44 protein-coding genes, 1 tRNA gene and 1 riboswitch (1 of these 46 running past the window's edge) are annotated in these 48796 nt (G+C 72.5%); of the genes, 22 read left to right on the top strand and 23 right to left on the bottom strand.

What is annotated here, in order from left to right:
- A partial coding sequence (locus K7G61_RS20235) for a helix-turn-helix transcriptional regulator (RefSeq protein ID WP_225848306.1) occupies nt 1-815 on the top strand: 815 nt, incomplete at its 5' end.
- Nucleotides 816-1709: 894 nt separating this feature from the next.
- Here K7G61_RS20235 and K7G61_RS20230 read toward each other — a convergent pair.
- The 7 genes from K7G61_RS20230 to K7G61_RS20200 all read right to left on the bottom strand — a co-directional run bounded on the left by K7G61_RS20230 (nt 1710) and on the right by K7G61_RS20200 (nt 6100).
- Nucleotides 1710-2966, bottom strand: a complete 1257-nt coding sequence (locus K7G61_RS20230; protein ID WP_225848305.1) for an ABC transporter permease — start codon at nt 2964-2966, stop codon at nt 1710-1712.
- The gene (locus K7G61_RS20225) at nt 2963-3673 is read right to left on the bottom strand and encodes an ABC transporter ATP-binding protein (protein WP_225848304.1); all 711 of its coding nucleotides are present in this window, start codon (nt 3671-3673) and stop codon (nt 2963-2965) included. Before K7G61_RS20225 ends, K7G61_RS20230 begins: the two co-directional genes overlap by 4 nt.
- Nucleotides 3670-4515 (bottom strand): hypothetical protein, encoded by an 846-nt coding sequence (locus K7G61_RS20220; protein WP_225848303.1) that lies wholly within the window; start codon nt 4513-4515, stop codon nt 3670-3672. Before K7G61_RS20220 ends, K7G61_RS20225 begins: the two co-directional genes overlap by 4 nt.
- 39 nt (nt 4516-4554) lie before the next feature.
- Nucleotides 4555-4893, bottom strand: a complete 339-nt coding sequence (locus K7G61_RS20215; protein ID WP_225848302.1) for a hypothetical protein — start codon at nt 4891-4893, stop codon at nt 4555-4557.
- A 286-nt stretch (nt 4894-5179) separates the two neighbouring features.
- Nucleotides 5180-5341: a hypothetical protein gene (locus K7G61_RS20210; RefSeq protein ID WP_225848301.1), complete on the bottom strand. Its 162-nt coding sequence runs from the start codon at nt 5339-5341 to the stop codon at nt 5180-5182.
- Nucleotides 5338-5673, bottom strand: coding sequence for a hypothetical protein (locus tag K7G61_RS20205; RefSeq protein WP_225848300.1), 336 nt, complete (start codon nt 5671-5673; stop codon nt 5338-5340). Before K7G61_RS20205 ends, K7G61_RS20210 begins: the two co-directional genes overlap by 4 nt.
- Nucleotides 5660-6100: a hypothetical protein gene (locus K7G61_RS20200; protein WP_225848299.1), complete on the bottom strand. Its 441-nt coding sequence runs from the start codon at nt 6098-6100 to the stop codon at nt 5660-5662. The genes K7G61_RS20205 and K7G61_RS20200 overlap by 14 nt, the downstream gene beginning before the upstream one ends.
- A gap of 127 nt (nt 6101-6227) precedes the next feature.
- Here K7G61_RS20200 and K7G61_RS20195 point away from each other — a divergent pair, with 127 nt between their 5' ends.
- Nucleotides 6228-6554: a hypothetical protein gene (locus K7G61_RS20195; protein WP_225848298.1), complete on the top strand. Its 327-nt coding sequence runs from the start codon at nt 6228-6230 to the stop codon at nt 6552-6554.
- Nucleotides 6554-7240 (top strand): site-specific integrase, encoded by a 687-nt coding sequence (locus K7G61_RS20190; protein WP_225848297.1) that lies wholly within the window; start codon nt 6554-6556, stop codon nt 7238-7240. Before K7G61_RS20195 ends, K7G61_RS20190 begins: the two co-directional genes overlap by 1 nt.
- Nucleotides 7241-7390: 150 nt before the next feature.
- On the opposite strand, the gene K7G61_RS20185 is transcribed toward K7G61_RS20190, so the two are convergent.
- The 5 genes from K7G61_RS20185 to K7G61_RS20165 form a co-directional block, all read right to left on the bottom strand.
- Nucleotides 7391-7467, bottom strand: a tRNA-Thr gene (locus K7G61_RS20185).
- Between the two features lie 293 nt (nt 7468-7760).
- Nucleotides 7761-9392, bottom strand: coding sequence for an alpha/beta hydrolase (locus tag K7G61_RS20180; protein WP_225848296.1), 1632 nt, complete (start codon nt 9390-9392; stop codon nt 7761-7763).
- Between the two features lie 106 nt (nt 9393-9498).
- Complete coding sequence (locus K7G61_RS20175) at nt 9499-10725, bottom strand: hypothetical protein (protein ID WP_225848295.1); 1227 nt, start codon at nt 10723-10725, stop codon at nt 9499-9501.
- Between the two features lie 429 nt (nt 10726-11154).
- Entirely contained in the window at nt 11155-12468 is a 1314-nt protein-coding gene (locus K7G61_RS20170) for a DNA polymerase III subunit delta' (RefSeq protein WP_225848294.1), read from the bottom strand.
- A 341-nt stretch (nt 12469-12809) separates the two neighbouring features.
- Nucleotides 12810-15059, bottom strand: a complete 2250-nt coding sequence (locus K7G61_RS20165) for an asparagine synthase-related protein (RefSeq protein WP_225848293.1) — start codon at nt 15057-15059, stop codon at nt 12810-12812.
- An 837-nt stretch (nt 15060-15896) separates the two neighbouring features.
- Between K7G61_RS20165 and K7G61_RS20160 the strand changes: the two genes are divergently transcribed.
- From K7G61_RS20160 to K7G61_RS20140, 5 genes are all read left to right on the top strand, one after another.
- Nucleotides 15897-17312 carry an MFS transporter gene (locus tag K7G61_RS20160; protein WP_225848292.1) on the top strand — a complete coding sequence of 472 codons (1416 nt, stop codon included), beginning with the start codon at nt 15897-15899 and terminating at the stop codon, nt 17310-17312.
- A 67-nt stretch (nt 17313-17379) separates the two neighbouring features.
- Nucleotides 17380-18600: an L-2-hydroxyglutarate oxidase gene (lhgO, locus tag K7G61_RS20155; RefSeq protein WP_225848291.1), complete on the top strand. Its 1221-nt coding sequence runs from the start codon at nt 17380-17382 to the stop codon at nt 18598-18600.
- 80 nt (nt 18601-18680) lie between these two features.
- Nucleotides 18681-19436, top strand: coding sequence for a tRNA (guanosine(46)-N7)-methyltransferase TrmB (trmB, locus tag K7G61_RS20150; protein WP_225848290.1), 756 nt, complete (start codon nt 18681-18683; stop codon nt 19434-19436).
- Nucleotides 19437-19602: 166 nt separating this feature from the next.
- On the top strand, nt 19603-21030 hold the full coding sequence (locus tag K7G61_RS20145; protein WP_225848289.1) for a PrsW family intramembrane metalloprotease: 1428 nt from the start codon (nt 19603-19605) through the stop codon (nt 21028-21030).
- Nucleotides 21031-21253: 223 nt separating this feature from the next.
- On the top strand, nt 21254-22750 hold the full coding sequence (locus K7G61_RS20140; RefSeq protein ID WP_225848288.1) for an RICIN domain-containing protein: 1497 nt from the start codon (nt 21254-21256) through the stop codon (nt 22748-22750).
- A gap of 65 nt (nt 22751-22815) precedes the next feature.
- On the opposite strand, the gene K7G61_RS20135 is transcribed toward K7G61_RS20140, so the two are convergent.
- Together K7G61_RS20135 and K7G61_RS20130 are read right to left on the bottom strand one after the other, a co-directional pair.
- The gene (locus K7G61_RS20135) at nt 22816-23805 is read right to left on the bottom strand and encodes an aldo/keto reductase (protein WP_225848287.1); all 990 of its coding nucleotides are present in this window, start codon (nt 23803-23805) and stop codon (nt 22816-22818) included.
- A complete protein-coding gene (locus K7G61_RS20130) occupies nt 23802-24854 on the bottom strand; it encodes a DMT family transporter (protein WP_225848286.1) in 1053 nt (350 codons plus the stop codon). Before K7G61_RS20130 ends, K7G61_RS20135 begins: the two co-directional genes overlap by 4 nt.
- A gap of 62 nt (nt 24855-24916) precedes the next feature.
- On the opposite strand from K7G61_RS20130, the gene K7G61_RS20125 reads away from it, so the two are divergent.
- The 6 genes from K7G61_RS20125 (at nt 24917) to K7G61_RS20100 (ending at nt 29513) form a co-directional block, all read left to right on the top strand.
- Nucleotides 24917-25423: an Lrp/AsnC family transcriptional regulator gene (locus K7G61_RS20125; RefSeq protein ID WP_225848285.1), complete on the top strand. Its 507-nt coding sequence runs from the start codon at nt 24917-24919 to the stop codon at nt 25421-25423.
- Nucleotides 25424-25526: 103 nt separating this feature from the next.
- Nucleotides 25527-26279, top strand: a complete 753-nt coding sequence (locus tag K7G61_RS20120; protein WP_225848284.1) for a DUF4241 domain-containing protein — start codon at nt 25527-25529, stop codon at nt 26277-26279.
- A gap of 316 nt (nt 26280-26595) precedes the next feature.
- Nucleotides 26596-27030, top strand: a complete 435-nt coding sequence (locus K7G61_RS20115) for a very short patch repair endonuclease (protein WP_225848283.1) — start codon at nt 26596-26598, stop codon at nt 27028-27030.
- 334 nt (nt 27031-27364) lie between these two features.
- Entirely contained in the window at nt 27365-27661 is a 297-nt protein-coding gene (locus K7G61_RS20110; protein WP_225848282.1) for a WXG100 family type VII secretion target, read from the top strand.
- The gene (locus K7G61_RS20105) at nt 27658-29166 is read left to right on the top strand and encodes a hypothetical protein (protein ID WP_225848314.1); all 1509 of its coding nucleotides are present in this window, start codon (nt 27658-27660) and stop codon (nt 29164-29166) included. Before K7G61_RS20110 ends, K7G61_RS20105 begins: the two co-directional genes overlap by 4 nt.
- 2 nt (nt 29167-29168) lie before the next feature.
- On the top strand, nt 29169-29513 hold the full coding sequence (locus K7G61_RS20100; RefSeq protein ID WP_225848281.1) for a hypothetical protein: 345 nt from the start codon (nt 29169-29171) through the stop codon (nt 29511-29513).
- 54 nt (nt 29514-29567) lie between these two features.
- Here K7G61_RS20100 and K7G61_RS20095 read toward each other — a convergent pair whose 3' ends face one another.
- Complete coding sequence (locus tag K7G61_RS20095; protein ID WP_225848280.1) at nt 29568-29987, bottom strand: hypothetical protein; 420 nt, start codon at nt 29985-29987, stop codon at nt 29568-29570.
- A gap of 548 nt (nt 29988-30535) precedes the next feature.
- Between K7G61_RS20095 and K7G61_RS20090 the strand changes: the two genes are divergently transcribed.
- From K7G61_RS20090 to K7G61_RS20075, 4 genes are all read left to right on the top strand, one after another.
- Entirely contained in the window at nt 30536-31276 is a 741-nt protein-coding gene (locus K7G61_RS20090) for a LuxR C-terminal-related transcriptional regulator (RefSeq protein ID WP_225848279.1), read from the top strand.
- A gap of 190 nt (nt 31277-31466) precedes the next feature.
- Nucleotides 31467-32414, top strand: coding sequence for a helix-turn-helix transcriptional regulator (locus tag K7G61_RS20085; protein WP_225848278.1), 948 nt, complete (start codon nt 31467-31469; stop codon nt 32412-32414).
- A complete protein-coding gene (locus K7G61_RS20080; protein WP_225848277.1) occupies nt 32411-33505 on the top strand; it encodes an MBL fold metallo-hydrolase in 1095 nt (364 codons plus the stop codon). The genes K7G61_RS20085 and K7G61_RS20080 overlap by 4 nt, the downstream gene beginning before the upstream one ends.
- 436 nt (nt 33506-33941) lie before the next feature.
- Nucleotides 33942-34247: a hypothetical protein gene (locus K7G61_RS20075; RefSeq protein WP_225848276.1), complete on the top strand. Its 306-nt coding sequence runs from the start codon at nt 33942-33944 to the stop codon at nt 34245-34247.
- A gap of 444 nt (nt 34248-34691) precedes the next feature.
- Here K7G61_RS20075 and K7G61_RS20070 read toward each other — a convergent pair whose 3' ends face one another.
- A complete protein-coding gene (locus K7G61_RS20070) occupies nt 34692-35879 on the bottom strand; it encodes a M23 family metallopeptidase (protein WP_225848275.1) in 1188 nt (395 codons plus the stop codon).
- Nucleotides 35880-36197: 318 nt separating this feature from the next.
- A riboswitch (cyclic di-AMP (ydaO/yuaA leader) is annotated at nt 36198-36336 on the bottom strand.
- 626 nt (nt 36337-36962) lie between these two features.
- Between K7G61_RS20070 and K7G61_RS20065 the strand changes: the two genes are divergently transcribed.
- Nucleotides 36963-37559 carry an N-acetylmuramoyl-L-alanine amidase gene (locus K7G61_RS20065; RefSeq protein WP_374204178.1) on the top strand — a complete coding sequence of 199 codons (597 nt, stop codon included), beginning with the start codon at nt 36963-36965 and terminating at the stop codon, nt 37557-37559.
- 84 nt (nt 37560-37643) lie between these two features.
- Here the strand turns inward: K7G61_RS20065 and K7G61_RS20060 are convergent, their stop codons facing one another.
- Complete coding sequence (locus K7G61_RS20060) at nt 37644-38234, bottom strand: DUF4240 domain-containing protein (RefSeq protein ID WP_225848274.1); 591 nt, start codon at nt 38232-38234, stop codon at nt 37644-37646.
- Between the two features lie 528 nt (nt 38235-38762).
- Here K7G61_RS20060 and K7G61_RS20055 point away from each other — a divergent pair.
- Nucleotides 38763-39407: a hypothetical protein gene (locus K7G61_RS20055; protein ID WP_225848273.1), complete on the top strand. Its 645-nt coding sequence runs from the start codon at nt 38763-38765 to the stop codon at nt 39405-39407.
- Between the two features lie 19 nt (nt 39408-39426).
- On the opposite strand, the gene K7G61_RS20050 is transcribed toward K7G61_RS20055, so the two are convergent.
- From K7G61_RS20050 to K7G61_RS20030, 5 genes are all read right to left on the bottom strand, one after another.
- The gene (locus K7G61_RS20050) at nt 39427-40701 is read right to left on the bottom strand and encodes a hypothetical protein (protein WP_225848272.1); all 1275 of its coding nucleotides are present in this window, start codon (nt 40699-40701) and stop codon (nt 39427-39429) included.
- Complete coding sequence (locus K7G61_RS20045) at nt 40698-41330, bottom strand: RNA polymerase sigma factor (RefSeq protein ID WP_225848312.1); 633 nt, start codon at nt 41328-41330, stop codon at nt 40698-40700. The genes K7G61_RS20050 and K7G61_RS20045 overlap by 4 nt, the downstream gene beginning before the upstream one ends.
- 797 nt (nt 41331-42127) lie before the next feature.
- Nucleotides 42128-42622, bottom strand: coding sequence for an inorganic diphosphatase (locus tag K7G61_RS20040; RefSeq protein WP_225848271.1), 495 nt, complete (start codon nt 42620-42622; stop codon nt 42128-42130).
- 146 nt (nt 42623-42768) lie between these two features.
- Nucleotides 42769-43515 (bottom strand): hypothetical protein, encoded by a 747-nt coding sequence (locus K7G61_RS20035; protein ID WP_225848270.1) that lies wholly within the window; start codon nt 43513-43515, stop codon nt 42769-42771.
- A 321-nt stretch (nt 43516-43836) separates the two neighbouring features.
- Nucleotides 43837-46284, bottom strand: coding sequence for an SdrD B-like domain-containing protein (locus tag K7G61_RS20030; protein ID WP_225848311.1), 2448 nt, complete (start codon nt 46282-46284; stop codon nt 43837-43839).
- A gap of 100 nt (nt 46285-46384) precedes the next feature.
- Here K7G61_RS20030 and K7G61_RS20025 point away from each other — a divergent pair, with 100 nt between their 5' ends.
- A complete protein-coding gene (locus K7G61_RS20025; protein WP_374204176.1) occupies nt 46385-47242 on the top strand; it encodes a hypothetical protein in 858 nt (285 codons plus the stop codon).
- Nucleotides 47243-47261: 19 nt separating this feature from the next.
- On the opposite strand, the gene K7G61_RS20020 is transcribed toward K7G61_RS20025, so the two are convergent.
- Nucleotides 47262-48632: a NosD domain-containing protein gene (locus K7G61_RS20020; RefSeq protein WP_225848269.1), complete on the bottom strand. Its 1371-nt coding sequence runs from the start codon at nt 48630-48632 to the stop codon at nt 47262-47264.
- Nucleotides 48633-48719: 87 nt separating this feature from the next.
- Between K7G61_RS20020 and K7G61_RS20015 the strand changes: the two genes are divergently transcribed.
- Nucleotides 48720-48796, top strand: partial view of a Dyp-type peroxidase gene (locus K7G61_RS20015; protein WP_225848268.1) — the 5' portion only. Its footprint extends 1150 nt past the window's final position; only the first 77 of its 1227 coding nucleotides appear in the window; the start codon lies at nt 48720-48722; its stop codon lies beyond the right edge, outside the window.

Below are 48796 nucleotides of genomic sequence, written 5' to 3'. Positions count from 1 at the left end.
CCACCGGCCGACGCCGCCGGGTTCCGGGACTGCGGCGCGAGGAGGTCGCTGCCCTCGCCGGCGTGAGCACCGAGTGGTACACACGGCTGGAGAAGGGCCACATCGGCGGTGTCTCCGTGGGCGTGCTGGAAGCGGTGGCGCGGGCATTGCTCCTCGACGAGGACGAGCGCACCTACCTTCTCGATCTGGCCGAAGCGGCTCGCCCCGCTCGCCGCAGGCAGCGCCGCAAGGACGTCAAGATCCCGTCCGCCGTCCAGTGGATGGTGGACTCCATGACCATGGCGCCCGCCTTCGTACGCGACGGCCGCCTGGACATCGTCGCCGGCAACGCACTGTGCAGGGCCGTGTATTCGCCGATGTTCGGCAGCGACACCACCGGCGACCGCGGCTGCGCCAATTTCCCCCGATACTTCTTCCTCGACCCCGGCTCCCGCGACTTCTTCGTCGACTGGGAGGAAGGCGCGAGGGCGACGGTCGCGGTGCTCCGCGCCGAAGCCGGACGTGAACCCCACGACCGGGCCCTGCGCGAGCTTGTCGGCGAACTGTCCACGCTCAGCCCCGACTTCCGCACCATGTGGGCCAGTCACGACGTCCGAATCCGTCACGAAGGCATCAAGCGGCTGAACCATCCCGACGTCGGCCCGCTGGAAATGACCTTCCGCTCCCTGGACCTGCCCCTGCCGCAACGGGCCGTACACGACCTGATCATCTACACGGCCGAACCCGGCACCCCTTCGGAGGACCGCCTCAAACTCCTCGCCAGCTGGACAGCGCCGCAACCCTCAGTCACGGAACCGGTCCGCCCGCCGGACTGATGTCACGCGTCAATGAGGTGGCTGTCCGGTCTTCGAGATGGTGCCGATCAGGTGGCGGCCGGCGAGGCCGCAACGAGCGAGGTCCCCGGGCGGTTGGTCAAGAGGCCTGACGTCTCGAACCGTACGCGGGTGCCAGTTGTGCCTGCCGAGGTCCTGGACCACTCACACGGGCCGATGCGCTGCGGCGAAGCTCCCCCAGCAGCGGGAGTTCGCCGCCAAGGACGATCCAGCCGAAGCCATGGTGAGGCGAGCACTGGCCTCCCCGCTGCGCATCCACGTATTGCGGGGAAACCTCGACACCATCGTGGCCGCAGTGGCCGCACTGGCCGCCCAGGCCCCGACGACGCCCTGCTCCGCACGCTCACCGAGCCGTCCGCGGCGGCCCCCCGAACCAAGTCACCTGACCACCCGTCAGGCACCGATGTGCCCCCTCCTCACGCACCCATCGTGCTCCCCTCCCCCGCCCGCAGTCCGACGCCCACCACCCTCTATCCACGAAACCGCAGGTCACCACCCGCAGCACTGCCGAATCACGGTACGCCGACATTCGCCGACCAACGCACTCCACGCGCAGGCCGCACACACTCAATTCACCCGATTCCCAAGGCCGAGCGCAAGAAAAACCCCAGGTCAGAGGCCTGACCCAGGGTCCACCGTGGAGCCGCCTTCGGGATTCGAACCCGAGACCTACGCATTACGAGGTCGTGAGCGAGTGTGCCTCCCAGTTCCAGCTCGTGCCGCGCAACGCCGCGCCGTTATGCCTGATCAGGGCACCAGGGGCTTGGTACCTGGTGATCCCTCGAAGCGCCCTGCCCAAAGGCGTCCGCGCTCCCCTTGCGCTCCCCGAATCGCGCGGCTGGCTCGCGTGAACCGTGAGAACGGGACGACGGCCGGTCATCGGCGCAGGGCGTCCAGCGGTTCGATGCGGGCGGCGCGGAGGGCGGGATAGAGGCCGGCCAGCAGGCCGACGAGGGCTCCGATCGCGGGGGCGGGGATGACACTCACTGGCTGCAGGACAGCAGTCCAGCTCTCCATGAGTGCGGCGATGATGACGACGAGCACGCCGATGCTCGTGCCGACGAGACCCCCGAGGAGTCCCAGGGCGGTGGACTCGGTAAGGAACTGGGCCGCGATGTGTCGCGGGCGTGCGCCCAGGGCACGCCGAAGGCCGATCTCGGCGGTGCGCTCCATGACGGCGACGAGGGTCGTGTTCGCGATCCCGATGGCGCCGACGGCCAGGCACAGGACGGCGAGGATGAGGAAGAGACTGGACATGTCAGTGCCGACCTGATCGCGCAGGGTGTGCGGGTCGGGGGGAGGGACCGCAGTGAGGAGCTGCGGCTGGTCCGGCCGGAGGGCGAGCGGGGCCTGTTCGGCTATCAGCTGAGCCGCTCCGACGCGGGTCTGGATGAGTCCTTGGGCGGGAGGGTCGGCAGGGGGACCGTATTCTCGTAGCGCTGTGCTCGACGGGATGAGAACTCCCGTCAGGGTCTGGGCAAGTTGCTGACTGTCCGAGATGATGCCGACCACCGTGTAGGCCGTGTCGTTGATGAAGACGGCCGGCTGGTTGTCGACCCGTGCGATGCCCAGGAGGCGCGCGGCAGCGGCGCCGAGGACACAGACGTGTTCAGCGTGGTCCTGGTGGAAGTCGTTGTAGAGCGTGCCGGTGAGCATCGTCGTCTGCATGGCTTGCAGCGTTCCGGGTGATGCCGCGTAGATGTTCACGGCGCCGTCGTGAGGCAATGCCTTGGTGTAGTCGGGGGTGCGGGAGAGTGTGGGGTTGCGGAGGGGAACGCTCCACCAGACCCCGCCGGCTACCACGCCGTTGAGATGCAGCAGGCGTTCGTCTGTGTCGGAGGGGAAGACCATGCGCCCGCTGGTCGTCGGGGAATCGGCCGGGGGGGTGGCGGTGATCGTGACGGTGGTATCCCGCAGGAGGTCGAAGGACTTGCTGATCTGGCCGCTGGCCGTCGTTGTCAGTCCGAGAACCGTGACGAAGGCCCCGACGCCCAGGACGGTGCCGAGCATCGTCAGGATCGAGCGTGTCGGTCGCTGGATCAGTCCGGCCAGAGCTTCGGCGAAAAGGTCCTTGAGGCGGAGCCGGGTGGGAGGTGTTTCCGGAGTCCGGCGGCGGCGGAAGGTGGCGGTCATGTCAGAGCCCGTGCCGTGCGGTGTGTCGCTGCCGGGTCGGCCGGGGCGACAGCGCCGTCGAGGATCTGCAGCTGTCTACGGGCACGGGCCGCCACGCCCGGGTCGTGGGTGATCACGATGAGGGTGACGCCGTCGCGGTTGAGGTCTTCCAGAAGGCCCAGGACCGCTTGTGCGGTGGCAGAGTCGAGGTTTCCGGTCGGCTCGTCGCACAGGACGAGAGCAGGCGCCCCGACCACGGCCCGTGCGATGGCGACCCGTTGTCTCTCCCCGCCGGAGAGAGTGCCGGGCAGGGCATGCAGGCGATGGCCGAGTCCTACTCTGTCGAGTGCCTCCACTGCTGCCGCCGTGCGCTGCCGCTGTGTGGGGGTGCTGTAGAGCAGGGCGATGCCGACGTTCTCCGCCGCCGTACGGTGCGGGAGGAGGTGAAACTGCTGGAAGACGAATCCGATGCGCCGCCCGCGCAGTGCGGTGCGTTCGCGTTCGTTCAGTGCGGACACGTCGTGACCGGCGAAGACGTACTGGCCCTGGGTCGGCCGGTCCAGCAGGCCGAGCAGGTTGAGCAGGGTGGACTTGCCGGAACCCGACGGGCCGACGATCGCCAGGTGTTCTCCGGCTTCGATGGTGAGGTCGACCGGCTTGAGGGCTTCGACGGAGGGCGTTCCGGGATAGGTCTTCGCCACCCCGCGCAGTTCGACGATCGCGGTCACTGGCCGACCACCACGCGGGTCCCGGCGGTCAGGGTGCCGTTCACCGGTGTGACCTGGACCATGCCGTCCGCGGAGACCCCTGTGGTGACGGGCATGACCTGCTGCTTTCCGCCTGGTTCGAGGAGGGAGATGGTGGTCTGCGCGTCGGCTGCCGAGGAGATCGCGGCTTCCGGCACAGCGAACACCGGTCCCGCACTCGCCGCGGCGGTGATGGTGATGCGCACGTCCTGGCCTTCGAACGCGGCCGACCAGGGGTGGTCGGGCCGGATTTTCAGCGGTATGTAGGCACCGCCGGCCGTGCCGGTGTCGGTCGCCCCCGGCTTCGCGGTGGTGAGCGGCCCGACGCCCGCGACGACACCTGTCGCCTGATCGCCGGTGGTCTCCGAGAACACGGTGGCGACCATGCCGGACTTGACCAGTCCTTTGTCGGCTGGGTCCATTGTCCCGCTCAGCTCCATGCCGCCGACCGCGAGAGTGACCACCGGGCCCCTGACCGGATCGCCGACCGTGACGGGGACCGACACGACCCGGGCGGGCAGCGTGCGTACGAAGAGGACTTCGGAGGAGGGGAGCATGGCACCGGCCCGCGCCTGCGCCGCGGTGAGGTCCTCTTCTGCCTGGCTCAGCTGGCTTCGCAGTGACGCGGCAGGGTTCCGGTCCGATGAACTGGAAAGCTGCGCCCGGAGCTGGTCCACCTTGTGCTGCGCGGCCCGAACGGCTGCCTGGGTTTCCTCGCTCGTCTGCGGCACGGCGTATCCCATGGCGGAGTACAGGTGCGTCACCGCCCGCTCGGTGCCGACGCCGAAGGTGCCGGTCGGGTCCGGCTGTCCGGTGCGTGCCACGGCCGTGGCCCCACCAGGGCCCGTTCGGCGGGAAGCATGTCAGCGCCCGGCCAACCCCATGTTCACGCCGTCCCGCAGGTCCGCGTCACCCTGTGCGATCTGTGCCGCCGGGTCGAGACACCGGTGCCGCACCGAGCTGCCCCTCGGGTCGTGGGCACATCCCAAGGCGTCGTATCGGTCGACTGCTTGCCGCAGCCGCTTGGCAACGGAGCGGAGAGTGGCGAACCCGGGTTTGCCGGACACGGTCCTGAGAGCCTGGTCCGCGTCCCGTCCGACCACCTCGGCGGTGGCCGCACAGGCCGAGGTGAACATCGAGGCCCGGGACGTGGAGCACTCGCTGTTCGAGCCCGACCCGAAGATCTCCTCGTGCGCGTTCAACGCCGGGAGCAAAGCGGACTGCACGGCTTCGGCGACGCGCCCTGCCGGCGACAGGCTCGGGTCGTTCGCAGTGCCCGTATGCCGGGCTGGAGCAGAGGCCGCAGGATGACCTTTCCCACCGGACGAGCACCCGGTCAGCAGCAAGCCGCCCACCGCGACCACCGCGACCCCGTACGGCGTGATCCGCCGTAAGTACCCGAACCCTGTCCCCACGCGCCTCATCGGTGTCATGACGTCAAAATAGCCTTCCGCTGCCGAGCCGTGTCAGCAGACCGATCACGGGGGTTCAGGTTCCCTGGAGGACCTGTGCTGCCTTCTCCAGGGTCGCCTGCTCCGATGTACTGAGGTCGGAGAGCGGCTCTTCGTTCCGCGCGATCAGCTGTTTTTGGATCGCGGACTCGACGGCGAACCAGACGCCGATGACGTTGGCCTGCTTCTTGCAGGTCACGTCCGCCGTGGCCATCTGGATCTCGGCAGCCGTCGGAGACGGTTGCAACCTGGAGCCTGTGCGGGTGAGGACAGCGAGTAACCGTCCTTTTTCATGCACGCCGACCACTGGGCGAAGGCGGACAGCAGCTTCGGGTTGGCCAGGGACTGGTTGTAGCTGGCGTCGTCGATGTCCTCCGCCAGGCGCTGGTTCATGCCGGGACCGAGCTTCCTGCGCACCTCGCCCGAACAGCCGCCGGCAGGGATGTGCTGCCCCTTATAGACCTGGCTTTTGTGCTCGGCGCCGGAACCGGGGCTGTCGCCCAAGAACACCAGGCGTTCACTCGTGGTCATGCGCGCGGCGGGCGGGCGAGGCCCTCGTCGCCTTCGGTTTGTGGTAGCCGTACGTGCCGGCCACGGTCATGTCCACCACGCCGTATCGGCGTCCCATGTTGGCCGCGTTGCCCGACGGGTCCGCGGTGGAGAAGGCCGGCGGCGTGTACGAGAAGCCGTAGCGGGCCATGCACTGCCGCATCAACACCCCGGACGCGCGCAGCATCTGGGTGTGGGTGGCCTCCGACAGCAGATAAGGCTCGATGGGCAAGGACAGGCCTGACACCGTCGTAAGGGTCGGTATGTGCGAGGGCGCGGGCTGGGCAACGCGCAGCACGGGAGTGGGGGGCTTGCCCGCGGAGGGCGAGCCGGCGCCGCACGCGGCGGCGCCCGTCGCGCACACGACGATCAGAGCACTCCGCCGGATCGTGCGGAAGGTGGTGCTCATGGGGTCACCAAGTCTCTTTCACAAGGCTCTCGACTGCTCAACCGCCGCCGACGATTGAACTCTTCGGCAAACAGGTCACGGGAGCGGCGGGGCGGGCGCCGCCCAGTAGACGGTCCAGTCGTTCTCGTTGTACACGGAGGCCGGGTGCAGCGCCCCCACGGACACCCGGGACGAGAAGGCGGAGCGGGCGCGACTGCACGGGGTGTCGACGACGGCCCGAGACCAGTACCTGGCCGAGCGCAAGAACATCCAGCGGGTCACCGGTCCCGCCACGATGCTCAGCATCAAGGCCACCCCGTCCTCGGCGCTCAGCAACGCGGTGAAGGAAGAACTGATCGCCAAGAACTACGCGGCCTTCCTGACGCTCCCCAAGGTCACCAAGCCCCGGGTGCTGGCCTGGACCGCCCTGCGGGTAGCCCGCTGGAAGCGCACGGGGAGAAGCCCTCCCCCGTGATGGTGTGGACTCTCCAGCAGACAGCGAAGTTCTTGGACTTCATCGTGGAGGACCGCCACTTCGTCGCCTGGCACCTGGTGCTCTCCCACGGCCTGCGCCGCGGCGAACCGGCCGCGCTCTCCTGGGACGAGATCGACCTGGACGAGGAGACCATCCACATCAGCGAGCAACTGGTGTCGATCTCCTACGAGGTCCACGAGGACGACCCGAAGGCCGACAGCGTCCGCGACATCAAGCTCAACCGCGACTCGGTGATGGTCCTCAAGGCGTGGCGCAAGAAGCAGCGCGCCGAGCGAGCCGAGTGGGAAGCCGAGCACGCCGGGAACGACTCGGGCAACCGCGTGTTCACCAAGGAGAACGGCGAGGTGTACCACCCGCAGTTCTTCCTTGACCGCTGGGACCGCCTCGTGGAGCTGTCCGGCCTGCCACCGATCCGGCTCCACGACGGCCGCCACGAGGCGGCCAGCATGGCCCTTGCCGCCGGCGTCGCCCCCAAGGCCGTGCAGGCGATGCTCGGGCACTCCTCGATGAGGATGACGACAGACACGTACCAGACGGTGCTGCCCGAGATGCACGCCGCGACCGCCTCGGCATCCCTGGACCTGATCGCCGCGTACCGGGAGCAGCAGACGAGACCCAAGAAGAAGGCAAAGAAGCCCAAGAAGCAGGGCAAAAGGGCGGCCTGACCAGGGTTGGGGCCACCTTTCGCCCACGGCTCGGCCCCATTTCGGACCCATCTGGCTCACGCACAGGCGAAATCCAAAGTGGTTTAGACCATGTGGCGATCAAGGAAACGACTAAGGCCCAGGTCAGTTGCTACGACCTGGGCCTTTTCGTGGAGCCGCCTTCGGGATTCGAACCCGAGACCTACGCATTACGAGTGCGTTGCTCTGGCCAACTGAGCTAAGGCGGCTTACCGCGGCACTGCCGAAGCGCGGTTCCATGGCGGCAAGCCGTGGGCGTCGCGTGGCAGCAGCAGCGGGTGAAAGTCTACAGGGTGGCGGGGGGTGGTTTTGACGCGAGGAGGAATCTTGGCGGACGCCCTGGGTCGCGGCGCCCGCCGGCTCCGCCTCGTGGCCAGGGCCACGCTCTCGCCCGGCTACGGATCCGCCCGGGCTCCCGGCCGCCGCCCGTGATCAATACACCCAGCCAGCGCCCGCCCAGCGCCCGCCCACCCACCGACCGCGAGCCGATCGAAGCCGAACATCAGGTGCAGCGGGTCGAGGGGGCGGGGAGGGTGCCCGAGAGGAGGTAGGCGTTGACCGCGGAGTCGATGCAGGCCGAGCCGCGGCCGTAGGCGGTGTGGCCGTCGCCGACGTAGGTGAGGAGGCGGCCGCTGGAGAGCTGGTGGGCGAGGGAGACCGCCCACGCGTAAGGGGTGGCGGGGTCGCGGGTGGTACCGACGACCAGGATGGGGGCCGCGCCCTTGGCCTCGATGCGCTCGGCGTGGCCCGTCGACCGGACCGGCCAGTAGCCGCAGACCAGGGAGGACCAGGCCAGGGTCCTGCCGAAGTGGGGCGAGGCGGCGAGGAAGGACGGCAGGACGCGCGAGACCTCGGCGGGCGAGGTCAGCGCCGGCGGGAGGTCCAGGCAGTTGACGGCGGCGTTGGCGTACATCAGATTGCTGTACTTGCCAGAGGCGTCCCGTTCGTAATAGCTGTCGGAGAGCTTGAGCAGAGGGTCGCCGTCACCCTTTTCCGCGCTGGCCAGGGCCGTACGGAGGGTGGGCCACGCCTCCTGGTCGTACATCGCGGCGATGACGCCGGTCGTGCCCAGCGCCTCGGTGAGCTTCCGGGAGCCACCCGTCGGCAGCGGGTGGGCGTCCAGCGACTTGAACAGCGCGTCGAGCCTTGTCCCGGCGTCGGACGCCGACGAGGTACCCAGCGGGCAGTCCGCCCGCTTCACGCAGTCCTTCGCGAAGGCCGCGAACGCCACCTCGAAGCCGCCGGCCTGCGCGCGGCTGCCCTCCAGGGCGCTGACCGAGGGGTCCATCGCGCCGTCCAGGACCAGGCGCCCGACCCGCTGCGGGAACAGGCCGGCGTAGGTCGCGCCGAGGAACGTACCGTACGACTTTCCGACGTACGTCAGCTTCTGGTCGCCCAGCAGCGCGCGCAGCACGTCCATGTCGCGGGCGGAGTCGATGGTCGAGACGTGGCGCAGCAGGGCCGCCGACCGCTTCTCGCAGCCCGCCGCGAACGATTTGTCCGCGGCGGCGAGTGCCGAGATCTCGGCCGCGTTGTCGGGGGTGGTGTCAACGGCGGAGTAGGCGTCCATCTGCTTGTCGGACAGGCACTCGACGGGAGTGCTCCGGGACACCCCGCGCGGGTCGACGCCGACCATGTCGTACCGCGAGGTGACGGCCGCGGGGTAGCCGAGCGCCGCGTACTGCAGGTAGTCGATCGCCGAGCCGCCGGGACCGCCAGGGTTGACCAGCAAGGAGCCGAGGCGCTTGCCGGGGCCGGTGGCCTTCTTACGGGCGACCGCCAGCTTGACGGCGTCGGCCGGGACCGGGTGGGCGTAGTCCAGCGGAACCTTCATGACCGCGCACTGGAAACCCGACGCGCCGCAGTCCCGCCAGGCCAGCTTCTGGTGGTAGTACGGCGCCAGGTTCGCCGGCGTGGCGGTCGGCAGCGGGCGTAGCGGACCGGTCGCCGTACCGGAGCCGGAGCCGGAACCGGTCGCGGAGGGGGCCGCGGCGCCGGACCGGGAGCCGGACGGGGAGGACGCCGCCGCGTCGTGGCCGCCTCCCCTGGTGGAGCAGGCGGACAGCAGCAGGCCGGTCACCGCGATCGCGATGGCCGGGATGCGGAGCAGGCGCTTGGAGTGCTTGGAGTGCATCGGCGACTCGGGTCCTCCCGTCGGATGACTGCGAGCGTATCCGGCCCGCAGCCTCCCCTGTCGGATGAACTGTCGCCTTTTGAGTGGTTTACGCGGCCTCGGGCGCCTAACGGTGACGCCTCACCTGCCCGGGATTGGGCGCGGGCGCGGGCTCCGGCGGTACGGACGGGCCGGGCGATACCGCTGCCCCGGTGGCGGCGGAGGGGCCGCGGGGTGCGGACGGCGCAAGGGGCGCGGCCGGCGCGGACGGCACAAGGGTCGCGGGCGACGCAAAGGTCGCGGAGGGACCTGCGCTCCGGGCAGCCGGGCGGTCAGCCCGGTCCGTCCGAGCCGCCCGGTCCGTCCGGGCCGGACCGTCCAGCTTCTCGGTGAGATAGCAGGCGACGCGGACGAACAGTTCGCGCCGCTGCGCAACGCCGTCCAGCAGGCGCACGCGGATGCCCCGGGGGCGCAGGGTGGCGCGCAGAGCGCGGGCCGAGGCGTGGGAGGCGCTCTCGCCGGGGGAGGCCGCCAGCAGCACCGAGGGATACGGGCCGGAGCCGGGGTCGGCGCCGGGACCCGAGCCCGGCGCCACGCGCGGATACGTACCGGACACGCCCACGGCCGCCGCGTACCGCCCGGGGTGCGCGAACGCCTCCCGCACCGCGCACAGGGCGCCGGGGCCGATACCGAGGGAGGCTCGCGCGGTGGCCGCGGTCAGCGTGCGGTAGCCGCGGTCGACCTCGCTGAGCACGGGTGCGGCGTCGCGCGCGCAGTCCGGCGGGGTGACCACGATGAACGCGTCGGCGATGCGCCGGTCGACGCCCAGCGCGAGGCCCGCGTAAAGGTCGTTGTCGCCCCGAGCCGGAATCCGGGCCAGCACCACCGGGTACGCGACGCCCGCCGCGCGCGGCGAGTCGTAACGCGGCGGCAGCCACACCCTGGTGCCGTCCCGCAGCACTTGCAGGGTGCCGCCCGCCGGATGGCCGACGGTCCGCGGTTCGAGAGGCGGCGGGGCCTTGGGCGTACGCGAAGGCGAAGGCATACGCGGCGGCGGTACGGGGCCGGGGGCGATCTCGGCCGCCCGGCCGGTGGGCGTACGCCGCGGGCCGGCGACGGCGGGGTGGTGGTGCGACGCGTTCGTGCCGCCGAGGAGGGTGACCGCGAGGGTCGCGGTCACCAGGGCGGCCGCGGTGGCGGCCGCGGCGCGCAGGACGGTGCCGAGGCGGTTCTCGGGGAGCTCGTACGGGCGGCCGGCGCGCTCGGCACGCCAGTGGCGGTGTGCGCGCCGGGTGAGAACGATGGCCGTGGCCGCGGCCGCGGCCACCAGGAGGAAGGCGAGGACGGTGGCCATGGCGGAACCATGCAGCCGACGGCACCCTCCGCCCGTGATTCGGCACGCGGGTTGGCGCCGGATCACCCAGAAGGGGGGCCTGCTGACGCGCGGCGCCCCTTCTCCCCCCGCGGCCGAACTAGCCCGGCACATTTCACGCCCGCTCGCCGTCCCGAGAACCGGACTCCCCCACGCCCGCAACCCATCCCGAGACCTGGACGCCCCCGCCCGCGGCACGAGGCACACGTCGACCCACGATGCCGCCCCGGCCACCCCGCCACTGGCGCGGACCCAGCCCGCGCCCCCGCGGCAGGAGGGACACCCACCCGCGACCCGTAACGCCGGGGTCGTCCCACCGCGCAGGGCGCGCACCCCGGCGCGGGTCACTCCTCGCCCGCGCCACCGGCCCCGACCCGCCTGGCGGCTACCCCACCCGCGGCGCCACCTGCCTCACCCCGCCCGCAGCGCCAAGGTCATCGCCTCCACCGCCAGCAGGGGCGCCACATTGGCATCGAGGGCTTCGCGGCAGGCGAGGATGGCGTCGAGACGGCGCAGGGTCTGGGCGGGGTGCGAACTCGTGGCTATGCGGCCGACGGCCTCCTGGGCCTCGATGTTGGCCAGGGAGCGGTCGGAACCGGTGAGCTGGAGGGCGAGGACGTCGCGGTAGAAGGACGCGAGGTCGGTGAGGGCGAGGTCGAGGGTGTCGCGCTGAGTACGGGTGGCGCGGCGCTTTTGGCGGTCGGCGAGCTCCTTCATCGCGCCGGCTGTGCCGCGGGGCATGCGGCTGCCCGCCCCCGGGCTGGCGCCGAGGGCCTGCCGCAGGTCTTCGGTCTCCTTGGCGTCCATTTCCTCGGCGACGGCCTTGGCGTCCTCGGCGGCGGCGTCGACGAGTTCCTGGGCGGCGCGCAGGCAGCCGCCGACATCGGCGAGTTGGAGGGGGATGCGCAGGACGCCGGCACGGCGGGCCCGGGCGGCCTCGTCGGTGGCCAGGCGGCGGGCGCGGCCGATGTGGCCCTGGGTGGCGCGGGCGACCCTCGCCGCCAGGTCGGGGTCGATGCCGTCCCTGCGGGTCAGGACGTCGGCGACCGCCTCGGGCGAGGGAGTGCGCAGCGTCAGCAGGCGACAGCGGGAGCGGATGGTGGGCAGCGCGTCCTCGACGGAGGGGGCGCACAGCAGCCACACCGTACGGGGGGCCGGCTCCTCCACGGCCTTCAGCAGGACGTTCGCCGCGCCCTCGGTCAGGCGGTCGGCGTCCTCCAGGACGATGACCTGCCAACGGCCGCCGGCCGGGGAGAGGTTGGCCCGGCGGACCAGGTCGCGGGTCTCCTTGACGCCGATGGTCAGCAGATCGGTCCGTACGGTCTCCACGTCGGCGTGAGTGCCGGACAGCGTGGTGTGGCAGCCGTCGCAGAACCCGCAGCCGGGAGCGGCCCCCAGCGCCTTGTCCGGGCTCGTGCACTGCAAGGCCGCCGCGAACGCCCGTGCCGCGGTCGACCGCCCCGACCCCGGGGGTCCGGTGAACAGCCAGGCATGCGTCATCCGCCCGCCCGGGCCTCCCGAGCCCCGAGCGCCGCCCTCACTCGGGGCCCGGTCCCGCTCCTGGCCGCCGCCCCCCGTCGCCTCCTCGCCCGCGTGCGCCTCGGCGATCGTCGTGACGAGCGACTTCCGCGAGTCGGCCGCGACGAGCGCGTCGGCGTCCGCGGCGGCGGCCGCCAGCTCAGCCACCACCCTCGGCTGGCCGACCACGTCGTCCCACACCGTCATTTCCGCTGCCACCTCGCCTTCCGCACGCGCCGCACACCTCGCCGTACCGACCGCCGCGTCCCGGACAGCGCCGGGCTGCCGCGATCCGGCCCCGTGCAGACATTCTGGACCACCCCACTGACAACGCCCGGCCGGCCTCGCCCCGCACCCGGTCCGCCGCAGGTCACAAGCCCGCCGCCCCGGAACCCGCGCCCCGGGACCTTCAACTCCCGGCTCGCCCGGAACCCCGGACACCGGCAACCCCCGGCGCCCCGAACACCGGCGGGCCCGGCAGCCGAACCGGGCTCCACAGCGGGGCGTGCCGCCCCGGCCGCACGCCCCGGCAGCCGCTCGTCAGCCCCTCAGAGTGAAAGCCTCTGCACCCCCGACGCCACCGCCCGCTGCTCCCCGGCGTCCGCGCCGTCCGCGCCCATGCCCGTCCAGCACGACCCCCGCCGCGCCAGGAGCCGCCGCAGCCACACCTCGGTGGCGACCAGGTGCCCTATCCCCTCCAGCGGCACCGGCTCGCCGCCTGCCGCCGCGCGCAGGGCGTCGCGTACGACACCGGCCTCCACCAGGCCCGCGTCGGCGAGCAGCGGGGCCTCGAAGAGGTCCAGGAGCGGATCGAGGGTGGTGCGCAGGCCCGCGCGCAGGGCGGAGGCGGGTGCGGTGGAGGGGGCGGCGCCCGAGCCCCAGCCGGGCGGGAGTTCGCGGACGCCGGCGCCGGCCAGGACCTCGCCCAGGACGGAGGCGCGTGCTCCGGGCCGTACGCGCAGGGCGGCGGGAAGGAGGCGGGCGGCTCGCACGACCTGGTTGTCGAGGAAGGGGGCGTGCAGGCGCTGCGAGGGTACGGCGGCGGCTTGTTCGAAGACGCGGTAGTCGGCGGCGTGGCGGGCCAGGGCGGCGTGGGCGCGGCGCTCGCCGGGCCGTTCCAGGGGCCAGGGGCGGCGGGCGGCCTCCTGGAGGCGAACCGATACTTCAGCCAGCGCCTCGCCGGTGAGCCAGCGGGCGGCGGGACCCGGCCGTACCCACGCCATAGCGGCGAGAGAGGCGTCGAGCGGCCCTCGCGGACCGCCTGCCGCTGCCCCTGACAGCAACAGTGCGGCGGCGTCCTCGACACCGCGCTGGTACGGCGTACGGGCGAGCCGGCGCGCGGCCCGGTAGACGGTCAGCGGCACGGTGAAGGGCAGGAGCGGCGTCGAGTGCCCCGCGGCGCCGTCGGCTTTGGTCAGGGCGGCGACCGGCCGCAGCAGTGAGCGCCGGCGCCGGTCCATCAGCAGGTCCGCCAGCCGGGCCGGGTGGGCGTCGAGCACCTGCCGCGCGCCGTATCCGATCAGGTGGTCCGCGCCGCCCGCCGACAGGCGCCGCCGGTGGCGTTCGGCGACGACCAGGGGGGTGCCGGGTTCGTCGGTCAGCGGCCCGGCCAGGGGGCCGGCGGCAAGGTCGGCGTATGGCAGCGCCTCCTCGCCGCCGGCGACGACGACGTGCCTCAGCCGCGGGTCGGCGCCCATGCGGCTGGCGCGTTCGAGTTCGGCCTCGCGGGAAGAAAGTCCGCCGGAGACGATGTCGTTGAAGGTGACGGCGAGCAGGCGCTCCCCGGCGAGCGAACCGGGGGCGCCCGGCAGGGTGCCCGGCATCCCGGGCAGTCCGGCGGCCAGTAGCGCCAAGGTCGCGGAGGCGCTGCCGCCCGTCAGGTCGGCGCCGATGCCGGGCGCCGGGGCCTCGTCCGGGTCGGGGACGAAGCGGGGCTGCGCCAGCCGCGCGCGCACCGCTTCGATCAGCGCGTCCCGTACGCCTTCGATCGCCGCTTGTACGTCGGCGGCGCTCGCCCGGTGCCGGCCCGCGGCAAGGGAGGCGGTCGGCTCGTAGCCTGTGATCTCCGGCGCTCCTTCGCGCAGGATCAGGGCGTGTCCCGGCGGCACCCGGCGCACCCCGACGTAGGGCGTGCCGTCCCCGACCGCCTCGGGCGAGTCCGGGCAGGCCAGGGTCGCCGCGAGGTGGGTGACGTCGAGCCCGGCCTCGATCAGGTCGGCCAGCGGCAAGGCGGCGGTTGCGTAGGCGGTTCCGCCGGACCACCTGGTGTGGAAGACGGGCCGCGCTCCGGCGAGGTCGCCCAGCACCGTGATGCGGCGGCCCAGTTGCAGCACGGCCGTATAGCTGCCGGGCCAGGCCGTGACGTGCCGGAGGGCGCCGCCCCTGGCGGCGACGAGCCCGAGCCGCAGTTCGGCGTCGCTCGCGCCGCAGCGGCCGAGCACGGCGAGGCGGGCGACGCCATTGGCGCCGCCGGACTTCCGCTGCCCGTAGGAGCGGTCGTACGGGCGGTCGTACGTGCGGTCGTAGGCGGCGCCGTCGGCGTAACCGCTCGGGCCGCCGTCGGCATAGGTGTCGGCGTATGCGCTGCCGTTGCCATTGGCGCGGACGCGGCCGCCCGCGGCGGAGCCGGACGGGTCCGCGTACACCACTCGTACCTCGTCGGGCCGCCAGTCGCCGACCGCCCACAGCGGATCGGGGTCGCCCCACAGGAGTTGGGCGCCGACCGGCCGAAGGCTGTGGGCGCGCGCTCCGGGAACGGGACCAGCGGTGGCGCTGCTCCACCCCACCAACCACCGCATCGCGCCTCCACAGGCTGTGGACAGCCGGGGGCACTTCGCCCTTGCCGCGCCCCACGCCGCCGCCACGTCTGATGTCCGGAAGACCATGCTGCCACGCGGAAGCGCGCAAAGAGGCGCACGGGTGCACCAAGGAGCGCCGGGGCGCGCCGGTTCCCGCCGCCAGGGTGCGAGCGGGAAGGGCGCGCGAGAGCCCGACTGGGTCCCAACTGGCCGTCCGCAGCCATTAGTTGAAACCCGGACGCCAAACGTCGGTTTCGCGCCAAACTCTCCGGCACTTGCCGGAGCCAATATGCCCGGGGCCGGGTGCGGACCGACGGGCGCCATCCGGTTGCGGGGGCGGTGCGCGCGGGCCCGGCGAGGGGGCGCCGGCCCGGGGAACGGGTACGCGCCCCCCGGGCCGGTCCACTGCCCGCGGGGATTGTGACAGCGGAACACCCTGGCCCGCCCCACCCCGCCATAGCCGCCTGGCAGGGGCGCGGGCCGACCCACGGCCCCCATGCAAGCGCCGCTCCCCCGGAACGCACAGAGCGCACGGCCGGGCGCACGGCCACATATACCGGGAGCACACGCCGAATCGCGTGCGGGGCGCGTAGCGTGAGGGGCCGGATTCACGCCATCCAGGACAAGGCTCTTAACGGTCGGGATGCGGCGTCTTACGCTGGGTGTACCCGGTTCGCACACGTACGCGCGGCTCGGGTGCCCGGCGCATGCGCCGCGACCGCCGGACAGCCGGCGGCGGGGTGGCTTGAATCGGGTTCAGGGGAGGGTGACCCCCGCGCCCCACGACAAGACCAGGCCGCCCGGCCTGCCCCCAGCGGCATCACGAGGTGAACCGCAGTGAACAGAGAACACCGCGGGCCGAACGAGAAACTCGGCAGTCTTCTCGCTCTGGCGGGCATCAGCAACGCCGGACTCGCCCGCCGGGTCAACGATCTCGGCGCCCAACGTGGGCTGACGCTGCGGTACGACAAGACCTCCGTGGCCCGCTGGGTCACCAAGGGCATGGTCCCCCAGGGCGCCGCTCCGCATCTGATCGCCGCCGCCATCGGCAGCAAGCTCGGCCGCCCGGTGCCGCTCCACGAGATCGGTCTGGCGGACGCCGACCCGGCCCCCGAGGTCGGGCTCGCCTTCCCCCGGGACGTCTCGGAGGCGGTGAAATCGGCCACCGATCTGTGGCGCCTGGACCTCGGCGGCAGGCGCGGCCCGGGCGGCGGCGGCATCTGGCAGAGCCTGGCCGGATCCTTCGCAGTGAGCGCTTACGTCACTCCCGCCTCGCGCTGGCTGATCACCCCCGCGGACGCCACAGTCGCCCGGCCCGACCCGGCGCCCGGCAGCACCCATGTCGGCCACGCCGACGTCACCAAGCTGCGGGAGGCCGCCGAGGACGCCCGCCGCTGGGACTCCAAGTACGGCGGAGGCGACTGGCGTTCGGGCATGGTCCCGGAGTGCCTTCGCGTCGAGGCCGCACCCTTGCTGCTGGGCTCGTACAGCGACGACGTGGGCCGCTCCCTCTTCGGCGCCACCGCGGAACTCACCCGCCTGGCCGGCTGGATGGCCTTCGACACCGGTCAGCAGGAGGCCGCCCAGCGGTACTACATCCAGGCGCTGCGGCTGGCCCGCGCCGCCGCCGACGTTCCCCTCGGCGGGTATGTGCTCGCCTCCATGTCGCTGCAGGCCACCTACCGCAACTTCGCCGACGAGGGCGTCGACCTCGCCCAGGCGGCCCTCGAACGCAACCGCGGCCTGGCCACCGCCCGCACCATGTCGTTCTTCCACCTGGTCGAGGCCAGGGCCCACGCCAAGGCCGGGGAAGCGGCGGCCTGCGGCGCCTCCTTGGCGGCGGCCGAGGCGATGCTGGAGCGCTCCCGTGAGGGCGACTCGGATCCGAGCTGGCTCGGCTTCTATTCCTACGACCGCCTCGCCGCCGACGCCGCCGAGTGCTACCGCGACCTGCGCATACCCCGCCAGGTCCAGCGCTTCACCGAGGCGGCGCTGGCCCGCCCCACCGAGGAGTTCGTCCGCTCCCACGGCCTGCGCCTGGTCGTCTCGGCCGTCGCCGAACTCGAATCCGGCAACCTGGACGCGGCCTGCGCCGCCGGGGCGAAGGCGGTCGAGGTCGCCGGCCGCATCTCCTCCGCCCGCACCACGGAGTACGTCCGCGACCTGCTGCACAGGCTGGAGCCTTACAACGACGAGCCGCGGGTGCTCGAACTGCGCGAAAGGGCGCGGCCCCTGCTCGCGGCACCGGCGTGAGGGAAAGCGCCGACGCGCGGAGTGCGGCACTCTGTTCCCACGCCGGCCCGAAAGGAAACACCCCCACATGACCAGGCCCCTCACCGACGTCACCGTGATCGGCGCCGGCATCGTCGGCCTGGCCACCGCCTATACCCTCACCCGTACCGCGCCGAACGCGACGATCCGGGTGGTGGAGAAGGAGTCCGGCCCGGCAGCGCATCAGACGGGCCACAACAGCGGCGTCATCCACAGCGGCATCTATTACCGCCCGGGGTCGTTGAAGGCGCGGTACGCCCTGGCGGGCTCCGCGGAGACCCCCGAGTTCTGCGCCAGGCACCGCATCCCGTACGCCGTCACCGGCAAGCTGATCGTCGCCACGGCCCAGGCCGAGCTGCCGCGCCTGCACGCCTTGGCGGTGCGCGGCCGCGAGCACGGCCTGAGCATCCGCGAACTCGGCCCCGCCCAGATCTCCGAGGCAGAACCCGCGGTGGCGGGCCTGGCGGCCGTCCACGTGGCCAGCACGGGCGTGTGCGACTTCGGCGCGATGGCGCGCGCCCTGGCCGGCCTCGTCGAGGACGCGGGCGGTGAGATCCACTACGGCCGCGAGGTCACCGCGATCTCCCGGGAGGACGGGGGCGGCGCCAAGGGCCGGATCACCGTCCGTACCGCCGACGGGGCGCACCTGGCCACCAGGGTGCTGGTCAACTGCGCGGGCCTGCACAGCGACCGCGTCGCGCGGCTGGCCGGGCACGAGCCGGGAATGCGGATCATCCCGTTCCGCGGCGAGTTCTACGAGCTCGCGCCCGCCCGCCGCGACCTGGTGCGCGGCCTGGTCTACCCCGTGCCCGACCCCGACTTCCCGTTCCTCGGCGTCCACCTCACCCGCGACGTGCACGGCACGGTCCACCTCGGCCCCAACGCCGTCCCGGCCCTCGCCCGCGAGGGGTACCGACGGCGTACGGTGCGCCTTCGCGACCTGGCGGCGACCGCCGCCTTCCCCGGCACCTGGCGGATCGTCCGCCGCCATTGGCGCCAGGAAGCGGGCGAGATCCGCCGCTCCCTGTCCAAGCGCGCCTTCACCGAGGACGCCCGCCGCCTCCTGCCCGGCCTTCGTCCCGCCGACCTGCGCCCCGCCCCGGCCGGCGTCCGCGCCCAGGCGGTGCTGCCCGACGGCACCCTTGTCGACGACTTCCTGTTCGCCGGCTCGCCGCCGTTCATCCACGTCCTGAACGCCCCGTCCCCGGCCGCGACGGCCGCCCTGCCGATCGGGCGGGAGGTCGCGCGGCGGGTCGTGGCGGCTCTGTGAACCACGGGGGCGAGGCCGGCGGGGGCCAGGACCGGCAGGCCCGCCGCGGCCCGCCCCGCACCCCGTAGAATCGTCCCATCGTGACCAGCAAATCCCCCTCCTCCCCCGCTCCGGCCGGCGTCCTCTTCCCGCCCGGCAAGGGCCCGTCCCCCGACCCGGCGGGCTCCCGCACGGAGCGCAGGATCCGCTCGTTCCACGCCCGGCGCGGCCGCATCACACCCGCCCAGAGCGCCGCGATCAGGCGCCTGTGGCCGCGGTGGGGCGTGGAGCTCGACGGCAGCCCGCTCGACCTCGGGGAGCTCTTCGGGCCCGGCGTGCCGGTCGTCGTGGAGATCGGCTTCGGGATGGGCGACGCGACGGCCGAGATGGCCGCCGCCGACCCGGCGACCGGCATCCTGGCGGTGGACGTCCACACCCCCGGCCAGGGCAACCTCCTGTCACTGGCCGAGCGCGACGGCCTGACCAACATCCGGGTGGCCAACGGCGACGCGATCATCCTCTTCCGCGACATGCTCCCGCCGTCCTGCCTGTCCGGGCTGCGCGTCTTCTTCCCCGACCCCTGGCCCAAGCCCAAGCACCACAAGCGGCGGCTGATCCAGCCCTCCTTCGTCGAGATGGTGACCCCGCTGCTGCGCCCGGGCGCGACCGTCCACTGCGCGACGGACTGGGAGCCGTACGCCGAGCAGATGCTGGACGTCCTGTCCGACGCCCCGGGCCTGGCCAACCAGTACGAGGGCTTCGCGCCGCGTCCCGCCTTCCGCCCGATGACCAAGTTCGAGCGTGCGGGCCTCGCCAAGGGCCACGTGGTGCGGGACGTGCTGTTCACCCGTGTCTGAGCCGGCCGCCGGGTGCCTCGCGGCATAGGCCGCAGGCGAACGGGTCGCAGGCGGCGAAGCTGCGGGCGCGGCAATGGCCGCGGGCGGCGCCGTAAGAGTCCCCGTGACACCCGCCACCCGAACCGCACCCTCGCGCGGGCCCCCTCGCCCCCCGTACTGTCGACAGGTGTCCACGTACCCGCACCAGCCCGGCTCCGGTTACCGGCATGTGCCCTGCCAGGTGCCGGGGCCGCTGCCGGCGGAGAACGCGGGGCCGGACGCGCGGCCGCGCCCCGGTGCCGGTGACCGGCCGGCCGCCGCCTGGCCGGCGCCGCAGCAGTACGCGCCCAGGCGGTCGTTCTGGGAGAGCCGGGCCGTACGCACCGGAGGGCTGTTCACGGCCCTGGCGGTGTGCGGGGTGGTCATCCTGGCCCTCGTACGGCGGCACATAGGGACCGAGCCGTTCCTGGTCGGCCTGGCGCTGGCGACCGTACCGGTGCCGCTGCTCGTGTCGGTGTTCCTGTGGCTGGACCATGTCGCGCCGAGCCCCTGGCAGAACGTGGTGTTCGCCTTCTCCTGGGGGGCGTGCGCGGCCACCCTTGTCGCGTTGTTCGCCAACGAGTACGGGGCCAAGCTGCTGGCCACCACGTTCTCGGCCAGCCCGTCGCAGACCGACAGATGGGGCGCGACCTTTGTCGCGCCCTTGGTCGAGGAGACGGCGAAGGGCACCGCGATCCTGCTGCTCTTCCTCTACCGGAGGCGGCACTTCGAGTCGCTGCTGGACGGGATCGTGATCAGCGGCCTGGTGGCGACCGGCTTCGCGTTCACGGAGAACATCCTCTACCTGGGCACGGCCTTCAGCGAGGATCGGGCACTGGGCGCCGGCGTCCTGGACTCGGCGACGGCGGCGACCTTCTTCGTGCGGGTGCTGATGACGCCCTTCGCACACCCCTTGTTCACGTCGATGACCGGCCTCGGCTTCGCCCTCGCGGCGACCGTCCGGCCCGGCCTCCCCTGGCGCTGGCGCTGGCTGCCGCCGCTGGGCGGCTGGCTGGTGGCCATGGGGCTGCACGGCACGTGGAACGGCTCGTCGCAGCTTTCCCCGGTCGGCTTCCTGACCGTCTACGTGTCGGTGATGATCCCGGTCTTCGGCCTGGTGGTGTGGCTGGCGTTCTGGGCGCGTTCCCAGGAGTTGCGCACCGTCCGCACGCACCTCGCCGTCTATGCGTCGGCCGGCTGGCTCACCCCGCCCGAACCCGCCGCCTTGGCGTCGATGAAGACACGGGCCGCCGCCCGCCGCCAAGCCCGCGCCATAGGCGGCGACCCAGCCGCCCGCGCCGTACGCGACTACACCCTCTTCGCCACCCACCTCGCTTTCCTGCGAGCCGCCGCGACCCGGGGCGCTCCGCCGCCGGACTTCGCCGCCCGTGAGTCCGAGCTCCTCCACCACCTGTGGCGCCGCAAATCGTGGGCCCAACCCGCCCTTGTGACCGCCTCCCGTCCCCCGCTCCCCCGCTGGACCCCGTCCCCGGTGGGAGCAGTCGTCCCTCCCCCACGCCACTCCCCCTGGCCGCCCTATCCGGCAACGCCCTACGTTCCGCCGAAGCACTTGTAGCGGCACCCCGGCCGGGTGGGCGTTGGGCGGTGGCCGGCCGTCGGGGCGGCAGCCGCCCGTCGGGGCGTTCGCGGGCGCCGCAAGGCGGCGGGCCGCACGGCGAATGCGTGCGCGAACCCTTGACGCCATTCGCCGGGCGCAGCACACTCCGTTCCGGATATATGTTTGCGCAATCATCTGGCGGCTCCCCCACGTTGCCGCCCCCCACCCAGAGGATTCCGGCATGTCCGTACGCCTACCGGCCTCCGCCCGGCGCCTGCTGATCTCCGCCCGGCGCCTGTTGGCCGTGCCCGTCGCCCTGCTCACCGCCCTGTTCGCGGCGGCGCTGGTGTCGGCGCCGGCCGCCCACGCCGACACCACCGCGACCTTCACGCCGGGCGCGGCCTGGAACGACACCTCGGGCAACACCCTGCAACTGCACGGCCTGGGCATCGTCCAGGTCGGCTCGGCCTGGTACGGCTTCGGCGAGAACAAGACCGGGGAGAGCTCCTCCGACGCCCACTTCCAGTCCATAAGCTGCTACAAGTCGACCGACCTCGCCCACTGGACCTACCAGGGCGCGGCCCTGAGCGAGCAGTCCAGCGGCGACCTGGGCCCGAACCGCGTCGTGGAGCGCCCGAAGGTCCTCTACAACTCCTCGACCGGCACGTACGTGATGTACCTGCACATCGACAACTCCAGCTACAGCGAGGCGAAGGTCGGTGTGGCGACGAGTGCCACACCGTGCGGCCCGTACAGCTACCGGGGCAGCTTCCAGCCGCTGGGGCAGCAGAGCCGGGACATCGGCCTGTTCCAGGACACCGACGGCTCCGCGTACCTGATGTCCGAGGACCGGGCCAACGGGCTGCGCATCGACAGGCTGTCCGCCGACTACCTGTCCGTCCAGAGCTCGGTGGCGCTCTTCGCCGACTACGAGGCCCCGGCCATGGTGAAGGCGAACGGCCGCTACTACCTGCTGGGCTCCCACCTGAGCGGCTGGTCCACCAACGACAACGTGTACGCCACCGCGACCTCCCTCGGCGGCCCCTGGTCCGCCTTCCGCACCTTCGCGCCGGTCGGCACCCACACGTACAACTCCCAGACGGCCAACATCATCCCCGTCCAGGGCTCTTCCGGAACGGCTTACGTCTATGCCGGCGACCGCTGGACGACGTCCAACCTCGGCACCTCCCCGCTGGTATGGCTGCCGATGACGCTCAGCGGCACCACGGTGTCGGTCGGCTGGCAGAACTCCTGGACGCTGGACACCACGACGGGCACCTGGACGGGCTCCTCGAACCCGGCCGACGGCACCCGTCGCTTGACGTCGGCCGGCAGCGGCCTGCTGATGGACGTCAACGGCGGCTCGACCGCGGACGGTGCGGCCGTCATCCAGTGGAGCTCCACGGGCGGCACCAACCAGCAGTGGTCGCTGCACCGCACGGGCGACAACGTCTACACCGTCACGGGCGCCGGCAGCGGCAAATGCCTCGAAGTCCCCAACAGCTCCACGTCGCAAGGCACCGACCTCGACATACGGACCTGCAACGGCGGTACGAACCAGGCGTGGGCGTTTGAAGCGACGGGCTCGTACACCTCGTCGTCCAACATGTCCTACGTGCTGGTCAACCTCAACAGCGGCCTGGCGGCGGACGTGACGAGCGGCTCGACGACGGCGGGCGCGAAGATCGAGCAGTGGCCGGCGACAGGCGGTGGCAACCAGACCTGGACGCTGGGCTGAACGACGCCCAGGGGGGCGGGCACCGCGCCGTGTCCCGCCCCCTGCGTCGGCTTCACGGGGATCTTTCAGGAATGCCCGACGACCGGGTGCGGGCGGTACGGGGCCTCCAGGCGGCGGATCTCGTCGGCGGTCAGGAGGAGGTCGACCGCCGCAATGGCGTCGTCCATGTGGCGCGGCTTGGTGGCGCCCACGACGGGGGCGGTGACGCCGGGCCGGCCCAGCAGCCAGGCCAGGGCGACCCTGGCGGGCGGGACATCGCGTTCCGCGGCGACCTCCCGTACGGCGTCCACGACGTCGAGGTCCGCCTCGCCGTGGGCGGCAAGGCGCGAGGCGGCGAGCGGATCGGCGCCCGAGCGGAGGGTGGCCGGTTCGCCGCCAAGGGTGCGGTTGCCGGCGAGCAGGCCGCGCGCCAGGGGGCTGTAGGGGAGGACCGCGACGCCTTGGTCGAGGCACTGCGGGATCATCTCGCGCTCCTCCTCCCGGTACACCAGGTTGTAGTGGCTCTGCATGGACACGAAGGCGGCGCCTCCCGCGGCCTTGGCGGCGTATTGCGCCTTCGCGAACTGCCAGGCGTACATGCTGGAAGCGCCCAGGGCGCGGACCTTGCCGGCGCGTACGAGGTCGTCCAGGGCGGTCATGGTCTCCTCCACCGGCGTGTCCGGGTCGAAGCGGTGGATCTGGTAGAGGTCCACGTAGTCGGTGCCGAGCCTGGTGAGCGAGGCGTCGATGGCCGCCATGATGTGCCTGCGGGACAGCCCCCGGTCGTCGGGACCCGGGCCGGTGGGGAAGTAGACCTTGGTGGCCAGGACGTAGTCCTCACGGTGGGCGAACAGCCGGGCCAGCAGCCGCCCGGTGAGCTCCTCACTCGTACCGCCCGCATAGGTGTCGGCCGTGTCGAAGAACGTCACCCCCGCCTCCACCGCACGCCGGACGATCGGCTCCGCCGCGTCCTCCCGCAACTGCCACTCCCGCGCCGGGGTGTCGCCGTAGCTCATCATGCCGAGGCAGATCGCCGAGACCGTCAGGTCCGACGAGCCCAGTTGCGCGTACTTCATGCCCGTGTCCTTGTCACATCGTCCGGAGTGTTGCCTTCCGTGGCGGCTCGCGTCCTGGTTTCGGCGTCCGCTCGTGTCTTGGTGTCCGTTCCCGCGCGCCGCCCCTGGTGCGGCTGCTGGTCCTGGTGAACGGCGACGCCCGCGGTGACCAACGCGATGCCCGCGAGGTCCTGCGGCGTCGGCACCTGCGCCAGGACGACGGCCCCGATGACGGTGGCCATCGCGGGCAGCAGGCTGAGCATCATCGCGAAGGTCGCGCGCGGCAGCCGGGCCATGGCGAGCTGATCGGTCACGTAGGGGATGACCGACGAGCAGATGCCGACCCCGGCGCCGGCCAGCAGCCACATAGGGTGCGTGAACGCCTTGGCGGCGGGTCCGAGCCCCAGGGGCGTGACGGCCACGGCGGCGGCGATCATCGCGGTGGCGAGCCGGTCGACCGCGGGCGGGGCCGCGCCGCCGGTCCCGTCGCCATGGGTGCGGGTGCCGTCCCCCTGGATGCGGGTCCCGCCGACATGAGCGCCGGCGCCGCGGGCGATCCGGTGGCCGAGGACGACGTACGTCGTGAACAGCAGGCAGTTCGCGAAGGCGAAGACGAAGCCCAGCGGCTCGCCGGACAGCCGTACGTCGGTCAGGAGCAGCACCCCGGCCACGGCGAGGCCGAGCGCGAGGAGGTTGCGGCGGGTGCGTGCCGCGCCCGCTGCCAGGGCGATGACGCCGAGAAACTCGATCGCTCCGACGGTGGACAGTGGCAGCCGATCGACCGCGAGGTAGAAGACGGTGTTCATCGCCGCCAGTACGACGCCGAGGGCGATGACGGCCTCCCACTGGACGGCGGCCATCCCCCACGCGGGCGTCCGCCGCCATGGCCGCCGCCATGCGGCGAACACGGCCGCCGCGGTCGCGATCCGCAGCCAGGCGACGCCCAGGACGGGCACGTGTGCGAAGAGCAGCACGGCCAGTGAGGGACCGAGGTAGTGGAAGACGGCGCCGGTCGCGAGGTATGCGGTGGGCGGCAACCGTGTGGCGGCCGGGGCCCTGGAGAGCGGCATACCGGTATCGTCCAGGAACCTCTTCACACCGAGAATGGCACTTTGAAGGCAGGAGGTGGAAAGTGGCTGGAGATTCCAGGCGCAGTGGCGCGATCTCCGGGAATGACACGGAACGGCTTCTGGACGCCGTCAACGTCCGGCTGCTGTCCGAGCTGCACGGCAACCCCCGCCTGTCGATGTCCGAGCTCGCCCGCAGGGTCGGCATGTCCGCCCCGGCCGTCACCGACCGCGTCCAGCGCATGGAACGGGCCGGGGTGATCACCGGCTACCGCATGGACGTCTCCCCGGCGGCCCTGGGCATGCCCGTCACGGCCCTGGTCCGCGTGCGCCCCAGCCCGGGCCAGCTCCCCCGCGTCGCCGAGACCGCCCGGGCCACCCCGCAGGTCGTCGAGTGCTACCGGATCACGGGCGAGGACTGCTTCCACCTCAAGGTGCACGCGCCGACCATCGAAGCCCTGGAGGAGGTCCTCGACCGCTTCGTCGTCCACGGCCAGACGACGACGTCCATCGTTGTCTCCACCCCGGTCCCGCCGCGCCCCCTGCCCCTCCCGGACCGGCCGGAGACCTGACGGGGTGGTGCGCACCGCTCGCGCCCGTACCGGTGATTGTCAGTGGCCGCGCTTACGGTGGGATCACCAACACGAAGGCAGACGGCGAAACTGAGGGGCAGTCATGACGTGGGCAGCGGATCCTCGGCTGGCGGCGGGGCCGGAGGTCAGCCGGTACCTGGATTCCGTGTTCGTGCCGGGCACGCGGCTGGGGATGCGGTACGACGACCCGCGCACCCCCGTCGAGGTGGTCGGACTGCAGGAGCTGACGTCGATCCGCATACCCAGCGGCCGGCTCGTCGTGGACACGCCGTGGCCGGACGACACGCTGGACCCGGAGGAGTGGGAGCGGCAGCCCGCCCGCGAACTGGTGGAGCGGATCCCCGCAGGCACCTACCGCGTGGAGGCGGCCTGGGTGCAGGCGCCGTACGAGTTCATGGACGAACACTTCGACGGCAGGGAGGTGGCCGGAACCCGCCTCATGGTCACGGAGGAACCCGTCGCCTCCTGGGAGGTGGCCCTCGCCGTCTCCGACGCCGTCGACCGGCTCACGCCGGACGCCGAGGTCGGTTTCGAGACGGACACCGCCACCGGCTGCTTCGCCGACGCGACCGCCTGGCTCCCCCTGACCGCCCCCTTCCGCGACTTCTGGACCGCCGGCCGCCGCGAGCCGGGCGTGATGCACACCCGCGCCACCCAGGACCTGGTCACGGGCTACTTCGAGCGGTCCACCCACACCCCGTCCGCCGCCGACCTCGTCACCTTCCCCGCCAACGAGGGCCTGACCCGCACCTATCTCGGCCGCACCTCCTCGGGAAGCGTGGCCCAGATCGCGGTGGTCCCCCAGCTGATCGCGATGCCGAAAGGGGTGGCGTGAGATGTCGCTCGACGGCAGGTGAGAACCCCGGACATCCACCACCTGGCCGATGCGGTTGTTGGGTGCACCATGGATAAGTGGACAGCGCGCACATCAACGCCGTCACTGGGGAGTGCTCGCAGTCGCCCCGGCGCAGCGGGCCGCCGTCATCGCTCTGCCCGGTCCGGCGAGCCGGCGGGCATCGGGCACGCCATCGGCTCCTAGGTCAACAGCGCCTCCCGACGCCCGCCCTTCAGACCCGGCTCTGCCGCAGCATTTTGATCGCGGCACCTGCGGACCCCACTGACGAGGTTCCGCTCGGCCCGTGAGATCCTCCATGGCTGTGAAGCCCTCCTCGCTGGGCGTCTCCGCTCGTATGAGTCGCCAGGCCAGCCGCGACACCTCCCCGGAAGTAGCAGTGCGTCGCCTCCTGTATGCCGCGGGTTACCGATACCGTCTGCACCGCCCTGTTCCCGGTCTCCCCCGCCGGACGATCGACATCGTCTTCCCCGGGCCCAAGGTCGCCGTCTTCCTGGACGGCTGCTTCTGGCACGGCTGCCCCGAACACGCCACGCATCCCAAGGCCAACGCCCAGTGGTGGCGCACCAAACTCGACCGCAACATCGCCCGCGACATCGAGACCAACGCCTGCCTCACCGAGCAGGGCTGGACGGTCCTGCGCTTTTGGGAGCACGAGTCCGCTGAGGACGTGGCGCGCCAGGTGGCTCTGGCCGTGGCCGCGAGGCGGGCGGGACCGTTCGGGACATCCTGACCCACACCAGCCAGAAGCGCACGGTTGTTCACCAATCGCCTGGGCGAGTGACCGACCAGGCCGCCGGTCGACGCAGGCTCGGCCGCACGGCACTCAGCTTTGCCTGTCGCCGATGTCATCGATACGGCGTCGCGACACCCGGCCACCGAGCCGGCCGACGTACTGCGGGACAGTGCCCGCGCCCGGGCCTCGACCTCGGGCCGGCGCGGCTCGTCGCCACCGATGCGGCCTTGCGGCGAGGGCGGATGGGATCAGCCGGATCCCCCCAAAACCCCCTTTCGTCGCAATGCCGGACCTGAGAGACTCGTCCCGTCGACAGTCGGGGGGCTGGGGGATGACGGGACGATTAGCGGTCCGGTTGGAGAAGCTGGATCAGGCCGCCGAGGACCTGGACACGCTGGTCGGGAAGCTGCAGAAGCATCTGACCGGCCTCGACAAGGAGGTCCGCCGGGTTACGGAGGGCTGGGAGGGCGAGGCGCAGGACGCCTTCAGTGCCTACTACCGGCAGTGGCGCACCGCCTCCGACGACCTGCACCGCACCCTGCGTGACCTGCACAAGGTGCTGAAGACCGCACACGGCAACTACACGGCCGCCCGCCGCGCCAACCTGACCATGTGGGGCCGGACATGAGCCTTCGGCCGGATGACGGAGGCCCGGGCTCCGGCTTACCGCTCGACATATACCCGCACGACCTCAACAGCGTCGGCCTGGCGTTCGCCGACGGGCAGAGCCGGCTCGACACCATTGGGTCGACGCTCACCAACGCGCTGCAGTACGCCGCCGGCATGGCGGGCGACGACTCCTACGGCCGCAACTTCGCCGCCACCTACGACCCGGCCGCCAAAGCCCTCTTCCACGCCCTGTCCGCGGCCGTCCGCGCCATAGGCAGCGCCTCCACCGCCCTGGTCACCACCGCCAACAACTACCTCAAAGCCGACCACCACTCCAACCCCAAAGCCGGCAGCACACCACCCGAGCAGTTCCCACTCCCGGCGGTCTACTCCGACGTGACGTACCCCGACCCGGACCCCGCCATCGGCCCCGGACACTCCTCCGTACCCCACGCCCTAGCCAAATACTGGCCCAACGGCCACCAGGACCAACTGCGCGACGCCGCCACCGCCTTCCGTACCGCATCCACCGCCCTGGACACCCTGGGCACGAGCCTGCACGGCCAGGTCACCTCCCTGACCGACAACAACAGCGACGACTCCCTCACGGCCATGGCCGGCTTCTGGACCAAGATCTGGCAGGACGCCCCCGACGGCGGCCAGGCACCCCTGTCCACCGCCAAATACGCCTGCGACCAACTAGCCAAAGCCTGCGACTCCTTCGCCCAGGCCATCGACAACGCCCACAGCACCACCGAACACAAACTCTCCGAAGCCGGCATCGCCATCGGCTTCACCACCGCCATCGGCGTCGCCCTCACCGTGTTCACCTTCGGCGGCTCCGACGCCGCCGCCGGCGCCCTCGACGCCGGCGAAGCAGCAGCGATCCTCGGCGAGGTCGAAGTCACCCTCGACGAAGCCGTCACCACCATCAGCACCGACATGATCGCCGACATCGAGACCTCCCTGCAGGCCGCCGCCGACGCCGTCCCCGAGATCGAAACCGTCGACGCCGAAACCACACAGGTCAGCCAGGAACTCGAACGCGAACTCGCCGAAACCGAAGCCCGCACACCGGCCCGAACGGGCGGACGCGGCGGAGGAGGAGGCGGGGACGAGCCTCCGAAGACCGGCGGGAACGAGGAGCCCGGCGAGCCCGATCCGGACGACGACCCGAACCTGGACCGGCTGCGCCCCGCCGAGCGCGACACACTGGCCCGGGCGCGGGGGGAGTACCCGGACCTGAACCTGAAGGCGTCGGCCGAGGAGCGCGACGGGGAGTACATGGACAGTCAGGGGAGGACCTACGACCAGATGGGCAACCCTGTCACGTCGCAGTTCTGGGACCGTCCGGGAGCACCGCAGCGGTTCTACAATGCGATTCAGGAGCACCTGAACAAGTCGATCGACTTCACTGTCGTCGACCTCACCGGATTCAGCGAGCAATCTGCCACCGATATACGAACGTACATCGAGTCTCTTTCTCCGGCTCAGCAGGCAAAAATCATCAGAATAGGCTTTTGATCATGGCAACGATGAGGTTCGGTTCCACCGGGGACTCCGTCTTGATGCGCAACGCGGTGTTCCGCCTGATGCTGGCGCGAGCCGTACCGATGCTGGACAATCCCGCCGACAAAGACGAATTGGAGATGGACGCGGCGATCGGCGGTATCTCCTTCGACCTGTTGGAACCCGGCCAGCGCCACAGGCTCGCGCGGGCCGTGCACGCCGGGTTCCTCCAGCTCAAGGCCGATGTGACCGCCGGCGTACCCCTTGAGGAGCCGGTCCTTCCGGGGATTCAGGAAAAGCTGGACGAGCTCATCGAATTCATGGCCAGGCACCTCGAATCCACCGAACCGCCGTCCCATTGACCGCCGTCCACCTGAATGAGGGAACGTAGGCGGTGACGGGCTGGGGAGGCCGGGTCAGGACGGGAACATGTAGTCCGTTTTGATGCGGCCGTCGTCGTCGAGTACGAGGACTTCCAAGCCGCCGCCCATTACGTCGCCGCTTTCTGTGGACACCGCCTCCCAGGTGAACTTGACGACGTCGTGGAGGCGTACGGCGTCGCCGCTCGGGCGGAAGGTAAAGCCCTCCTTGGCGACAAAGCGTTCGTAGCTGCGGGTCACGCGGGTCTCAATGGCATCGTGGCCCTGAGCCACGAGAGTGGTGTGGTCGAAACCAAGCGCTGCCGCCGCCGTCCGGATGTCCTGCGGCGGGTGGAGGACATGGGTGCCGTTCTCGGCCCAGAGCCGCTCGATGGACGCCCGGCGTTCGGCGGCGTCGGGTTCCGTCCACTGGGCGATGTAGCGGGCGGCCAGGTCCTGCGCGTCGACCTCGGTCATGGCGCACTCCTCGGAGCATAGGTTGCGAGTCGGGGTTGTGCCTCAAGATGCTGAGGGCGACGGCATGCGGTCACAATTCCCTGCGGGGAATGGACGCGTGGGCGCCTGGCCGGGTCCGCGGCCACTCGGGACCCGCGCACTCGCCGCCATGGGCGCGCAGGAGGCAAGCACGCCCAACCCGCCGCCTGGCTGCGGGTGAGCTGCGAGTGGGCTGCGGGTGATGAGCCCGCGCCCTGCGCGTGCCCCCTGCGCGGCCATGAGTGATGATTCAGTCGCTTTTGATATCTTTTATTCCCTCAACGGATTCGACCTGGAAAACCAGTGATGCCGCTGTAACACTCTGTGCCTGACGGGCTGTGGATCAGGACACGGCTCGCGCTATGGATCCGGTGGGCGTGGAACGGCAGCGACGGGACCACGGCGATACGGGGACGGCGAGGGAGGTCCAGGCGGTGGCATCCAGGCCGATGGACATGGTGACGGAAGGGCTCAGGAGCCCTATCGGTGGGCGGCGGGCGGCGACTGGACCGCGAGCGGAGTTGACCGACATGGCGACGGTTGCGGGTCAGCAGGAACAGGTGACCGTGGAGCAGTTCAGCGGTCCGGCCGAGCGCGACCTGGCGCTTCGCGAGGTCACCTCGCGGCTGCTCGAAACCATGGACGCGGCCTACCAGGGGGTGCGGGGCTTCCAGGGGGTGCACGGCCTGCAGGCAATCGGCGGTCTGGAGGGATTCGAGGAGCTGCGGGGACTGGTCTCGGCCGGCCCCGAGGCGCTGGGGCGGCTGGCGCGGCGCGGCATACGCGTCCGGGCGCTGTTTCCGCGCACTCTGCTGAGCGAGCCGGAGCACGCCCGTGGCCTGCGGGAGCTGTCGGACCTGGGAGTCACCGTCCGGGTGACGGACCATGTGCCGCACGACATGCTGGTGTTCGACGGGAACGCGGTGTGCCTGCCCGGCCGCTTGGGCGACTTCTCCGAGTCGATGATCCGCATCCAGGGTGCGGTTCTGGCCCGGTCCTTCGCCACGATCTACGAGTCGTACTGGCAGCGAGCGACACCCTTGTCGCGGGCGAGCGTACGGCCGCATCACGCCGGGATGAGCTCCCAGGAGCGGGCGGTCGTACGCCTGATGACCAACGGCTACAGCGACGACCGCATCGCCCGCCGGCTCGGCATCGACACGGCCGCGGTGCAGCAGGTCATGACGTCACTGATGCAGCGGTTGGGCGCCGGCAGCAGGTTCGAGGTCGGATACAAACTGGCCCGGGAACTGGACCCGAGGGACTTGTAGTTCCGGCGAGCGGTGGGCACGTGCAGTGAGCGCGTACGTCGGCGCCGGCGGTCACCCGTACGGCGGCCTGGGGGCGGGAGCGTACGGTGGCCCGTACCGCGATCCGTACGACGGCGTGTACGGCGATCCGTACGGGGCGTAGGGCATCAGGCCGTCGGGGCGTCCGGTGTCCGATGACAGGGGGACAGGCATGCGCAACCGTGAGGCCCTGCAGACGCTGCTGTCGCGTGCTCGCGCCCGTGTCGACCCCGCGGAGCTGGGCCTGGCTCCGCGCAGCGACCCGCGTGGACGCAAGGTTGCGGGGCTCACGCACGAGCACATGACGCGCCTGCTGGGCTGGCCCGAGCACAAGTACGGCTATGTGGAGCGCGGCAAGCTCGCCAACATAGGCGCCGATGTGCTCGCGCCCATAGCGCGGATTCTGCACCTGTCCGACCACGAGTGGGAGGCGCTGGTGCTCTATGCGACCGGGCTGCCGCCCGCCTTCCGGCTCGACCCGGAGCTGGGTACCGCGGTACCCCGGCCATGGCAGCGGGTGCTGGCGAGCACCAGCGAGATGGCGTACGTCAATGACGTCGCCTGGGACATCGTCGCCTATAACGCGGCTTTCACCCGGCTGTTCCCCAGGGGTGAGGTGCCGCGCAACACGATGCGGTGGATGCTGCTGGATCCCGAGGCGCGTTCGGTGACGTTGGCGCAGTGGGAGACGGCGTGGCTTCCGCTGCTGGTACCACAAGTACGGGCGGCGGTGGCGGGCAATCCGCACAACAGGACGCTGGCCAAACTGCAGGCGGACGCCAAGCGGGACCCCGTGGTGGCGCCGTACTTCGAAAAGCCGACGGCGGAGTACATCCAGCCGCGGGCGGACGGCGCCCGGCCCGTCCTGCACGCCGAACTGGGGCCCGGGTGGGTGACGATGTGCGCGGCGGGGCCGTTCGGGGTGCCGGGCGGACGGCTGATGTTCGTCCTGTTCGACCGGGGCGACCGGCCGCCGGTGGAACCGCCGATGTACGCGCCGACGCCCGGTCCGGTCGATCCCGCGCTCGCCAGCAGGACCGGGAATGACGGGAATGAGCAGCCTTGTGGCGAGCCTCATAACCCCGACCCCTTCGAGCCGCACCACAATGAGGCGTCATGAACTTCCCTCTGCCCCGCGACCTGCGGGCACTGACGCCGCGCGTGCACGCGTGGCTCCCCGACGGCCACGCGACCTGGGGCATGGCCAACTGCGTACTGGTGGCGGGCCGTGGCACGGCACTGCTGGTCGACACCCCGTACACCGCCGGCATGACCGGGCGTCTTCTGGAACTCGCCGCCGGGGTGCTGGCGCCGGGCACCGGCATCGACACGGTCGTCAACACCCATGGCAACGGCGACCATTCGTACGGCAACGCGCTCTTCCCCAAGGCGCGGATCATCGCCACGGAGGCGAACGCCCGCCACCTATGCGCCGAACCGGCGCCGGCGGACCTGGCGCGGCTGGTCGCCGCCAGTGACGCGAGCACCCCGTTGGGCGCGTACGTCAGGCGGCACTTCGGCAGGTACGGGGATTTCGGGGGGCTGTCCATGGTCCCGCCGAACGAGACGTTCTCCGGGGAACTCGTGCTGGATGTGGGCGGGGTCGCGGTCCGGCTCATCGAGGTGGGGCCGGCACACACCGAGGGCGACCTGATCGTGCACCTGCCGGACGAGGGCATCGTGTGCGCGGGCGACGTGCTGTTCAGCGAGGACCATCCGGTGCACTGGGCCGGCCCGATCGACGAGATCCACCGCGCGACGATGCGGGTACTGGAGTGCGACCCGCGGGTGGTGGTGGCCGGACACGGCCCGCTGATGTCGCCCGCGGACGTCCGCGCGTACGCCGAGTACCTGCTGGAGCTGCGAGAGGCCATCCACTCCGCCCACCGCGCAGGGCGCCCGTTGGCGCAGCTCAGCGCCGAGTTGGTCGGCGGCGACACGCGGCCCCACTGGGGGCTCACGGAGCGGATGGCGATCCTGGCGTCGCTCGAGTACCGCGCCTTGGACCACGACGACACCCCGCCCGACCTGATCGGGCTGGTGGGGTTCGCGGCCGGGTTCGCGGCCGTACCCGCCGATGAGGACGATGGCGGGCACGACGGCAAGGACGCCGACGGGGCGGAGACGGCAGGGGCGGTGGCGGAGTCCGCGATCGCGGGGCCGCTGGTACGGAACGCGGCGGTGCCGGACGCGGTGCCACCCGTGGCCTGAAGCGGCCGGGGGCGGGCCTGGCGTTCCGCGGCGGCCGGCGGGGCGGGCGAGCCGCCGTTCGCCGCGGCCCGCGGTCGCTGACGCCGGTCCCTCCGGATCTCGCCGGTCCGGCCGATCCCGACCGGACGGCGGGCTGGTCGAGACCGGTCCGCCAACGCCTGACCAGGAGGAACGTCGCTGGTCGGCGGGGTGGCATCGAGTTATCCACAGGCTGATCCGCGTGTGTTGGGCGGGCGGGTTAGTCTCGAGACATCGAGATCGAATTCGGGTCGGGGCCGGGTCCGGACCGGGCTGGTAGAGGGCCGGTATCGGGGGCACGGACTCGTTCAGGCCGGGCTCGGGCGCGGGGTGAGTCAGGCGCGGGCGCGGATTCGAATTCGGTTCGGGATCGGGTTCGGCGAAGGTTCAAGGTGTCAAGGGGATCGAGGAGGACGTGATGGCTGGGGTTTCCGCGAGCGTCGTGGCGGCGAGCGGGTTGATCGCGGGGTACGGAGTGGCGCGGTGGACCAAGCGCCGTGAGCTGGGCGGCGCGGCACTGGCGGCCGCGGGCGCCGTCGCGGCCCGCCAATGGAAGCAGCGCGCGGGTACTGGGGCGGCGACCGCGCTGACGGGGGCTTACGTGGCGGCTTTCGCCGGGTCGCATCCTCTGGCGAGGAAAGTCGGCGCCTGGCCTGCCGTCTTCACGGTGGCCGGTGGCATAGCCGTGGCCTCGTGGGCGGTCGCCGATCGCCGCGGCCAGTAGCGAGGCGAGTGCCCGCGCCGGCGGGGGCTGAGGCGGGCACCCGGCCAGCGTGGGCACCCGGGTGGGAGTGGGCCCGGTCCGTGTGCGGGGCCCGGTCCGTGTGCGGGGCCCGGACCTGAATCCGAACCAGGTCACACTGGCCGGCTCCCGGACCGGATCCCTGGCCGGATCCTCTCCGGGTCCCTGGCCGAACCGCGATACGGCAGCCCGTACCAGTAGGGCCGTCGGTGGGTCAGGGGCGTTAGGCGCGCGCCTCGGCGGCTGAAGGGGGCTCAACAATCCGAGGCCGGGGGCGGTGGACACCGAAGAAGAGGGTGAACAGGCCGGCGGCCCTGGCGAGGGGGGGAGTCGACCAGGGCCGCCGGTGGCAGGGGGACGGGAGGTGCAAGTCCGGGTCAAGGAGCAGTGGTCAGGGAGCAGGGGTTACGCAGCAGGAGCTACGGGTCAAGCGGTGACTCCGTGGGACGCGAGCCAGGAAAGGGGGTCGACGGGAGCGCTGTCGGCAGGGCGGACCTCCAGGTGGAGGTGGGGCGCCGGGACGTTGCCAGTGGCACCGACGCGGCCGATGGTGTCGCCCGTGGTGACGCGCCCGGAGGTGACGACCATGGTCGACAGGTGGCAGTACGAGACCTGTGTGCCGTCGTCGAGGGTGAGGACGACACGGTAGCCGTAGGAGCCCGCCCAGCCTGCCGAGGTGATGGTGCCGGAGTGGACGGCGTGCACCGGGGTGCCGGTGGGGGCGGTGAAATCCTGCCCGGCATGGAGGTTGGCCCACAGGTCGGCCTGGCCGAAGCCGTCAGTCAGGGTGTACGAGGCCAGGGGGGTGACGTAGGAGCGGGCGAGCGCGGCCAGGCGTTCGGCCTCGGCCTTGGCGGCGGCTTCGGCTTCTGCCTTCGCCTTGGCCTCGGCGGCGGCCTTGGCCTCGGCAGCCTGCTCGCGCACCTTGCGGGCGGCCGCCTCCCGGGCGGCGGCGCGCTCGGCCGCAGCGCGTTCGGCCGCGGCGGCGGCCTCGCGCTGGGCGGTGACCTGGCCGATGATGCGGGCGCACAACGCCTCGCCGGGGTCCGGGACGTGGTCCTGGGCGTGGTCCTTGACCTGGTCCTTGGCAGGGGGCGCCGGGACCGCCGCGAGGCCGGTCTCCTGGGCGGCGTGCGGTCCGCTCACGGCCGGGGCGGCAGCCGAAGTAGGGGCGGCAGTCGGGGCCGGGGCTGGGGCGGCAGCCGGTGCCGGGGCGGCCGGGGCCAGGGCGGATGTCGGAGCCGCGCTGCGGGGTACGGCAACGGGGTCGCCCTGGGGCCCGCTGGTCCTCTCCAGCTCCCGGGGCGCCAGCTCTTGGGGCGCCGGCGCCGGCGCCGACTCGGGAGCCAGGTCCGGGGCGGAGACGGAGGCGTGGCCGGTGCCGGTGGTGGCCGGGGCCGTACCGGGGGCGGCGGCGACGGCCACCTGCCCGGCGCCGACGGCGGCCATGGCGGCTATGCCGAGGACGGTGGAGCCGCGGCTGACGGCACGCTGGCGCGGCAGCCGGGAGCGGTCGCGGATCGCGCCCGCGTAGGGGGCGGGTTCGGCCGGGAGGCCGGGGTCGCCGCCCTCCCCGAAGTCGCCCGAGGCCCCGAAGTCGGCCAAGTCAGCCAAGCCGCCCGGGGCGTCCAAGCGGCCCGAAGCCTCCAAGCCGCCCGGGGCGTCCACGGCTTCACCGGGAGCGCGGACGGGAGCGCGGACGGGAGCGGGGGCGGGGAGGGGGCCGGGGCCGGACATGAGGCCGGGCGCGGGCAAGGGGGCGGGGGCGGTTCCGGTCGCGGGGGACTCGGGGGGCGCCGCGGTTTCCGGCAGCACGGAAGTGCCGGAGGTCTGCGGATCCCAGGGGCCGAGGGGGGAGCCCGGTGCGGCGAAGGCGTCGTCCGGGCGGACGGGGGCGTAGGCAGACTGGTTGGACGCCACTGAAGGCGCTCTCCTTTCCTTCCCTGTCGCCTACCGGGTTAGCTGACGGGTTCGGAGGAAGAAGGTCTCCTACGGGCAGGGCCGCTGCCCGATTCACCCCTGTTCTGTTGGTTCCCCGGTTCCCGCGGGCGGGATTCGGCAAGCGCACGGTGCCGCCTGTCGGCGGCGGTGACGACCGCGCTGCGTTATCGAACGTTAATAGAGCCTGTCCTGTTTTCCAAGCCGAATCGAAGACTTGACGGCAGGAAGCAATGGGACGCGAGGCGCACAGCAGGGGCAAAGCGGACACCACATGTGGCCGGGTAGTGATGTGAGTGTGAGTCAGTTGTTACGCGAATAGGACTGGCGTCGCTACGGTAAGTGAGGGAGTGATTGCAGGCGGGTCGGTCGGAGGGAGGCAGTACAGGGGCGGGCGGGCAATACGGCGCGGGCGGTAGCGAGGTACGGCCGACGCCGTCCGTCACCGGTATGGACCTCTGCCAATGCGTGAACCGCTTGGCAGGTCAGGGCCGGGGACCGCACGATGGGCTGGCCCGCCTGATTTGTCATGCACTTGACCGTTCACTTCTCGATCCCAGGGAGCCTCCCATGGAACACCTCGGCCGTCCCCGACTCCCCCAGACGCCGGCCGCGTTAAGCCGTCCGGGTATCCGTTCCGGCCACACCCCGGACCGCGAGCCGGACCCCGCCACGGACCCCGCCACGGACCACATCCCGGACCCCGCGCCCGCCGCCACCGCCCCCGTCCGCGCCCGCACGCCGGGTGTGGGCGCGGGCGTGCCGACCCGCCGTTCCCTGCTGCGTACCGGACTCGCGGTCGGCGCCGCCGCCACCGCGGCCCTCGCCGGCGACCTGTGGGCCGGCCAGGGCACCGCGGCCGCGGCGACCGTGGACTACCCCTCGGCCACCTGGGCGCCGGCCAGCACGGCCAACTACACCGCCTCGAACCGCCCCACCTCGTACCCGATCAACCTGGTGGTCATCCACGTCACGCAGGAGACGTTCGCCGACACCATCCGCCTCTTCCAGGACCCCGCGCACGCCGCTTGCGCGCACTACGTGGTCCGCTCGGCGGACGGCGCGATCGACCAGTGCGTGCGCGAGCACGACATCGCCTGGCACGCGGGGAACTGGGACTACAACACCCGCAGTATCGGCATCGAGCACGAGGGGTGGGTCGACCAGCCCTCGTACTTCACCACGGCGATGTACCACGCCTCCGCCGCGCTCACGGCCGCGATCTGCGACAAGTACGGCATCCCCAAGGACCGCAACCACATCATCGGCCACTCCCAGGTCCCCGGCACCGACCACACCGATCCCGGCCCCAACTGGGACTGGGTCCGCTACATGCGCCTGGTCAACGGGACCTGAGCGTACGGGCGGTCCGCCGTGCGCGCCCGCGAAGCGAGAGTGCGCGGGCTCGCGGGGTCACTCCCGGCCGCGGCGGGCCGCCCCTCATCCCAGCGGGAACATCATGCTCAGCCGCGGCAGCCGGCGTACCGCCTCCGGTTCGTCCAGGACGCTCCAGCGCGAGCCCGAGGGGGTCGTCGGGCGGAGCCGGTAGGGGCGGTCGGCGTCCAGCAGCGCCGTGGTGGCCCGGAAGAAGGAGTCGCCGTCGTCGCAGGCGCCGGTCGCGGCCTCGTACGCCTCGACGGCCAGGTCGCCCAGCGACGGCCACTCCGGCCAGTCCTCCCCCCACGCCTCCCGGGGCAGACCCGAAAGCCGCAGCACCTCGGGCGCGTATGCGAGGGCGTCCGGGTCGTGGACCGCCGCCTCGAACACCGGGCGGCCCAGCCCCATCATCCAGCGCTGGAAGAAGCAGAAAGTGTCGTCGGAGCACCAGCCGCCGAAAACGCGGTCGGCCGCCGCCCACAGGTTCCAGCTGAACGCCCGGTCCGTCTCGTGCTCCAGGCAGGCCTGGAAGGCCACGATCTCCTCAAGGGGCACCGTCGTCAGCGTGTCGCGCAGCCACGCGTCCCGCTTGTCACCCCTGAGCCCCTGCCGCCGGCACTCGTTGATCAGTGTCCAGAACGGGTCGGTGTCCATACCGTGGACTATGCCAGGGACAGCCGACAAAGTACCCCCAATTCCACCTGCTGGACGTCCACTTGCACGCCGTGCCACCGCATCGTGCGCCCACACCCGCACGGGGACCTGTCCGGACCTGTCCGGACCCTGTTGCGAACCCTGTTCCGGAACTGCTCCGGCCCTGTTCGGACACGCTCGGATCCATCCGGAACACCTCCGGACGCGTTCAACCGCGTTCGCCCGGGTTCGCCCGCGCCCGGCTCCCCTCACGAGCGCCCCGTCCGTCGTTTTCCGGCCACTCGTCGGCCACTCGCCGGCCACTTCCCGGCGATCCTCCCGTCAGCTCCCCGCCCGCAGCCGTCCCGGCGACCCCGGCCACCCCGACCGTCCCGGCATATGCGGTGATCACGCCCGCTTGCCGCCTATATCACGGTCCGGCAACCTCTCTCCCGCTCCCGCCGTTTAGGTGACATGCTCCCGATCTCCACACAGTGCGAACCTTTGGGGGACGTTGTGTCGCATCCGGAGCTGCCCGGGAGAGTGTCGGTGCCCGAGCGCGAGGCCCGGCCGGGACACCGCCGTGCCCACCGCCGCCCGAAGTCCGCGGCTCGGGCCGCGGCGGATCCCGCTCCCCGTTCGGCGGCCGGGTCGGCGCTGAGGGCGGGGCTGCTCGGCTTCCTCGGCACGCTCGCCGTCGTCGTGGTGGTCGTGCTGGCGATCCGCGCCACGCACCACGATTCCGCCGCGACAGCGGCCAGCGGCACGAGTGGTACGAGCGGCAAGGGCGGCTCGAACCGTACGAGCGGTACGGGCGCCGGGGGCGGCCCGGCCTCCTCCGTCCGCGCCTGGGCCTCGAACGGCGGTACCACCCACCTGACCGCCCTCGCCCGGGACGTGGGCGCCGTCGACGACGACTCCTCCGCGCACGACACGGTCAGCATGGGCCAGGACTGCGTCGCCCTCCAGACCGACCTGCGGGCCGCGCAGGTCTACCCGGCCGTCCCCGAACGCGACACCCAGCAGCACTGGTCCACGGCCCTCGGTCTTCTCGCCCAGGCCGCCGCCGACTGCTCGGACGGCACGGCCACGGGCGACGCCTCCCTGATCGCCAAATCCACCACCGAGCTGCGTTCCGGCTCGACCGAGCTCGACCTCGCCACCACCCGCGTCAACGAACTCGCGGGCCTCTGAGGGGCGCCGAAGTGCTCGCCTACGAGGGCGAGCGCGTCGCCGCGGGGCCCCGGACGCCGGTCGGCGTCGCAGTCGGAGTGGCCGCGGCCGGCGTGGGCGTGACGGAAGGGCTGGACACGCCCGACGACTTGCCGTGCCCGGAGTCGCCGCCGGACGACGAGCCCTCGCCCCCGGAGGCCGTACCGCTCCCGCCCGACGCCGAACCCTCGCCGCCGGACGACGCACCGCTCCCGCCGGACGTCGTATTTTCGCCGCCGGAGGTCGTACCGCTCCCGCCGGAGGACGAGCCGGACGAGGTCACGCCCGCGCAGTACCCGTCGACCTTCGCGGCTCCGCCGGCCGCCGTGGCCAGTCGCAGCCGCAGGGACGCGGACGGCTGCTCCCCGCGCCGCAGCGCCTCGGTGTAGGAGGCGCACAGGTCCTTCGCCGCGTCACCGGCCTTCCCCTGCGGGGATCCGCTCGCCCAGGTGTGGGGTGAGGCGGACCGGCCCGGCGAGGCCGCTGCGGAGGGGTCGCCGTCGCCGGGACGCGCGCCGCGCCGGGTGCGGCTCCCCGCCCCGGGCGCCGTCGTCCCCGATGTGCCGCCGGCGGAGGCGGACGGCGTGGGTGCCGGCCGGTGCTGGTCGCCCCCGCCGGAACGGAACGGGTGCGGCAGTGCGCCCGTCTGGGCCGCGATGGCCACCCCGCCCAGCGTGAAGACCGCGGCGAACCCGCTGATGAGCGCCTTGGCCGAGCGGGACATCGTACGCCGGGGCGCCGCGTCCGCGGAGCGGAGGCCGTGCGGCTCCGCGTCCGCGGCCTTCGCGGTGGCGCCCGCCCGGGCACCCTCCAAGCCGTCCAGGGCTCCCAGGGCGCCCGGGCCGCCCGAACCACCCAAGCCGTCGAGACCGCCCGCGGCCAGGCGCACGCCTTCGGCGCGGCCCGCGCCATCCGCCTGAGCCGTACGTTCCGCGCGGCCCGCGCCATCCGCGTGAGCCGTACGTTCCGCCTGAGCCGTACGTTCCGCGTGAGCCCGCCGGAAGGCGGCGAGTACGGCCTGTTCGTCCTCCGGCCGGCCCGGTCGGCCCTCGCCGGCCGCGGCGAGCAGCCGTACGAGACCGGTCACGCGCGGGTCGGCCGCCGCGACCGGGTCACCGTCGAGCAGGCGCTCCGCGAACTCGGCGTCCTCCGCGCCCTCGTCCTCCCATTCGGGTCCGGGGCCCGCGCCCCGCACGGAGTCCAAACCCGCCCGCGGGGCCGGCGCGGGGCCCGGGCCCGGTCCGGGTTCGCCGCCGCGTTCTCGGCTCTCTTTCATCCGTCCACTTCTCCTCGGCCGCCCGAGCCTTCCGGTCCGCCCGGCTCGTGCGGCACACGCCGTTCCCCCGTCTCCCCCGTGCCCGACGGCCGGTCACCCAGCCGTTCGGACAGCCGCTTCAGCCCCCGGTGGGCGGCCGTGCGTATCGCGCCCGGCCGCTTGCCGAGCACTTTGGCCGCCATGGGCGCGTTCAGCCCGAGCACCACCCGCAGCAGCACGGCCTCCGCCTGCTCCTGGGGCAGCTCGGAGATCATCGCCAGCGCCCGCTCGGTGGAGATGCTCTCCAGGGCCAGGCCCTCGGAGTCGCCGGCGGCGGCCGGTTCCGACGTGATGTCCTCAAGGGCCGTCGTACGCGGCCTGACCTTGATCCTGCGCAAGTGGTCCAGCGCCCGGTGCCGGGCCACGGTGGCCGCCCAGCCGCGGAACGCCGCGCCGTCGCCGCGGAAGCGGTGCAGGTCGCGGACTATGTCGTGCCACGCCTCCGACGTGACGTCGTCGGCGTCGTCGCCGACCAGGCCGTACAGGTAGCCCACCAGCCGGGGGTGGATCTCGCGGTAGACGGTGCTGAACGCGGCCTCGTCGCCGCCGCGGGCGCGCTCGACCGCCTCCCCCAGCTCCCCGTCGTCCATCCTGCCGTGCCGGCGCACCACCGCCCTGCCCACTACGTCCTCTTCGGTCCTTCGCAGCTCGCTGACGTCGTGCGTCATCCCCGTCGTCATCCCGAACGGCGGGGTGTCGGTCCGCGCCGTTCCGCGGCCGGCGCCGCGGCCGTCCGCCGGAGCGTCACCGCCGTCCGTCGCGCGTCAAGTTCGTCCACCGGGCCTCATGTCCTGGCTCCTGCCGTCAGGCGGAGGAGCCGCGGGCCGTCCGCGGGCCCGTCTCCGTACCGCTCGACCGCCCTTCCCAGCGGGGAGCGCGGACGCCCGCCGGGAGCGCGGACGCCGATGGGCCGTCCGAAGATAGCGCGCCCCTCCCGGTCCGCGTCCACCCAGGGCGCCCCGGCCGCGGGTACCCGTGGTCCGGCGCCGGCCGAGGGGTGCGGGCCGAGCGGCGGTACCCGGGGGGTCTCGGGCTGGTCGTTCACCGCCTGCTCGGCCATCACACCACTCCACATGGTTGCTCCACCGCGGTCCGCGCGGCTCGAACAGGAAGCGCACAGGACCGCGAAAGCGTTACCGGCCCCACCGCCGCCGGGGCCGTTCCGGTACGCGGGGGGCCGGTGGGACGGAAGCGGCGTACGGGGGGCGGGGCCCACCATGGGCCCCGGGCCCGGGACGTGCGCGCCGCGGGCGCGGACGCGAGCCCCGCGAGCGCGGACGCGAGCCCCGTGAGCGCGGAGGTGAGCCCCGTGAGCGCGGAGGTGAGCCCCGTGAGCGCGGACGCGAGCCCCGCGGGCCCCGGACGCAAGCGCCGCGGGCGCCCCCGCTCAGACGTGGGTGCCGGAGGCTCGGGCACGCTCCCGGGACGCCTCGATCTCGGCGTACGCCTGGTCGCGGCCCTCCCAGTGCGAACCCTCGACGGACTTGCCGGGTTCCAGGTCCTTGTAGACCTCGAAGAAGTGCGTGATCTCCAGCCGGTCGAACTCGGGGATGTGATGGATGTCACGGAAGTGCTCGTAGCGCGGGTCGTGCGCGGGCACGCACAGCACTTTCTCGTCCAGTCCCTTCTCGTCCCGCATCACGAACATCCCGATCGCCCGGCACTCGATCACGCACCCGGGGAACGTCGGCTCGCCGGTCACCACCAGCGCGTCCAGCGGGTCCCCGTCGTGGCCCAGCGTGCCCTCCACGTACCCGTAGTCCGCCGGGTACCTGGTCGACGTGAACAGCATCCGGTCCAGCCGGATCCGGCCCAGCTCGTGATCCATCTCGTACTTGTTCCGCGATCCCTGCGGGATCTCCACGATCACGTCGAACTCCACGGCCACGATCTCCCTCCGCCTCGCCGGCGTCCCACCCCCACCCTGCCCCGCCTCGGCGCGCGGGGCACCCCGTACACCCCCGAAAGTGCCCGCGGGGCGGGTGCGCGCGGGACCGCCCGTACCGGCGCCGCACCGGACGGCCGCCGTCACCCCTGGTCGCTCGGGGTGCCGCCGAGCAGGTTGTCCACCTTGCGCCGTGCCGCGCCCCAGCGGGCGTCGTGGCGCAGGAAGCGCCGCTCCGCGCGGGCGGCGGCCCTGGAGCGGCGGCGGTAGAGGCGGGTGGCCCACGGCGACCCGGGGCGGGCCAGGCGTACCGCGCCCACCAGAGCCAGGGGCGGCAGCAGCACCCCGAAGACGGCGGTCATCCGCTTGCCCTTCAGCAAGCAGACGACGACGAGGAAGAAGTTGCCGATCAAGGTGGTGATCAGGTCCGCGCGCCCGGTGCTCTCGCCGGAGCCGACGTTGTTCACGCCCAGCGGCGAGGCGCCCACCAGCAGCACGGCCAGCATCGCGACCGTCACGACCACCATCTCGACGCTCTTGCGGCCCTGCTCGGACCAGTAGACGTCCTGGAGGTAGAGGATCAGCGCGAACTCGTCCAGTACCAGGCCGGTGCCGATGCCGAACACGACCGCCGTGACCGAGGCCGCCCAGCCGCGTCCGCCCAGGGCGACCCCGCCGAAACCGCCGACGCACATGAGCACCACCCCGGGCACCATGTGGTGGACGTGGTGGCCGCCGCTCGACGTCACGTCGTGGAACGGCCCCCGCCCGGCCCGGATCATCCGCGTGACGAAGCGCGTCACCGCGAAGGTCACCACGAACGCCACCAGCGCGAGCAGCAGCGGCAGCTTTCCCGGCTCGACGATGTTGCGGTACCACCACCCGTCCATGACCCCCCAGCATCGGCCGCCCCGCCCCCGCGGGCACGGTCGCCACGCCGCCCCCTACTCCCCCTGGCGTGCTCCGAAGGTTCCCGGGCGGCCGGTGGCGACCCGGCGGGCGGTCCTACGCGGGCCCGGCCGGCGGCCGCACGGGGGCCGGGCGGGCGGCCGTACGAGGGCCCCTGGCGGCCGCTCAGGGGGCCCGGCCGGTGAGCGCGCCCTCGGCGCCGTTCCGGCGGCCTTCACGTGCCGGCGGGCCGGTGCGTGGCACCGGCCCGCCGGAGGCGATACGGGGATACGGGATACGGGGATACGAGGAGGTGGCCGGGATCAGCGGTGCCTGGCGTGCCGCCTTCGGCTCACGAAGGCGAACGCCGTACCCGCGCCGACGAGCAGGGCGACGAGGGAGAGGATCTCCCCGATGCCCGACATGCCGGTGGGGGCGAGCGCACCCGGGTTCGAGCCTCCCGTGCTCCCGCCGGTGGGCGCCGCGGTGGGCGGTACCGAGGCCGGCGTGGACGCGGGGGGCGTGGAGGACGGCGGGGCGGACGTCGGCGGGGCCGGCCGGGGCACGTACACGCCGGCGTCGATCGTGTGGTCGACCCCGCCCGGCCGCGCCGGCGCCGTGACGGGGGCGGTTCCGTCGCACAGCTCGCCGGTGGTCGGCGGGACCACGTTGGAGTCGTGCGCCCGGTCCTTCCCGGCCAGCGGAAGCGTGAACCGCAGCTTGGCGGCGGGCGGTTGGCCCGGCACCTTGCTGGTGTCCGCGGTGCACACGTCGAACTCGACGGTGTACTTCGCGCCCGGCGTGAGCTGGTAGGCGGCGCCGACCCCGCCGAAGTAGTACTCACCGTCGGCGTCTGTCCTGGTCGTGGCGACCTGCTTGCCGCCGGCGTCCAGCAGGTTGACGGTCGCGCCGGGCAGCAGCACCTGCCCGGGGTCCTGGATGCCGTTGTGGTCGCCGTCGTACCACACCACGTTGCCGATCTGGATCGGCGCGTTCGCCGCGGCGTACGCGATGTCGCCGAGGCCGCCGGCCTTGCCGAAGCCGTTCTGCTCCTGGCCGACGAACTGGTAGGCGTTGGCGGACGTGTTGTTGCCCGGGCCCTGACCGGTCGTGATGTCGTGGTAGCCGGTGCCCGCGGTCTCGACGTGGGTGGCCGGGTCGAACTCCGTGCTGACGACCCACTGCTGCTGCGGGATGTAGGCCACCGACCCCAGGGCGGTCTCCTGGTGCCCGCCGGCGTAGAAGTCGCCGGGGAAGTACTCGACGACGCCGCTCGCCTCGTTGTCGTCGTTGGCGGGTGTCGCGTGGTTGGGGCAGTTCCCGGTGCCTTCCCAGGCGTAACCGCCGGCCGGATCCGCGCAGGCCATGGTGATGTCACCACCGGACATGCCGATCTCCGCCGTGCTGTTCCCCGGGCGGGGGTCCAGGCCCCTCGCGCTGAGGACGTCCATGAACCGGTCGCGGAAGCCGAGGACCATCGAGCCGTCACGGGCGAAGGCCATGCTGGCCAGCTCCGGCTGCGGATCGATGAAGGCGCCGCCCCCCGTCCGGTCGTCCCAGGTGGCGACGCTGGTGTTCCAGGGGTTCCAGTGGGTGGCCTGGTCGGTCTGGCCGGCGCCGGTGAAGACGGTGCCGCGCTCGTACGCCAGCGCGTGGGTCAGCACCGTGGTGAACCGCTTGCCGTCGTAGGCGTAGACGACGGCTTGCAGGTCGGCGCGCCGCTGCGTGCTCTCGGCGTCGCACACGCCGCCGACGTAGAGGGTGTTGTCGTGGACGGCGAGACCGAAGGGCCGCCAGTCGGTGGGGGACGCGCAGCCCGGGTCGGGGATCGGCACGGTGGCCTTGGGCGCCGACGCGGTGGAACCCGTCGCGTCGAAGCTCACGAGGGTGCGGGTCAGCAGGTTCACCGCGTAGAGCGTCGAGCCGTCCTCCGACAGCGCGACGGCGCCGACGCTCTCCTTGCCCGGCGCGTCGGTGAACCCGGGATCCTTGATCATGTCGGTGGTGTCGTGCGGCGTCACGGCGGCGCCGGGCACGGTCGCGAAGAGCGTCGCGCTCCCGCCGCCGGTCGGCACGGTGTAGATCGCGCCGCCGCCCTTGGGCCCGTACGGGGCGTAGCGGCGGGCGAACGCGCTCTGGAACAGCCGGTTCCGGTACTTGTCGTACGCCAGGCCGAACGTCGTGCCCACCTCGGCCTGCGTGTCCAGCGTGGTCGGGCACGACACGTCGGTGGGACAGGTGCCCCGGGTGGTCGTCCCGAACGTCACCAGCGCCCGGGTGTCGGTTCCGTTGGCGCCGTTCTGGACGGGCACGAAGTACCGGGAGTCCGGCAGGGCGTAGTCGGCCGCGTCCCAGACGCCGGTGATCACCGAGGCGTCCTTGCCGCCCGAGACGTCGGCGAAGCTGGTGAAGCTGTCGAAGTGGTTCGCCGCGGTCGAGGCGGGCGCCGCCCGCAGGTAGCCGTCGTAGGGAGCCGGTACGGTGACGTCGACGCGGTAGCGGCCGCCGGTCAGGTCGCTCGACGGCGGCACCACGACTTTCCCGGTGGCGTCCGTGACGCCGCTGACGCGGTGCCCGGCCGGGTCGGTGACGTCGACCTTCATGCCCCGCTGCGGCACGTCCATGGTCGCGTTGATCACACCGGTGCCGAAGAAGTCCCGCAGCACCTCGACGGTCAGTGTCCCGTCCGATGTCGAGGCGCCTGCCTGCCCGGCGCCGGTCACGAGGGCGGTCGTGGCGCCGCCCATCAGGAGCACGGCGGACAGGCCCATCCGCCCCAGCCCACTTAATCGCATGGCATTCCCTTACGTCGTCCTGCGCCAACGCCGACGCAGCAGCCTCACGCAGCACGGTACAAGTTGACGGAACGTCATGTCCCGGAAACGCAGAGTCCCGAGGCATCCGGGCGCGCACCTGTTAACATCGCGCCGCGTGCGGACCATGAGGATCGGCAAAGGACTCCAGCGGGGTACGGCGGGCCGGCGCCGCGGGTGGTCGCGGTTACGGTGGCCGGCGGCCGCCCTGGCCCTCGCGGCCGCCGCGTTGAGCGCGTTCGTCCTCGCGGGCTGCGGCGGCAGCGGCGGCTCCGGCGGCCGGCGCGCCCTGACCGCGGACGAGGCGAACCGGCTGGCGATCACCCGGTTCCGCAACTACCAGGCCGGCGGCCGCTCGGTGACGATCACCGTGCCGAGTACCGCCGGCGGCCTGGTCGTCACCGGGTCCATCGACTACCGCGCCAGGATCGGGTACGGGGTGGTGCGCGGCACCGGGCGCGACACGTCGAGCGACGGGCTGGTGGAGTGGACGGCCGCCACCGTCCTCGTGCGCCCCATGGCGGACGTCCCGGCCGCCGCGCCCGCGACGCCGCCCGCGTCGGGCTGGTACGGCCGTCCGCTGACGGCGTCCGGCAGTTCCCTGGACAGCGCCCTGGCCATCGCGCTCGGCCTGGGCAGCGACCGGCCGGACAACGCCGAACTGCTGCCGCAGAACGGTGCCGCCCGGGTCGGGCGGGACACGGTGCGCGGCCACCGGGTGGACGTCATGACCGGGCCCGACGCCCGCGCCCGCGCGGGTACGTCGGCCACCGTGCGCTACTGGATCGACTCGGACGGCACCATGTACCGGGTGCGGGCCGCCGTGGCCTCCGAGTCGCGGCCGGTGGTCATCGACTTCGACACCCGGGCGTACGTCCCCGTCCGGCCGCTGCCCGGGGTGACGCCGAAGCCATAGCCGCCGCCTTGGCCTGCGTTCACGACGTGCGCACCAGGGCGCGGTCGGCGAGCAGTGACGGCGACGGCAGCGGGATGTCCGCTGTGTCCGGCAGCGCGGGAACGGCCGGTACGGCGGTGGCGCCCGTCGTGGTCGCGTTCGGGAACTGCGGCTGCGGGCCGGGCACGGCCACGTCGGTGAACGGGATACCCGCGGGCGGCGTCGGCCGCGCCCAGGTGCCCGACGGCGTGGTCGACGCGGCGGGCACGGGGCAGGACGCGGTCGCCGCGAGCCGGGCCGGGACGGTCGTGCGCAGGGTGTTGCCGTGCAGGCAGTTGCCTTTGCCGCGGGTGGCGTTGGGGAAGGTCCAGCCGATGTCCACGCCGTTGGCGGCGAAGGTGTTGTCCATGATCCGGTTGCCGTCCGGCGGGATGTCGGCGGTCGCGGTGATCACGAATCCGGCGTCGGCGTTGCCGGTGATGCGGTTGCGGAGGAACTCGTCGCCGCTGCCGCCGTCGACGCCGACCCCGATGCCCCAGCCGCCGTCGGCCTGTTCGGGGGTCCGCGCCTGCTGGTTGTCCGCGATCAGGTTGCCGGCGACGACGGCACCGCGCTGCGGGAGCAGTTTCTCCTGGTGGTCGGAGTCGGTGGTCAGGCCGACCCGGTTGCCCGCGAGGCGGTTGCCGACCACGTACATGTCGCCGCTGGCGTTGGTGCCTTCGTAACCGACCGCGTTGAGTTCCGCGACGTTGTCCCGCACCACGATGCGGCACGGCTTGCACTGCCCCACGTAGATCCCGGAGTCGGCCCCGCCCGAGGTGTACGAGTGCTCGATGACGCCGTTCTGCGCGGAGAACGCGTAGATGCCGTACAGCCCGTTGCGGGTCGCGGTCACGTACGAGACCAGGAACGACTTCAGGAAGGTGACGGGCTCGTCGCCGGTGTCGTAGCCGCCGCTGCGTCCGGGCAGGCCGGCGACCGCGGCCGCGGAACCGGTGACCAGCACGCCGTTCTGCGTGTTGTTCTCCACGGTCAGGTTCTCCACGGCGACCCCGGGCGCCGCGACGACGACGCCGTTGGGCTGCCGCAGCCGCCCGTCGATGACGACCTTGTCGCGGGACGTGCCGCGGAGGGTGACACCGGCCGTGCGGATGCGTACCGACTCGTGGTACACGCCCGGGGCGACCAGCACCAGGTCACCGGGCCGGGCGAGGGACACCGCGGCGGAGATCGTCGGGGCGTCGGCGGGCACCCGGATCGTCACGTGCGCGCCGGCGGGCCGCCGGCCCTTGCCCGGTCCGCCGTCGCCACCACCGCCGCCACTGCCGCTGCCGCCGCAACCGGCGAGGAGCGCCAGCGTGAGCGGCAATCCCAATAACGACGCCATCACGCGAAGAGCTGACCGAGGCATGATCCCAGTCTGGCACGCGCGCCGATTCCGCGCCGGAATACCGGAGTTGCCCGGTATTCGCGGTGCGGGTGTGGCACCCTGCACACCATGCGCCGAGCCGCTCACCATCCGTCACGCCGCAGCTTCCTCGACGCCACCGGCGCCATGGTGGCCCTCGGCCTCAC

Source organism: Streptomyces sp. HPF1205, from assembly GCF_020400825.1.
Lineage (GTDB): Bacteria > Actinomycetota > Actinomycetes > Streptomycetales > Streptomycetaceae > Actinacidiphila.
This window is presented reverse-complemented; position numbering and strand designations above follow the sequence as displayed.

Excerpts from the sequence above, each read along its gene's own strand:
- K7G61_RS20230 (WP_225848305.1), bottom strand. The coding sequence starts at position 2,966 with ATGACCGCCACCTTCCGCCGCCGCCGGACTCCGGAAACACCTCCCACC.
- K7G61_RS20205 (WP_225848300.1), bottom strand. The coding sequence starts at position 5,673 with ATGACCACGAGTGAACGCCTGGTGTTCTTGGGCGACAGCCCCGGTTCC.
- K7G61_RS20200 (WP_225848299.1), bottom strand. The coding sequence starts at position 6,100 with ATGAGCACCACCTTCCGCACGATCCGGCGGAGTGCTCTGATCGTCGTG.
- K7G61_RS20190 (WP_225848297.1), top strand. The coding sequence starts at position 6,554 with ATGGTGTGGACTCTCCAGCAGACAGCGAAGTTCTTGGACTTCATCGTG.
- K7G61_RS20180 (WP_225848296.1), bottom strand. The coding sequence starts at position 9,392 with ATGCACTCCAAGCACTCCAAGCGCCTGCTCCGCATCCCGGCCATCGCG.
- K7G61_RS20175 (WP_225848295.1), bottom strand. The coding sequence starts at position 10,725 with ATGGCCACCGTCCTCGCCTTCCTCCTGGTGGCCGCGGCCGCGGCCACG.
- K7G61_RS20170 (WP_225848294.1), bottom strand. The coding sequence starts at position 12,468 with ATGACGGTGTGGGACGACGTGGTCGGCCAGCCGAGGGTGGTGGCTGAG.
- K7G61_RS20165 (WP_225848293.1), bottom strand. The coding sequence starts at position 15,059 with ATGCGGTGGTTGGTGGGGTGGAGCAGCGCCACCGCTGGTCCCGTTCCC.
- lhgO (WP_225848291.1), top strand. The coding sequence starts at position 17,380 with ATGACCAGGCCCCTCACCGACGTCACCGTGATCGGCGCCGGCATCGTC.
- K7G61_RS20140 (WP_225848288.1), top strand. The coding sequence starts at position 21,254 with ATGTCCGTACGCCTACCGGCCTCCGCCCGGCGCCTGCTGATCTCCGCC.
- K7G61_RS20135 (WP_225848287.1), bottom strand. The coding sequence starts at position 23,805 with ATGAAGTACGCGCAACTGGGCTCGTCGGACCTGACGGTCTCGGCGATC.
- K7G61_RS20130 (WP_225848286.1), bottom strand. The coding sequence starts at position 24,854 with ATGCCGCTCTCCAGGGCCCCGGCCGCCACACGGTTGCCGCCCACCGCA.
- K7G61_RS20120 (WP_225848284.1), top strand. The coding sequence starts at position 25,527 with ATGACGTGGGCAGCGGATCCTCGGCTGGCGGCGGGGCCGGAGGTCAGC.
- K7G61_RS20115 (WP_225848283.1), top strand. The coding sequence starts at position 26,596 with ATGGCTGTGAAGCCCTCCTCGCTGGGCGTCTCCGCTCGTATGAGTCGC.
- K7G61_RS20110 (WP_225848282.1), top strand. The coding sequence starts at position 27,365 with ATGACGGGACGATTAGCGGTCCGGTTGGAGAAGCTGGATCAGGCCGCC.
- K7G61_RS20105 (WP_225848314.1), top strand. The coding sequence starts at position 27,658 with ATGAGCCTTCGGCCGGATGACGGAGGCCCGGGCTCCGGCTTACCGCTC.
- K7G61_RS20100 (WP_225848281.1), top strand. The coding sequence starts at position 29,169 with ATGGCAACGATGAGGTTCGGTTCCACCGGGGACTCCGTCTTGATGCGC.
- K7G61_RS20095 (WP_225848280.1), bottom strand. The coding sequence starts at position 29,987 with ATGACCGAGGTCGACGCGCAGGACCTGGCCGCCCGCTACATCGCCCAG.
- K7G61_RS20090 (WP_225848279.1), top strand. The coding sequence starts at position 30,536 with ATGGCGACGGTTGCGGGTCAGCAGGAACAGGTGACCGTGGAGCAGTTC.
- K7G61_RS20085 (WP_225848278.1), top strand. The coding sequence starts at position 31,467 with ATGCGCAACCGTGAGGCCCTGCAGACGCTGCTGTCGCGTGCTCGCGCC.
- K7G61_RS20080 (WP_225848277.1), top strand. The coding sequence starts at position 32,411 with ATGAACTTCCCTCTGCCCCGCGACCTGCGGGCACTGACGCCGCGCGTG.
- K7G61_RS20075 (WP_225848276.1), top strand. The coding sequence starts at position 33,942 with ATGGCTGGGGTTTCCGCGAGCGTCGTGGCGGCGAGCGGGTTGATCGCG.
- K7G61_RS20060 (WP_225848274.1), bottom strand. The coding sequence starts at position 38,234 with ATGGACACCGACCCGTTCTGGACACTGATCAACGAGTGCCGGCGGCAG.
- K7G61_RS20050 (WP_225848272.1), bottom strand. The coding sequence starts at position 40,701 with ATGAAAGAGAGCCGAGAACGCGGCGGCGAACCCGGACCGGGCCCGGGC.
- K7G61_RS20045 (WP_225848312.1), bottom strand. The coding sequence starts at position 41,330 with ATGGACGACGGGGAGCTGGGGGAGGCGGTCGAGCGCGCCCGCGGCGGC.
- K7G61_RS20035 (WP_225848270.1), bottom strand. The coding sequence starts at position 43,515 with ATGGACGGGTGGTGGTACCGCAACATCGTCGAGCCGGGAAAGCTGCCG.
- K7G61_RS20030 (WP_225848311.1), bottom strand. The coding sequence starts at position 46,284 with ATGGGCCTGTCCGCCGTGCTCCTGATGGGCGGCGCCACGACCGCCCTC.
- K7G61_RS20025 (WP_374204176.1), top strand. The coding sequence starts at position 46,385 with ATGTCCCGGAAACGCAGAGTCCCGAGGCATCCGGGCGCGCACCTGTTA.
- K7G61_RS20020 (WP_225848269.1), bottom strand. The coding sequence starts at position 48,632 with ATGCCTCGGTCAGCTCTTCGCGTGATGGCGTCGTTATTGGGATTGCCG.